Genomic DNA, 57,671 nt, shown 5'->3' with positions numbered 1-57,671 from the left:
GTTGGCAAAACAACACAAAACCGTAGAACTTTCTGCAGAAGTGGCTTTATGGGTGCAGGATACTGCCTTTGTGCTTTGTGAGTTAGTACCTAAGTTAAGTCATACACAAGTGACAGATGAGCTGCGCTTTGAAGTGCTGGAAGGCTTAGGCCAAGCAGCGTGTAAGTATCGTACTAGTGTTTACCAAAAAGAGTCATTTAGCCATAAAGTGATGACAAAACTACAGTCTATTCAGAGTCTGTTAGCGGATGCATTAACAGTGATAGATCACAGCATCAATAAAAACCTCAAAGAAGATGGCTTGTTTCATTCATACAATTTGTTGGCATTGAGTGATAACAAAGCGGCTATAAAAAATCTTTACCCAATGTTAGAAGGGCAAGTGGCTGCATTGTGTTCAACTGCCGTTAGTCCTGCAAAAGCGGCGGATGTATTAGATGCGCTATATGCCAGTGATATCTTTAGGCCAGATCAAAATACCTTCATGTTATATCCAGATAAAAACCAAGTTGGATTTTTAGCTAAAAATATTGTACCAACAGAGCAAATAAAACAAATCCCTGTGCTTATGGGTATGCTCAAGCACAACGACCATAGTATTGTGACCCAAGATGTAAAAGGTAATTATCGTTTTAATGCCAATCTTAAAAACAGTAGTGATTTATTGGCGCAACTTAAAAGGCAGATGCCTCAATATGCTGAGCTTAGTCAACATACAAATATACAAATTGAAAATTTGTATGAGCAGGTATTTAACCATCAAGCATTTACCGGACGCTCTGGTGCCATGTTTGGTTTTGAAGGGCTTGGATCTGTGTATTGGCATATGGTGTCTAAGTTACTACTGGCAGTACAAGAACACTTTTTCCAAGCGTTAGATGAAGACGCTGCTCCTGAATTAATTAAACGTCTAGGTGATTTATATTACCGCGTAAGGCAGGGGATAGGTTTTAATAAAAAGCCTGAAGAATACGGCGCTTTTCCTTGTGATCCTTATTCACACACACCAAAACACGCAGGGGCTCAACAACCAGGTATGACAGGCCAAGTAAAAGAGGAAATTCTGACTCGTTTTGGTGAGTTAGGGATCAAGGTTGAGCAAGGAGAAGTGCGATTTGTACCCAGATTATTGCGTAAACAAGAGTTTACTCAATCTACTCAAATCTTTAGATATCTGGACCTATCTGATCAATGGCAAGAAATTGCCTTGCCCGTCAACAGTATAGCCTTCACTTGGTGCCAAGTGCCTGTTGTATATGAGCTAACTGAAGGTGATTCGATGTTAACTATGACACTTGCGGAAGGAGAACAACTAAGGAGGAAGTTTAACAGTCTGGATCAAACCCTAAGTAATGAATTGTTTACCCGCAGTGGTAAAATTAAATCCATACGAGTATTGATAAACTCTAGCTATTTATTTGATTAAAATATAGCTATATTAGCGTCCAAATTGATAACGCTCAGACGTAGATTATTTTTTGGTATACGTTAGGGATGCTTTTTATAGCAGGCTTAGCCAATGTATTAAATATACGAATTATTGGATGAGCAGGATAATCTAGATATGGGTGAAATGGCTAAATATAAACTTTATACAAAAAAACTGGTTACACATCTGAGCGTTGTTTTTGTAACTAGTAGTCTTTTAACAGCTTGTGGCGGTTCTAGCAAAAAAACAACAGTGATTACTCCTCCAGTCCCTCCAGTGGTGATAACCCCTGAACGGGACGGTCAGTCTGTTGCTCGCATGTGGAATGAAGTGCTTTTATTAGCCATACGTAATGACTATGCGCGACCCACTGTACATGCCAGAAACTTATTCCATATTTCTTCGGCGATGTTTGACGCTTGGTCAGTTTACAAACCGCAAAAACATGGGTTTTTATTTGGCAATGAGGTCGCTGGATTTTCTTGTTCAGCCGAAAATATCAAAGTGCCAGACGATGTTTTACCGCAACAAGAACTCGCTATTAGTTATGCTGCTTATCGGATTATTCAACATCGATTTAATTTCTCACCAGGCTCATTTAAGATAATGGAAGCTGCCGATTCACTGATGCAAAGTTTAGGCTTCAACCTTGATGACGAGTCATTGGATTATTCCCAAGGTTCGGCCGCTGCATTGGGTAATTATATTGCTGATTGTTATATTCAATTTGGTTTGCAAGATGGTGCAAATGAAGTGAATTCTTACGCTAATATATCCTACCAACCGGTGAACCCTCCATTAGTTTTAAGTGCTGGCGCCACTGGTAATCCATCCATTGCAGATTTGGATCGTTGGCAACCTTTGTCAATAAATGGCTATATTGATCAAGCAGGTAATCCGGTAGATGACGCACCCAGTTTTTTAGGTCCTGAATGGGGGCAAGTAGTTCCATTTTCTCTTTCTGAGAATGATAAAAATGTATTTGCTCGTGATGGTTTTGATTATCAGGTTTATCATGATCCAGGCACTCCACCTATGATTAATGGAGCACTAAGTGAGCAGTATAAATGGGGATTCTCATTGGTGTCTATTTGGTCGTCTCATTTGGATCAAAATGATGGTGTAATGTGGGATATCTCACCAAAGAGTCTTGGAAACATATCTGCCTATCCGAACTCCTTTACAGAATATGATGAATTTTATAAACAAACTGAAGGTGGCGACCCAAGTATGGGTTATGCACTTAATCCAATCACTAATCAGCCCTACGAAGAACAAATGGTACCCCGCGGTGATTACACTCGTGTATTAGCTGAATTTTGGGCGGATGGTCCTGAATCTGAAACTCCCCCTGGACACTGGTTTGTTATCTTAAATACTGTGAGTGATCATGAATTGTTTGAAAAACGTTGGGCAGGTGAAGGCGATATATTAGGGCCGCTTGAATGGGATATTAAGTCCTATTTCGCTATGGGAGGTACTATGCATGATGCTGCTGTGGCTGCATGGGGGATCAAAGGACGTTATGATTATATTCGTCCTGTATCAGCCATTCGAGCGATGGCGAAAGGACAGAGCAGTGATCCTTCATTAAGCTCATTTCGGATTGACGGTATACCTTTAGTAGAAAATTATGTTGAAGTGGTTACAGCAACTGATCCCTTAGCTACCGATAAACCAGAAAATATTGGCAAAATTAAACTTTATACTTGGAAAGGGCCAGACTATATAAACAACCCTTTGGTTGATCAAGCTGGAGTGGGCTGGATATTGGCAGAGCAGTGGTGGCCGTATCAAAGACCTACTTTTGTCACGCCTCCTTTCGCAGGTTATGTATCAGGTCATTCCACTTATTCTAGAGCCGCTGCAGATTTGATGACATCCATAACAGGATCTGCTTATTTTCCCGGTGGGATGAGTGAGTTTGAGGTAACTGCCAATGACTTTTTGGTTTTTGAGGAAGGACCCAGTGTGAGCATGACTTTGCAATGGGCGACCTATAAAGACGCATCCGATCAGTGTAGTTTGTCGCGTATTTGGGGAGGCATTCATCCGCCAGCTGATGATCTACCAGGTAGAGAAATTGGTGCTAAAATCGCCGTTGATAGTTTTGAATTTGTACAGTCGTTTTTTACTCAATAATTTATTGACGAGTCATCACTAGCTCAATTTTAACAAAGGGTAGGGAGTTTAATACGACTATTCTGCCCTAATTAATTGAGATTGGTCTATGTCTGATTCAAGTCTTAGATTTAGGCGATTATTTTTCTAGCGCTTGCACATCAACCGCAAAATATTACTAAAAGTAGCTAATAAAACAGAGTGTTAAGAAAAAGCTATTACCATAGGTGCAAAGGGTGAGGCCGATAGTACCTATGGTATATGTAGGGCTTAAGTTGGGTGGTTATTTGACCAGAATCGCTTCCAACTCTTCCAAAGATTTACCTTTAGTTTCAGGTAAAAACTTAAGAATGATCATCAGTCCAAAAAAACCAAAGACACCATATATCGCAAAGGTATAGGTGGCACCTAAGTTTGCAAGTTCCCATGGAAATACTAGCTGAACCAAGAAACTAATGCCTGAGTTAATTAAGCCAACAAATGAGATGGCAATTCCGCGAATTCGGTTGGGGAACAATTCTGAAAACAACACCCACATAACAGGACCTAAAGAGACGGCAAAACAGGCGACAAAGCCTAATATGCTCACTAGTATCATAGTGCCATTCATTTGGATCGCTGCGGACACTAATGTCGATTCAAATTGAACTGCCTGTGCCGTGCCTAACAGGTCGGTGATTGCTGATTTGAATGCTAAATCACTGGTAAATGTAGCGCCAATAATAGGTTGTAATGCTTGTAAGTCTATATCTGTCGATAGGGTGCTGATAGCTTGGGCAGTTAAGGTGTAAGTGGCTGCATTAAATTGATATGCCAAACTGAACATACACACAATAATCCCTGATACACCCATAACTAATAATGATTTTCGTCCGATTTTGTCAATAAGTGCGATAGCAATTAAGGTAAATACCACGTTTGTGATACCTACTAATATGGCTTGCATAAATGAGGCGTCGGTACCTAAACCCGTTTGCTCAAAAATCATCGGAGCATAAAAGAACACCGCGTTAATACCAGTGATTTGCTGTAATATCGCAATGGAGATCCCCACTATCATTACTAGGCGCATCGAGGGCTTAAGTAAGTCTATAAAAGCCCCTTTGGTTTTGTTTTGTTCAAGGTTAATGTTGTCACTAATATTTTGTATTTCTTGCTCAGCATTTTGCTCACCTAAAGCGCGTTTTAGAATAACACTCGCCTCCTGAGTACGGCCTTTCATCATTAACCATCGTGGGCTTTCTGGGACTATGGCAAGACACACAAAATATAACAGTGCAGGGATGGCTTCAATGCCTAACATCCAGCGCCAATTCCATTGGTCAAAACCTAGAGATTGTACCCATTGGGTATCAGAATCAGCAGCCTGTAAAATCAAATAGTTGGTGAAAAATGCCACTGAAATACCCAGTACAATATTTAACTGATTAAGGGAGACCATACGTCCACGATATTTAGCAGGGCCAATTTCTGCAATGTACATAGGTGCAATAATCAATGCCGCTCCTACACCTAAGCCGCCGAGCATTCTAGCTATAACTAGCATTAAAAAACTAGGCGCAAATGCTGATGCAATAGCCGACACAAAAAACAAAGTCGCGGCAATTTTTAATATAACTTTTCTACCAAATCGGTCACTAAGTGGACCCGCTGTAATCATGGCAAAGGTAGCGGTAAGGGATAATGAAGCTACGGCCCAGCCTAATTGAATTTTTGTTAGGTTAAATTCGGGTTCGATAAATTTGACCACACCTGAAATAACAGATGCATCAAAACCCATTAGGAACCCTCCTAATGCAACTATGATGGATACGTAAAATACGTAGAAAATAGATTGAGGCTGGTCTGTTTTCATTCTTATGCCTTATATGAAACGCTAGGAGAATCTTGGGTAGCAAAGCTAGACTATTCGTTCTAAAAAGACCGACTAATTCGGCAAGAGGGTCTTATACAGCGGTAAAGCGGATTGAACCGCTAGCCCACAGTATTTACCAAGTGTAAACTGAACTACGCAGTCTTTGCCAACTAAGTTGGCTGTTAAGGAATTTAATGCCACACTCATTTTTTCAAGAAACATCTTCTGTCGATGGTCGCAACCAAATTTATCAGTTTGGCCTTTTACATATCGGTTTTTGGACATTTGTAAGTATCATTAGTTTTTTTTCATTAACGCTCTGGTATGGGCCATACGACTGGTTTCATATTCTACATATTTTCTTGCAAGCCTTTATTGGGTTAGGTTTTACCATTTTTTTATATTGGATTTTTATGCATATTTGGGACAAACCCTTTGTGCAAAGAGCCAGCATAGGATTGTTGATGGTTTTGCTGGTGGCTTTTGTTTGGACCTTGGCCAGAATTGAATTGTTTATGTGGGTGACCGAGGCAGGTAACAAATGGAGTGAATTTGGTGGCTGGCATTTTGCCAGTTTGTTTATCTTTTTGTGCTGGACTGGGTTGTTTCATGGCATGCGCTACAATGATTTATTGCAAACTGAACATCGGATCATGCTAAAAGCAGAAGCTGAAACTCGTGAAGAACAAATCAAACGAATGCGCGCGCAGTCAATTGCGAGAGACGCTCAAATTAAGATGTTGCGTTACCAGCTTAATCCTCACTTTTTATGTAATACCCTGAATGCGATTAACTCCCTAATAGAAGTTAATGAATCAGAAAAAGCCCAAGGTATGACGGTGCAGTTAAGCCGCTTTCTAAGGCATTCGTTGGACAATAACCCCGACACCAAGATCACTCTCGAAAATGAAGTTAATGCGCTCAATTTATATTTGGAAATTGAAAAGACTCGATTTGGTGATCGACTCAGCTTAGACTTTCAGATTGAGCAGGACGCTAAGTTGGCTACGGTTCCAAGTTTACTGTTACAACCAATCATCGAAAATTCCATGAAACATGCTATTGCTCAAAATGAATCAGGTGGAACCATAAGCCTGTATGCCAAAGTAGAGAATAATAGACTGATTATGCAACTCAGTGACACCGGTAGTGGTAGTAAAGTGGCACACAGCAAAGTGGGCAGTACCAAAGGACGTGGCGTAGGCCTGCGCAACACTAACGATAGATTAAAAGCCTTATATGCACAGGACTTTTCTATTAACATCGACATACTACCATCGGGTGGTTTGAAAACGACCATTGAGTTGCCATGTGAATATCTAAGTAGTGAAAAAAATATCCCTAAACAAAGCCGTCGTTAGTCATCAACAAAAGAGAAAATACATGAATAAATTAAGGACACTAATTGTTGATGATGAACCACTCGCATTAAAGCTGCTGAGGGTGAAGTTAGAAAAAATTCAGAGCATAGAAATTGTCGGGGAATGCAAAAATGGTCGAGAAGCCATAGCCGCAACCTTAGACTTGGCGCCTGATATCATTTTTTTAGATATCCAAATGCCCGGCTTGAATGGCTTTGACGTGGTCAAAGGATTACAAAGTGATATTTTACCTCTAATCGTATTTACTACCGCCTATGAACAATATGCACTGGACGCTTTTGATGTTCATGCGGTCGATTATATTTTGAAACCTATTGATGACGAGCGAATTATTCGCGCAGTACAAAGAGCGCAAGAACGTTTGGATGGTGTTGATGGGCAAGATAATAAGCCTCGAATTTTAGGCGCGATTGATAGTATTAATCAAACAGAAAACCCAAAACAAGCGGTTAATAAGATGCTTCCAGGTATGTTGTCCAGCAATGTTCAAGTGGAAAAAAAGGTAGTTATTAAAGACCGTGATGAAATTACTATTTTAAAACAGTCTGAAATTGAATGGATTGATGCAGCGGGTGATTACGTATGTTTACATGCCCAAGGACAAACCCACATCAAGCGCAGCACATTGAAAGAACTATTGGCTGAGTTAGACGAGAATATTTTTAAGCGGGTACATCGCTCTACTATAGTCAATTTGAACTTCATTGATAAAGTGATCCCCCACACTAAAGGTGAATTTTTCTTGTTATTAGGGGAGTTTGAAAAGATAAAAGTTAGCCGAAATTATAAGGATGCAATTAAGCATTTTTTATTGGGGGAGTAAGTTTAAATACAGTTGCGAGCTTCTAGCCACGAGTATCGAGCTAGAAGCTATGGGGCTGATGTATCTTATTTTTTACCTTTGTTAGGTTTTGAAGCCCGAGCTTTTGATTTTTTAGCTTGATAGGGCGAAGACTTGTCGTTGCTTATTTTTATCTCACTGGCTTTGTTGCTGCGACTATTTCTAGTGTTCTTCGCGACACTTTTTAATAAGCTAATGCGATTACTGACTTCAAATCCTGCTTTAACAATACGTTTAATTTTACTTCCAATAAGCCCAATACGCGCAACTGTATTTTCTTCTTCGCGGCTAACGAATGATATGGCGTAACCTTCTTTTCCTGCACGGCCTGTGCGTCCAATGCGGTGCACATAATCTTCAGGTAAATAAGGTAGGTTGTAATTGACGACATAATCCAAGCCTTGAATGTCTAAACCGCGAGCTGCTACTTCTGTGGCTATCAATACTTGTAGTTTGGCTGATTTGAAGTCGGCGATAGCACGACGACGCGCACCTTGGCTTTTGTCTGCATGGCATACTGCTGCGTCAATTTTGCTGCGCTTTAACGCGGCCATAAGTTCATCGGCTTGTTGTTTGGTGCTGGTAAATACTAAAACCTGAAACCAGTTTTGTTCTTTTAATAAGGCTTTAAACAAATCAATTTTACGAGACTCTTCCACTGGATACATAACATGTGAAACTGTTTCGGCGGTGGCATTAATTTTGGTAACTCGTAACACCTGATGATTGTTCAATAACTTATGGGATAATTCATTTACTGCGGGTGATGAAGTGGCAGAAAACAATAAGGTTTGACGTTTTTTAGCGGTGAATTTTAAGATGTTTTGTACATCGGCGATAAAACCCATATCTAACATACGGTCGGCTTCATCGAGAACCACAAACTCAGCGTTTGCTAAATTAACGTTACTGAGTTCTAAATGTTCAATTAAGCGCCCAGGAGTTGAAATCAGAATATCCACGCCATCTTTAAGTTTATTAGCCTGACCGCCCATTTTTACGCCGCCATAAAGCGCAGTAATCTTTAAAGGCAAAAATTGTGCATAGGCACCTATAGTGTTGGCGAGTTGTTCAGCTAACTCTCGAGTTGGCGTTAAAATTAAAGCTCGCGGACTACCTGATAAGGTGTCTTTAGGTTTATCTAACATTTGTTGCAAGATAGGTAATGCAAAAGCAGCAGTTTTACCTGTGCCTGTTTGAGCATTAACTAACAAGTCTTTGCCTCTGCGAGCAGGGACTATGGCTTGCTCTTGCACTGGTGTCATTTCAGTATAACCACAGACTTCGAGAGCCTGTTGGATTTCTTTGGCTAAACCTAAATTTGAAAATTTCATACTGATACTGATCCTAAGAAAGGGCAAGGGCAAAAAACGAGGACGGAATATACAGTATTTTGAGATTGTTTGTGGTTTTTATGAGCGTAAAGTCTGTTCTTTTATGATCTATTCTTCATTTGTTGACTTTGACAGAAAGTAAAAAGCCGTTAGCATGATCCACACTAAACGGCCCAGGGAGAGTGGCAGTTCACTACGCTGCCAATAATAAGTCATCAAATTAGGATGAAAAGTTCATTTTTTTAAGAAATAAAATGATTTTTGGTATAAATATGCCATATGGCATCAAATAATTAGGAATACAAATGAATACTTTGGGTGTGTGTGTTGGATTACTTTTGCTGTTAACTGCATGTGATAAAAATGAAGTGGGTGATATTTCACTAGGCGTATTTACTACTCAGGATATTAAATTGAATACTTTAGTTGACCCAATTGTCACTGGAGTGACTTGTCATGTGGCTAGCATTGAAGCGGATCTCAGTTTGTCTGACCCATCTGATAGCTCAATTGCTTGCCGGCAAACAGGTGAAATTACAACTGCCATGATTGCTGCTATAGATAAGTCTAAATCAGGTGAAGTGGTGTTTAAAAAATCAAAAAGTATTTTTTTTAAAAGTATGAAGATCCGCCGTGTGTTTGATGAACAAAGTCAAACTTTGATGTATGTGTCATATTCAACCAAAGAAACATCAGGCAGTTTTAAACATAGTCTTTCAACTGTACCTTTGTGGGGCACCAAAGCTTATCAAGCACCTATGAAACCGGGTGTTTAAATCCAAAAGTAATGGATAAACTCAAATTAGTAGCTTTGTCGGGCAGTTTGCGTAACTTGTCTTACAATAGTAGCGCACTACAAGCATTAAAAATGTTGTCTGCTAATGACGCTGATATCAATATTGTATCTCTGGGAAATTTACCGTTATTTAATCCAGAGAGAGAGAGTGACAATATCCCCTCAGTTATGGCATTAAAATCCAGTATTGAAAAAGCTGATGGATTGATTATTTCTAGTCCTGAATATGCTCATGGGATCAGTGGTGTGATGAAAAATGCCCTTGATTGGTTAGTCAGTGGAGAAGAGTTTGTGAATATACCCATAATGCTCATCAATACTTCACCTAGAGCCACCCACGCTCAGCAGATGTTAAGAGAGATAATTGTTACTATGTCTGGGAAGATTATTGAAAAATCCTCTGTGGTTATTCCACTGCTTGGTACTAGTTTGGACGAACAAGGGATTGTTATTGATAGCCAATTATCAGCTTTACTTAAAACAGGCATAGGTGAATTTTGTTCAGTAATTAATAATAATTTGCACTTTGTTAGTTCGCAAACACTAATCTCTGATTAAGATATTAGATACGATTTTAGGTTGTTATGTTTATTGATTTTATAGATTACAGAGTACACAACAATGCGTTTACTATTTTTGATTTTATTGGCCGGATATTTGATGGGATTTACAGTGGAGGCAAATAATTTAAACAACGCAGTTGATGGGGTGCTCAAAGGTTCCATACCTGTAATTCACACTGCTGAATTAGACTCGCTATTAACCAAAAATAACAAACTGGTATTATTGGATGCCCGAGAGAAAGTTGAATATGAACTCAGTCATTTACCTAGTGCTCAATGGATTGGGTATGATGAGTTTTCTCTAAAATCTGTCGCCGATATTAACAAAGACAATACAATAGTGGTGTATTGCTCCATCGGAGTGCGTAGCGAACGTATAGCTGAAAAACTCAAATCAAATGGGTTTAAAAATGTTTTGAATTTATATGGTGGGATCTTTGCTTGGGCAAATCAAAGCCGAATTCTTTTGGATAAAAACCAACTGCCTACACAAAGTGTACATGGCTATAACAAAAAGTGGGCTCAGTTACTGGAACCTCATGTGCATAGCCCTCAAGCACAATAACCAACTCTCTAAGTAAAGTGTTTTTTTAAGTTAAGCATTTTTCCGTTTACTTCATGCTCAAACCAATAAATGTAATTTTATTGAACCCAAATCGAAAATGCTACGACCTTATACCCATGCCACCTCAAAATGCGCGTTTCAGAACAACTGGGGTGCTTCAATTCAAGGCGCGTCAATGACTGAATGTCGGCCACCTTCTGAATTGGCGCAACGAAGAAGTGGAGTGCCCCAGTTGTTCCCTTTAGGGCGGGTTTTAAAGCGATTTATCCGTTGTTGGCCATTTTTGACTTAGATTACTAAGCCTACAAATAGCCGCCTAGTCTAAATCGCTTTAAACTCCCGCTGAATTCGTCATTTTGAGGTGGCATGGGTATTGATTATGAAAAGAAATAGTGAACACATTTTAACTGAATGGTTAGTGGTGAATTGCCAATTAGGTGATGCCGAAGCCTTACAGCAGCTAATGAAAATTTGGTATCCCAAGTTGTTACGCTATGCCTATCGGCAGTTGGGCGACCAGCAAAAGGCGCAAGACGCGGTACAAAATACTTTTGAAGTTGTCGCAAAAACCATTCGTAAAATAAAAGACCCAGGATCATTTGCAAAATGGGTTTACCAAATTTTGCAACATAAAGGGGTTGACATCATTCGGCAAAAGCAAAGGCAAGATAGGCTTAGTAATGAATATGTTCAATTTCAGGATTTACATACTGCCGAGCAAGCTTGTGTAAATGATGGGTCTGAAGATTTTGAGTTCGAACAATTGTTGAGTGATTTGCAACCCCAGCTTTATCAGTTGGTGCATTTACATTATCTAGAAGGATTTACCATGCTTGAAATAAGCGAAATGTTAGCTATTCCAGCAGGAACTATAAAGTCGCGCCTGCACCAAGCGAGAAAACTAATACAAAGTAATCTACAAAATAGTAAATCTAGTCAAAGTGGAGACATAAAATGAAAAATATCAATCAAAAAATACTTGAAGCTTTAAAAGATGACAAAGCCGCCCATGAATTTTCTGAAGAACAGGCCAATGGATTGCAACTAATTGGACAAAGTTTTAAAGGTACGTTTCGATTAACCTTTATTGTGGTTGTTTCTCTGCAATTGATATTTGCAGGGCTGGCCATTTATTGTGCTTATCATTTGGTGAACGAGGTAGATATAGGTGTAAAAATAAATTGGCTGGCAGGCACGTTATCAACGGTTGTGGCTTTCGCGATTGCTCGATTATGGCTTTTTATGGAACTAAACCGTTTGTCGGTAATACGTGAAATTAAACGGGTCGAGTTACAAGTTTCTTTATTGGCAGAGACTTACCAAAAGTAATATGCTTTGATTTTATAATATGTCAAAGATAAAAATAGAGAAAATATTATGGACTACAAAGAGATCCTCAAATTTTGGTTTGCCGAAATTGAACCATCAAACTGGTGGTCTAAAGATCTTCAGTTTGATGGGATGATTAACACTCGTTTTGCAAAAGTGCACCTAGCGGCAAATCGTTGTGAGTTGTGCCATTGGCGTAAAACGTCACAAGGACGTTTGGCTGAAATTATTGTTTTGGATCAGTTTTCTCGTAATATGTTTCGTGACACTGCTGCGTCTTTTGCTTCTGATCCATTAGCCTTAGCATTGGCGCAAGAAGCTATTTCTGTAGGTGCAGATGATGAGTTAAATCAAAGCCAACGAAGTTTTTTGTATATGCCATTTATGCACAGTGAGTCGCTTATTATTCATGATGTTGCTGTTGAGTTATATACAAAAAACGGCTCTCAATATTCTTTGGATTTTGAGTTAAAACACCGAGATATTATTCAAAAGTTTGGCCGTTATCCCCACAGAAACTCTATTTTAGGTCGAACATCAACAGATGCTGAGCTTGAATTTTTAACCCAAGCCAATTCTTCGTTTTAGAGGCATTGATAGCTGAATGAAAAATTACACCTTGGTTCAGGCTACTAAAGCAGACTTTGATATCCTCCTTAAATTACGCTTGATGACTATGGCTACTCATCTAGAAAATGCTGGGTTGTTTTTGTCAGAAGAGCAACATAAGGCCAGAGTATATGAGGGGTATGCACACTGTTTTCTGATCCATTGTAATCATCAAATTGTTGGAATGCTCAAATATAAAGAGCTGCCTAATAGTATTTACATTATGCAGCTACAAATTTTTCCAGCATTTCAAAATAAAGGGGTAGGGCGAAGCGTGGTGACTCAGTTAATTCAAAATAAACAGGGTAAGAATATTGAGTTAACTGTTCTCAAAGATAATCCGGCTAAAAATTTATATGAGCGCTTAGGTTTCATCATAACGGGTGAAGATGAGCATGAATATTTTATGCAACGGCTAATTAACTGAAAAACGCTCACAAAAAACAAGCTTGTGATAAAGTGATAAAAATCAATTGTCTATCATTTTATCAGTCCGCAAGTATGAAATTTATTAAGTGCATTGGGTTTATTCTGTTATGGGTTTTTACTTTATCTACTGAAGCAAAACCTGTACATGTTGCTGTGGCTGCTAATTTTGGCAATACCATGCAAAGACTAGTGACAGAGTTTGAGAAAACATCTGATTATCAAATTGCCCTATCTTTTGGTTCATCGGGAAAATTTTATGCGCAAATTAAACAAGGTGCACCTTATGAACTATTTTTTTCAGCTGATCAGGCTAAGCCCGACGCTTTGCAACATGATGGTTTAGTGATTGCTGCTAGCCGTTTTACTTATGCTATTGGCCGTCTGGCTGTGTGGAGCGCTCGCCCTGACTTTGTTAATAAAATAGAATCTACCCTAAAACAGGGGACGTTTAATAAACTGGCGATCGCCCATCCTAAATTGGCACCTTATGGAGTTGCTACTTTGGAAGTGCTCAGATATTTGGAATTAATTGATGCTACTCAGTCTAAATTAGTGAGAGGTGAAAACATTGCGCAAACCTACCAGTTTGTTAGTTCTGGTAACGCAGATTTAGGTTTTATCGCATTGTCGCAGTTGTTAGGCAAAAATAAAGTACCCCAAGGATCTTATTGGTTGGTGCCAGACGCTATGCATCATGCTATTAAGCAAGATGTTGTGTTATTACGCTCCGCTGCAAAAAGCCAAGGTGCTAAAGCATTTTTGGATTTTATGCATACCCATAAGGCTCGAAATATTATCACTGAATTTGGCTATTTAGCTCCCAATAGATTAACTATGGGGCAGGATATATGAATCTTTCTGATGGCGATATGGCGACTATTTGGTTGACGTTACGCCTTGCTACAACTGTCACCATATTATTACTGATTTTAGCCACTCCCATCGCATGGTGGTTAGCCAGAACAAACTCTTGGCTTAAAGGCCTAGTAAGCGCCTTAGTCGCTTTACCTCTAGTGCTTCCGCCAACAGTTTTAGGTTTTTACTTGTTGTTAGCCATGGGGCCAAATGGGGCGATAGGGCAGTTCACGCAAGCGCTTGGACTGGGTACTTTACCTTTTACCTTTTGGGGTCTTGTAGTGGCGTCTATGGTGTATTCCATGCCTTTTGTGGTGCAGCCTATTCAAAATGCAATTGAAGCTATTGGTAATCGACCTTTAGAAGCGGCCGCTACTCTTGGTGCCGGCCCCTTAGATAGATTTTTTACTGTAGTGTTGCCTTTAGCTAAACCGGGTTTTATGACAGCAACCATTCTTGGTTTTGCCCATACGGTAGGCGAATTTGGCATTGTATTGATGATCGGTGGCAGTATTGCTGGAGAAACCCGTGTGGTGTCTGTGCAAATATATGACCATGTAGAGGGTTTGCAATATGCTCAAGCTCATGCATTGTCGGGCGTTATGATTGTCTTTTCCTTTGTGGTGTTATTAATGCTTTATACCTTTCAGCGTAAGCGCAAAGCCGTAGGTATGACTTATGGTCGATAAGATAGAGTGTGCTAAAGGTATCCAAGCGCAATTCCAATTAAATTACCGACAATCTGCAAAAACTCACTTTGAACTAGATATTGATATTGATATCCCTGGCCAAGGTATTACCGCTATATTTGGCGGATCTGGCTCGGGTAAAACCTCCTTGTTACGCTGTATTGCAGGTCTTGAACAAAATGCTACTGGCAGTTTGATGGTGAATGATGAACTTTGGCAAGATACCTCAGTGTTTGTTGCTACCCATAAACGTAGTCTTGGTTATGTGTTTCAAGAAGCCAGTTTATTTGAACACTTAACCGCTATGGGAAATCTGCGCTACGCCATAAAACGCAGTGCTCAAACTACTAATCCAGAATTATTAACACAAGTTGTCAGCGTGATGGGGATAGAAAGTATTTTGTCACAATTTCCCCAGCAACTATCCGGTGGAGAAAAACAGCGAGTTGCAATAGCCAGAGCATTATTAAGCCAACCTAAGCTGTTGCTGATGGACGAACCCCTTGCGTCGCTCGATACTCCTCGTAAGTTAGAAATTTTGCCTTATCTAGAACGCCTACGCAGCAGTTTTAATATCCCTATTTTGTATGTCAGTCATGCTGTCGATGAAATAGTGCGGTTGGCCGATCACCTTGTGATCATGGAACAAGGGAAAGTGCTTGCCCAAGGAGGCATAACAGAACTGTTTTCAAGGGCTGATTTGCCTTTAGGTGTGAGTAATGAAGTTGGGGCTATTGTTGAGTGTAAAGTCGTAGAAAGAGATACACAATGGCACTTAATGCGAGTCGCTTTTGATGGTGGTGAACTTTGGTTACCTAATGTTGCAAACAAAGATAGTAACTCTCAAAGGATACGAGTGTTAGCGAGTGATGTAAGTCTGACCTTAACGTCTCATACTGATAGCAGTATTCTCAATGTGTTATCAGGACAAATAGCAGAAATAATCAACGACCAAGACCCAGCTATGTCATTAGTGCGGTTAAAAGTAGGAAAGAGTTATCTATTGGCTCGTCTGACTCAAAAGTCGTTGCAAAATTTAGCATTGACCTTAGGTAAGAGTGTATGGATACAAATTAAGTCAGCCGCAATAGTAAGGTAAAGGGAACTGAACGTTGAGATTTTGGAAGGCTACTTATTACCAATCCGTAGAAAAAATTGCTTTCTGAGCGAGCACTTCTTTCTATGGATTGGTATAGCTACTTACTAATCTGGATGAAAGGCTTGCGCAACCCGAGCAATCTGCTCTCTCATCCATATGTGCGCATCGTCTAAATCGGCGCTCATATGCCAATATAAGAAGTATTCAAGCTGTGGTAATTCAAACGGCAATTCGTACATCGACAAGTCATAATGTTTGGCAAGATGATAGGGTAAACAAGCAATCAAGTCGGTTTTGACTAGTGTGGAAGGTACCGTTAAAAAGTGCTGACTACGCATGACTACTTTGCGTTTTTCACCTGCTTTGTCTAACGCTACATCAATTGGTCCTGCACCGGTTTTTCTATGAGAAACGTTAATATGACCGAGTTGCAAAAATTCGTCCATGTTCATACCTTGTGATAATAAGGGATGATTTTTACGTGCCAGTACTACAAATCTGTCTTGAGCGATTTTTTGTTTACATAAATGTTGGTCGCTAAATGATGACGCATCGGCGTAAAAGTCCAAATTCCCGCTTGCCATGGCAGAAACAATATTTTTGCGTTCAATTTCGTAGTTGGTCAAAGATATTTTAGGTGCGCTTTTTTGTAGCGCCCCTAGAAGACGAGGAATAACGCTAACTTCAAGTAAATCTCTACAAGCGAAGTTAAAGGTTTTTTCTGCTTTAAGAGGATCGAAAATATGACTTTCTTGCACACTTCTTCGCAATAATCCTAAGGCTTCTCGGGCAGGTCCAATGATATTTTGTGCCACGGGGGTGGGGGTCATGCTGTGCCCCGTTCGGACAAACAAAGGATCGTTGAGCATTTCTCGCAAACGGGCTAAGGAGTTGCTGACTGCTGGTTGAGTGATACACAACACGTCTGCGGCTTTAGTTAAGCTACCTGCAGTGTAAATAGCATCAAATACAGCAAATAAATTTAAGTCAATACGGTGTAAATTCATAATTATTCCTATACAACTAATCTGTGAATAGGATACGTTATTTATTAGTTAAATCAATGTTTAGCTATAGTTAATATTCATTACATTGATATATCAAAACTTGATAAACTTATGTTATCTGAAATAAAAGGGTCAATCTTATGAATAAAAAACTATTAGAACTATCAACAGGTGAGCAGCTTCCAGTGGGTGATTGGATTACCATTTCACAAGCAGATATTGATATGTTTGCTAAAGCGACTAATGATCATCAATGGATACATGTGGACCCCGAGCGTTGTGAAAAAGAGAGTCCATTTGCAACAACTATTGCACATGGTTATTTAACCGTAACCTTAATGCCAAATTCGCTGTATCAATCGATTCAAGCGGATCCTGTTTACAAGTCGTTGTTGAATTACGGTGTAGACAAAATTAGATTTATTGAGCCAGTTAGAGTGAATGACAAGATTAGATTTGTTTCAACATTGCTTAAAACCGAGCAAAAATCTTCTGGCAAATTGTTTTATTTTGAAACGACTGCTGAGATAGAGGGCAGAAACAAACCAGCCATGAAAGGTGTATTTTTAACGCTATTGGTAGGAGCAGCATAAGAAATTTAAACTCTGAATATGAATACCAGTAATTATAATCGAACCGTCGCTTACAATTACTGGTCAGACCATATAACTTATCAATGCCTACATATAAATAACATTATATTTACATAATGTGCCCATCATCCTACTATCACCATTAGGTGTCTAAAATTTTGTTTATCAGACACTTAGCGAAAAATAATATTATTGGAATTAAATAGCTTGATTATAAAGTTTGTTATTAAGCGTAATCCGTCCTATCGATGGTTATTTAATATCTGATAGCTCACCTAAATGGGGACACATGATGAAGATGAAAACAAAATTAACTACTTTGGCTGTGGCAATTTCTGCACAGTTATTGGCATCGAGCGGTATGGCTATTGCTCAGGAGCAAGAAGTTAAAGAAGATAAAAATATCGAATTAATTATGGTGACAGGGAGTTTTGTGAGGCGCAGTGAAAACTACGAGTCGCCGTCTCCCATGGCCGTGCTTGATAGCGTAAATATTGATTCTATTGGGGCTAAGAGTATTGCTGATATCACTCAATCGCTTACGATTAATACCGGCTCTGAAAATACTCCTGATGCATTTACACAAAATGCGACAGCAGGTACATCAAATATTAATTTACGTGGCCTAGGTGTTGCTTCAACACTGGTACTGCTTAATAACAAACGACAGGTAACTAACGCACAACCAACTAATGAAGGCTTGAACTTTGTTGATACAAGTTCATTGGTGCCTATGATTGCGATTGATCGCATGGAAGTTATTAAGGATGGAGCCTCTGCATTATACGGTTCAGACGCTGTTGCAGGTGTTGTTAACTTTATTACTCGCCGTGATTATGATGGTGCCAAATTCACGCTTGATTATCAAGACGGAGCTTACGGCGACAATAGTGAATATAATATACAGGGCCTTTGGGGCGCTAATGGTGATAATGGCAACGTGATGGCAGCGCTGAGTTATACCAATCGTTCACCATTATTTATAAGTGATAGACGCTTGTCTCGACCTCAAGATGACAGCAGTAATTTGGGGAATCCAGGTTCATTCTTTGGTGCTCCAGGGGTGCCTGCAGGAGTTCCAGTTCTTGACCCAACAGGTTGTGCGGAATTCGGCGGCGTAGTTAATGATCTTGGTCTTGGTATCCCTGGCATTGGTCTATGTCAATTTGACTTTGGCCCAGGTTATTCTTATGTACCTAAAGAAACACGTCTAAATGTCTATTTCAGTGGCAGCTATGATTTTGACAATGATGTGTCTTGGACCACAGAAATAAGCCTTGCACGTAATCGTGCTGAGCGTGGCGGAGCACCTAGTTTTCCAATCCTAACTGGTCCTGTTGTGCCAGCAACTCATCCAAATAACGTGTTTGGTGCACCAGTTGTGTTTTTCGGCCGTGCTGAAGGAAATGGTTATGATGCTGATCCGGCAAACACCGAGTCGGATACGTTCAGATTTAATACTATGCTAACCGGTGAACTTGACGATGGTTTCTGGGAGTTAAGTTATACCAATGCAAGTAATGATTTCTTGTTTAAGGTTGAAGATGTTATTAAAGACAAATTTACCCTTGCATTGAATGGTTTAGGTGGCCGTGGTTGTGATCCTATTTCAGGTGTGCCAGGCGAAGGATTGTGTGAATATTTCAATCCATTTGCTACATCGTTCACAACATCGCCTAATTCTCAAAATGTTATTGATTCATTCTCTGGCGAAGAAGTCATTGATTCAAATGCAGATCTTGAGGTGCTAGAAGGCTTTGCTTCAATTAATGTGTTCGAAATGGATGGCGGAACTGCCGGTATTGCGTTTGGTGCTCAGTATAGAAAAGAGCAGCTTAGCCAAGATTACGACGCATTAGCTAATGAAGATGCCTTTACATTCGTTATTGGTAACCCTGATCTCGAAGGTAGTTTGGACGTAATTGCAGCGTTTGCTGAACTTGCATTGCCTGTTAGCGATACACTTGATGTACAACTAGCGTTGCGTTACGAAGACTACGGCGGCGCGATTGGCGACACTCTTGATCATAAAGTTGCATTTAACTACCGTGCAACTGATGATTTTTCAGTAAGGGCATCGCTGTCATCTTCATTTAGAGCGCCTTCAATATTTATGCGTAACGGTGGTGCAACAAGTTTACAACAGTTATCAGATCCTTTAATCAGCGGCGGTAATGCTTTTGCTGCAGTAAGAACATCAGGTAATGAAGATCTAACTCCTGAAGAATCTGATGCTTACAACATTGGTTTCTCACTTGAGCCAGTAGAAGACTGGTCAATTGAAGTCGATTATTGGAACTTTGATTTTAAGAACTTGATTATTCAAGAGAATGCACAAGCTATCTTAAATGCTAATCCTAATGATACAACTCGTTTAATCCGTGCAGGGGATCCTGAGACAGGCCCTCTAGTTGGTGTTAACAATACCTACGTTAATGCAAGTTCGTTAACCACGTCTGGGATTGATTTTGTAACTAGTTACAAAATTGAGACCGATAATTTGGGCTCATTTACACCAAACATTACGGGGACATACATCACAGCGTATGACTTAGATGACCCGCAAGCAGGTAAAGTTGATGGTGCAGGACGACGTAACTTTTCAAACATCGGTGTATCTACACCTGAGTTACGGGCAAACTTTAGTTTGGGTTGGCAGATGGAAGCTTACAGCGCAAATTTATTTGCACGCTACGTGAGCTCATATGATGATGATCAAAACTGTACTGATGGAACATGTCTAGAAATTGATAGTCATGTTACCTATGATGCACAGTTTAACGTTAATTTATCTGCATTGTTTGATACAAAAACAGAGTACGTATTAACAGTTGGTGGGGTAAATATCACTGATGAAGATCCACCTCAGGTATTTACTAACAGTGGTTTTGATTCTAAGGTTCATGACCCTAGAGGCCGTCAAATTTATGCTCGCATAGCTGTTGAGTTTTAATTAGGGCCTAGCATTTGACTAATGCTTCAAGTTAGACATTATCCTCGGCTAGTCCGGGGATTTTTTTTTGTAAACAACTTATTCCGTATTGCCTATTTGTAATTATCTACTACCCCTTTTATTTATCCTTTGAATGGAGGAGGATTATTGCCTTATCAGTATTACAGGAAACCTGACAATGGTAGACAAATATAGTACCGAACAAATTAATGATGCCTTAGTAAAGATTAATGAAGGTCTGGAAGAGCAAAACCAATGGCAACTAAGTGAAGGAAAGTTGCTGAAAACCTTTAAATTTAAAAGTTTTATCCGTGCCTTTGGATGGATGTCACAAATAGCTATTTGGGCTGAAAAGCTTAACCACCATCCTGAATGGTTTAATGTTTACAATAAGGTTGAAGTACAACTTACCACTCATGATGTAGGTGGATTAAGTGAGTTAGATTTTAAACTTGCAGAAAAAATGGAATTATTATTTAAATAAGCCGCTGCAATTTGGTTATTTTATTTGAAATTACATGCAGTTTTACTGAAACACTCAATTATTGAGTGTTTTCGTTGGTAAATTCAACGAATTGTACGGCAATTAAGCGGTTAAACATCTTTTTAGTATTTATATGTATTAACCCCTTGCGCGCCTTAGTTTGCTATGTATAATACGCCCCACTTGAGGAGAGGAAGGAAACATTAGCTTCCCACTCAAAGAAGATTTCAAGCGCGGGATGGAGCAGTCTGGTAGCTCGTCGGGCTCATAACCCGAAGGTCGTAGGTTCAAATCCTGCTCCCGCAACCACTTTTAAAACTTGGCACTTGCCAGTTTTTTGTAAGATGAGTGGACTAGGGTCCAGAAACAAATAACCCCGCTTGTACGGGGTTTTTTGTATTTTAAATTTCGATTTTATTTCTGGGCATTTGGCCCTTTTTTTGTTTTTGGAGCAAGATATTGTCGCAACTCGAACAAAAGCTGACGGATATGTTAACCGCACCCGTTGAAGCATTAGGCTTTGAGATGGTGGGCGTAGAGTTTTTACGCGCAGGTAAACATTCTACGCTACGTATTTTTATTGATCATCCTGACGGTATTGGTGTTGAACATTGTGCCGAAGTTAGTCGTCAGGCTAGCGCTGTACTAGATGTTGAAGATCCTATTAGTACCGAATATAACTTAGAGGTATCATCTCCAGGTATGGATAGACCTTTATTTAAAGAAGCCCACTATCTTGAATGTTTAGGTGAAGTGGTGTCGCTTAAGTTAAGAATACCTATGGGTGATAGACGTAATTTTAAAGGAAAAGTGTTGGCGTGCGAAACTGGCAATCTAACATTAGAAATTGATAACCAAACACATGTTTTGGCTATTGCGAATATAGAGAAAGGTAATCTAGTCCCATCTTTTGATTAAAAAATGGTGACCTGACAAGAACTGTCGGAAAGAGTAATCAGTGAGGCAACAATGAATAAAGAAATTCTGTTAGTGGCTGAAGCCGTTTCAAACGAAAAACAGGTTCCAAGAGAAAAAATCTTCGAGGCGTTAGAATTTGCTATCGCCAGCGCTACCAAAAAGAAAAATGAAGGCGAAATCGAAGTACGAGTTAGTATCGACCGTGAAACGGGAAGTTTTGACACCTTTCGCCGTTGGTTAGTGGTAGCAGATGATCACGAACAAGAAAACCCTAGGGCAGAAATGTCTTTATCTGCTGCTCAGATAGATGAGCCTGATAAACAGTTGGGTGAGTTTGTTGAAGAGCAAATTGATTCTATCGCGTTTGACCGGATCACTACACAAACAGCTAAACAAGTTATCGTTCAAAAAGTACGTGAAGCTGAACGCGATCAGGTATTAGCAGAATATGAAGAACGCGTTGGCGAACTGGTCACAGGTACAGTTAAGAAAGTTAATCGTGATAATGTCATTGTTGATTTAGGTAATAACGCTGAAGGTGTTATTTACCGCGACGATATGTTACCTCGTGAAACATTCCGCCCCGGCGACAGAGTACGTGGTTTACTTTACGTTATTCGTCCAGAAGCTCGCGGTGCTCAGTTATTTATAAGCCGAACGCATCCAGATATGCTGGTTGAGTTGTTCCGCATTGAAGTGCCGGAAATTGCAGAAGAAACATTAGAAATTAAAGCTGCGGCTCGCGACCCAGGTTCAAGAGCTAAAATTGCCGTTAAAACTAACGACAAACGTTTAGACCCAGTTGGTGCCTGTGTTGGTATGCGTGGTTCTCGTGTGCAAGCCGTATCTGGCGAACTTAGCGGTGAGCGTGTTGATATTGTGCTTTGGGATGATAATCCTGCGCAATTTGTTATTAATGCCATGGCACCAGCAGAAGTTGCATCTATTGTTGTTGATGAAGACAAACATTCAATGGATGTAGCTGTCGAAGCAGACAATTTGGCGCAAGCCATTGGTCGTAGTGGTCAAAACGTTCGATTAGCTAGCCAACTAACAGGCTGGGAATTGAATGTCATGACAGTAGAAGACTTAGCATCCAAACATGAAGAAGAAAACGCTAAAGTCTTAACTGTATTTACTTCAGGTTTAGATATTGACGAAGATTTTGCTTCTATTTTAGTGGATGAAGGTTTCACTACACTTGAAGAAATAGCTTATGTGCCTATCAACGAATTGCTCGACATCGAAGGATTAGAGGAAGAGATGGTCGAAGAGCTACGAAATCGTGCTCGTGCGACTTTAACGACTCGTGCATTAGCGACTGAAGAAACACTTGAAGCTGCAGAGCCTAAAGATGAGCTGTTAAATCTTGAAGGTATGGACAGACATGTTGCCTATACATTAGCAAGTCGCGGCATTACCGATCTTGAAGGCCTTGCAGAACAGGGTACCGATGAGATTTCAGATATAGAAGAATTAAGCGATGAGAAAGCCGGTGAATTAATCATGGCTGCTCGTAATATCGTTTGGTTTAACGAAGAATAGGTCAACAGGAGGAATTCCCATATGGCAGAAGTATCCATAGAAAAACTTGCCACCGATATAGGTACGACCGTTGACCGTTTGGTTCAGCAATTTAAAAGTGCCGGTATTGATAAAGTTGCCGACGCTGATGTAACAGAAGACGAAAAGCGCATATTATTAGATTTTTTAAGTAAACAACACGGCGGTTCAGGCTCAGAAGGGCCTAAACGTATGACGTTACAACGTAAGACTACTAGTACCTTGAGTGTTGGTAAGTCTAAAGGTGTGACAGTTGAAGTACGTAAAAAGCGTACTTACGTGAAGCGTTCTGATGTTGAAGAAGCCACAATGGCTGAAGAAGAAGCCAAACGTTTAGCTGAAGAACAGCAAGCTATGCTGGAAGCTGAAAAGCAAGCCGCTGAAAAAGCCAAATTGGCTGCTGAAGAAAAAGCACAAAAAGTCGCTGAAGCTAAAGCTAAAGCCGATGCTGAACGTGCTGCTCGTGCTGAAAAAGCTAAAGAAGTTCGTGCTGCTGAAGAGTCGGCTCTAAGTCCAGAAGAAAAAGCTGAGCAAGAGCGTAATCGTGCTGAAGCTGAAAAACTTCGCAAGACCCAAGATGAAGAAATTCAACGCAAACTTGAGTTAGATGCAAAAAATGCGGCAGAAGAAGCTAAAAAGCTTGCTGCAGAAAATTCACGTCGCTGGAAGGAAGAAGAAGAGCGTCGTAAGAAGCAAGAAAAAGAAGAAGTGCACGTTCACTCAAACCGTTACGCGCAAGAAGCTGAAGATGCAGATGATATTAAAACTGAACTTGGTGGCCGTAGACGTAAAAAATCTAAGAAACATGCTGGTTCAGATCTGAAACATGCATTTAATAAACCTGCACAGCCAGTTGAGCGTGTTGTTCGTTTGGGCGAAACCATTACAGTAAGTGAACTAGGTAGCAAACTCGCTATTAAAGCCACTGAAGTAATTAAAGCTCTAATGAAAATGGGCGAAATGGTTACAATCAACCACGTACTTGACCAAGAAACTGCTGTATTAGTAGTGGAAGAAATGGGTCACAAATATGAATTGGTTAACGATAACGCACTTGAAGATGAATTAATTGCTGACGCTTCTGGTGGCGAAAAGTCTTCTAGAGCTCCTGTTGTTACAATAATGGGCCATGTTGACCACGGTAAAACGTCACTGCTTGATTACATTCGTCGCGCTAAAGTTGCAGACGGTGAAGCCGGTGGTATTACCCAACATATTGGTGCTTATAGTGTAGAAACAGCTAACGGCCGTATCGCATTTTTGGATACACCTGGTCACGCCGCGTTTACCGCTATGCGTGCCCGTGGTGCCGTTGCCACTGATATCGTTATTTTGGTTGTTGCTGCTGATGATGGTGTTATGCCACAAACAAAAGAAGCAGTACAACATGCAAAAGCTGCAGGTGTACCCTTAATTGTTGCGGTTAACAAAGTTGATAAAGAATCTGCTGACTTAGACCGAGTGAAAACTGAATTATCGCAAATTGAAGTGATTTCAGAAGAGTGGGGCGGTGAACACCAGTTTGTTTACGTCTCAGCTAAAACTGGTCAAGGGGTGGATGAGTTATTAGAAGCCATTAGCCTACAAGCCGAGTTACTTGATTTACAAGCAGTACCTAATGGCCCTGCTAAAGGTATAGTTATTGAATCACGCCTAGATAAAGGTCGTGGTCCGGTTGCATCTGTGCTTATCCAAGAAGGTGAACTTCGTGCTGGTGACATCATGTTATGTGGTGAAGAATACGGTCGTATTCGAGCTATGCGAGATGAAAATGGTAAGGATGTAAAAGTCGCAGGCCCATCTACACCTGTAGAAATCCTTGGTTTATCAGGGGTGCCTATTGCTGGTGAAAATGCGATTGTGGTACAAGACGAGCGTAAAGCACGTGAAGTAGCCACTAAACGTCATACCAAACAACGTGAACTAAAATTAGCCAAACAGCAAAAAGCTAAGCTAGAAAATATGTTTGCCAATATGGAAGCTGGCGATGTTAGCGAGTTAAATGTTGTACTTAAAGCCGATGTTCAAGGTTCTGTTCAAGCAATATCTGAATCTTTGACCAAATTGTCGACTGATGAAGTGAAAGTGAACATTGTTGGTAGCGGTGTTGGTGGTATTACTGAAACTGACGCAAGTTTAGCTGCCGCTTCAGGCGCAATAGTGGTTGGTTTTAACGTTCGTGCTGATGCCTCTGCTCGTAAAGTAATAGATACTGAAGAGATTGATTTACGTTACTACAGCATTATTTATCAATTGATTGATGAAGTTAAGGCGGCCATGAGCGGTATGTTGGCTCCTGAATTCAGACAAGAGATTATTGGTTTAGCCGAAGTACGTGATGTATTCAAATCGCCTAAAATTGGTGCGATCGCTGGTTGTATGGTCACAGAAGGTATTGTTAAACGTAGCAGTCCTATCCGTGTATTACGTGACAATATTGTCATTTATGAAGGTGAGCTTGAGTCATTGAGACGCTTTAAAGACGATGCACAAGAAGTCCGTAATGGGGTGGAATGTGGTATCGGCGTGAAAAATTACAATGACGTTAAAGTCGGTGACCAAATCGAAGTATTTGAAACCGTTGAAGTTAAGCGCGAACTGTAAATTTGGTATAGGTTCAGCAGCTATTAGCTTATAAGAATAAACGGAGGCTACGGCCTCCGTTTTGTTTGTGAAAAGATACCTTAGGTATCAGGAGAAATTAACATGGCTAGAGAATTTTCACGTACCGACAGAGTCGGTCAACAAATTCACAAAGAAATCGCCAGTATTCTACAAAATGAGTTTAAGAATCGAGATCCTCGCCTTGGTATGGTGACGGTTTCTGGTGTGGAAGTATCACGGGATTTAGCCCATGCTAAAATTTACGTGACATTTTTCGAAAATGATGAAGAACAACTCAAAAATTATTTGACTATTCTTGATGATAACAAAGGCTTTATCCGTACTTTATTGGCAAGCCGTATGCGTATGCGCGCGGTTCCCGCAGTGAAATTTGTTCGAGATGGCTCTTTGGCTGAAGGTATACGTATCTCAAACTTAGTGAGTGATACATTAAACAAAGATGAAGAACGAGCTAAACTTGCAGGTCGTACTCTTGACGATCAAGAGTCAGACACAGACGATCAAAAGTAGGTTAAAGACAAAAATATGGCCAGAAAAAGAAAAGGTCGTGCCGTTAACGGCATTATATTGCTGAATAAAGGCTTAGGCCTGTCATCTAACCACGCATTACAACAAGTTAAACGTATGTTTAATGCGGCGAAAGCTGGTCATACTGGCGCTTTAGATCCTCTTGCGACAGGTATGTTGCCCATTTGTTTAGGTGAAGCAACTAAGTTCTCGCAGTTTTTATTGGACACAGATAAAACTTACCAAGTTACGGCTAAGCTTGGAGTACGTACTACTACTTCAGATGCCGATGGTGAGGTGGTTGAAACTCATCCCGTCAATGTGACTGAAGCGCAATTAGTTGAGGCATGTGAGCAATTTAAAGGGCCTATTAAACAAGTGCCTTCGATGTTTTCAGCGTTAAAACATCAAGGTAAACCTTTGTATTTTTATGCCCGTCAAGGCATTGATATACCAAGAGAAGCCCGCGACATTACAATATTTAGCTTATCCATTGATAGATTTGAAGTGGATGAAGTGGATATGACAGTGCACAGTAGTAAAGGGACTTATATTCGTTCTTTGGTAGATGATCTTGGCCAGCTTTTAGGTTGTGGGGCTTATGTGAGTAAGTTACATCGTACCCAAGTGACTGATTACCCAGCAGATAGAATGATGACAATGGAAGCATTACAAGCGCTCAGAGATGAGATAGATAATGAGACGGCAGATTTATTAGATGACGAAACATTCACAGCCATGGATCAGTTATTAATGCCTATGGATTCTGCGGTAAAAACTCTAGATTCAGTTGAGTTAGACCTAATCGCTGAAGGTTTCTTTAGAAATGGTAACCCAGTTAATTTTTGGGGAGGAACTGAATACCCAGAAGAGTCCTTAATCCGAGCGTATAGCAAGGAAAGTGGATTATTTTTAGGTGTAGGCTTTATAGATGCTGACGCTAAGATCGCGCCTAAACGTTCTGTTGTTTATAGCTAAAAATATTCGACTTCGTATAAGTGTGATAATTGGCGATATAAAACTTGTTATTAAGTTTGGCATCGCTATAATACGCGCTCTTTTTGACTCGCTGAATTAGTGATTGGCGAGTTGTATCTTTAAACTCTTATTTATTGGAGACAATTATGTCACTAAGTACACAAGAAACAGCAACAATCCTTGCTGAGTATGCAGTTAAAGAAGGCGATACAGGTTCACCTGAAGTTCAAGTTGCTTTGTTAACTCATAACATCAACAAATTACAAGGTCACTTTGCGGATCATAAGAAAGATCACCACTCACGTCGTGGACTTCTTCGCATGGTTAGCCAACGTCGTAAGTTGCTTGATTACCTTAAAGGTAAAAACGTTGAACGTTATCAAGATCTTATTAAACGTTTAGGCCTACGTCGTTAATTCGATTTAAGCTTTAAAAAAGACGCGAAAGCGTCTTTTTTTATGTCTGGAATTTATTGTTTTTAATGAGTTATTTGACGCGTTTTTTATTTGGTGGCGGCAAAATTACTTTCTAATATCAAATCTCACTGACATATCCGAATCTAGATATTCATCTGAAATTGTTAGGGAGAGTTCACGAAGTAAGTATTCAGCTACCTCCTTTTTGGCACCATGAGTATCGGGTTCATTTAAGGTTCGGCCAATTGCTGAGGCAATTAAATCTGCTATTTGAACGAAATTGCTCAAATGAGATGAAGTGGTAATGATGTTTGCTAATCGAACATTTTTTGAATTCGATTCCTCAAGATTATTTTTGATACAGACACTTAGTTCTTCAAGCGCGATTGCATCAAGTGAACTTTCATCGTCTAAAGCAACCTTAATAATAGAGTTCTCTGAAATACGGTTACTTTGGACTTCATGTTGAACACCCTTACTAATAAGTATTTCATGTAGCTTTCTTAATTTTTCAGATTGGCTTCTTCTTAATTCAGAATTCTTTACAGTAATATATTTAAAACCAAGGTAACTAGAATTAGCCTTTATTAAATCTATAAATTTTTTAATCCGTTCAACATCACCATTACTAATTTTCTTGAAGTGAATTTCTCGCCCTGTTAGACCATTTCTTGATTTCCATTCATCTATCTTCTGACTAAATATAAAGAGGTCAACAGCCTTTAAAACCCAAACAGAACCAATAACAAAATAATCTTGATTTTTACCACTTTCATCAGAGAAAACATGGACCTGCTTAATAGCTGGCGCAACATCAGAACGAACAGAGTCAACCATTTTAAGCTCAGCTTTTATCCTAAAACGACGTATTTCATCGTTGGCCATAAAAAGCCTATATTCATTTTGTATTTTCGCCCTAGCTCTAACAATATTGGTTTGTCGTTCGAGTTTGAAAAGATCTTTCTTATCAATAAATTCACCATTAAAAATAGTCGACTGGTAAGTTTCCCAATACTTCCATGCTAGAGTGATATCACTATTTCTGGATTCTGGATATATATTGAGAATATAAGCTACTTTAGTTTGTAATTGCTTAAAGTTACCAGCTTCCAATCTTTCTATTAGAGACTTTTTTTCTTTTTCAATTTTTGTTTGCTTCTTAAGCTCTTTGGCTTCTGAATCGTTTAACTCAGTTGACATAACGGTACTGTCTTCCATGTGTGTCCCTATAAATTGTCATTCAAGAATGACTAAAAAATTATTTTTGTAAACTCTTAGGTCTAAAACGGCTTGTATCCAAAGCTTTAATAAGACTCTCAATGCAGCTTTCCCAGCTTCAACTATATAGTGCCACTGTTATTTGGATTATTTAGTTTTAAAGTTGATAATTTTCAATTTTTAGAGCTGGATGCGTTAAAAATGATTATTTACCAAGCCACCCATAACAATTTGACTAAACACCAAGAGCTTATACTCATAATATTAATTTGAGAGTTTGATAAATAGCTCTTCTGATCTTTCAAATTAACATTTAATAAAATCTAAAGCATTGCTGTTACGTTGTTTTATATTATCCTAAAAACTTTATCCCTTAAGATGTAGGTGTATGAAGGAATTATTTACAAAGGCGAAACAGGTTGTGAGTTCCAAACTCGATATTATTGTTAGTGAGTTGGATTCGGGAATGAAAATGGTAAAGGAAGTGGTAAATGGCCTTCCTATTTTTGTTTCGCTAGAGCATGTAGATAACGACAAGGTAGAATATGATGAAAATGTCCTGACCCAATCGCCCATTACAAAGAAAGTCTTAGGTTATGGCTTATTTCTTTTATAAGTGTGTTCGGCACATCTTGTTCTGAGGCCAGTTTATCCCAGTGTGATACCGCTTCAATGGTTTGATTTAATACATCATCAATATTTCGTTTGTTGAAGATAGGGCTGAGTTTTTCAAAACTATAAAAATCATTTCTTGTGAAATTGTCTTGTTTACCGTTTAGGGTCATCCAATGTTTACTTACCCAATGGCTATCGGGTTTGTAGCTATAGGCTAGATCGTAAGCCGGGGCTAGTTGCCATTTATTATCTGTATCTAATAGAAACCCAAAATTTTTGCTGTGATCATCATGATTGCGAGCAATAACATTAAATACCATGCGTTTGAATAACTGCATAGCATCGTCTGGGCTTAAGCGTAGTTTTCTGGCGGTGCTAAATAGCTCTGCATAAGAGTATGAAGCAATTTGTTTGTAGCTTACGTGCTCGAGAGCATTCAGTGTTTGTACGTGTATTTTTTCATTACCATTACGATCAAATCTTTCGGTAATAAAATGTCTACGTTTACCTTCATTGAGTAGATGGCATGGCATCATATTAATACCGCACTTTTTAGCTAATAAGTGGTAGGTAAACTCCATCGCTCCATAGCCCATAGGATCGCCAAAGGTTTCTTGATTTTTATTATGTTCGCTAACACCGTCAAATTTCATAAGGTAGTGGCTAAAGCCATTTGGCGCATCAGTTTGGCCTGACCGTACTTGGCTGAAATCTTTATTGAAAGCAAGCACTGCTTTTGGCCTTGCACCACCTGCACTCATACCAACTGACAGCAGGGCCATCATTTCTTCTTTCTTTTCTAGCCCGTCATTGTTCAGATCGACGCTAAATTGTTCGCGTTTATCTAACACTTCTTGGGCCATAGAAATTAGGGATTCGATATGTATTGGCTGAGAAGCATTAAGATTTTTTCTTTTTGTAGCTGGCGAATAAGTTAAGGCCCCCATACCACGCATGCCTGTGTACTGTAGTCTTTGTAGAGGTGTGATATCCCTTGTCGATTTACCTTGACTGGCTATCCATGCATTCATTACTGCATTACCAAAATCATCGGGTAATGAATCTGCTATAAGCCCAGGTAATCCTTTGAAAGTAGCCTGATCTATCTGCGGAAATGAATAAATTTTTTCTGCCAAAGGCATTTTTATTGGCGATAATTCAATGCCCGTTTTGATAAAATCAGGGAAATATTCAAAGGCTCCTACTTGAGTATCAGTGTTGTAGCTAACTGCACCAGCATCGTATTCTTTATATTTAACCTTTATTACTTCGGTTACCATTTTGAGGTGTCCTTAGTTTGGTTGTTATTTTTGGCGCTACTAGTGGCTCTTTTTCGTTTTTTACCTTGTAGTTTAATTAATTGAATGGGGGATATTTGTTGTTTGGGTATAAATGAATTTAACTGCTCTGTCATTTCAAGGGCGATTAGAATGGCGATCATTGATTCAAGTGTTGATTTGCCTTTTTCCCCATTTGTCACGGCCTTGAGAGATATCCCTGCTTTTTTTGCTAATGCTTTTTGGGTTAGATTAGCATTGAGCCGAGCAGTTTTAATTCTATTCCCTAGTTCACCTGCAATAGCATTAGCTGTCAAATGGTCAAGATCCATAATAATCCTTAAAAGATGGCTTGTGGTGAGTATGTATATTTACCATCCTTAAAGGGATTATTACATGGGCTTATAAATAGATCAATTTAAGTTATTAACCTCCTTAAAAGCATGCTTAACTCCATAATGGCCATTTAAATTCCTTAAAGGGGTGGTTAACCGCGTGTGATGTTTGGATTAGTGGTATTACTTGTGTTTGTGGATTTTAAAGTCAAGGTAATCTAACCGCATTGACCATTTTGTCTGGTAACTCTGTTTTAGCTGTTGCAAAAAGAGTAACTGGTTCCAAGGGAATCGAGTCAAAAACTGGCATGGAGGCCAGTAAGCGCTGCATATGCTTTAACTTGGTTTAAAATCTCATATATAAATGTGAGATTTTAAACCAATCAAACTTCCAGAGACAGCCACTATTTGTTTTACAAATAGATTAGGGGGTTAGTTAATACCTATCATCAAAACCAAAAATTGGCTTTCGAGTCATCCATTTACCACGTGTGAAATCTGGGAAGTGCACGGGCTCGCTGCCATTGGCAATAGACTGTTCTGTAAGGCAGGTGACCGCCGCCCAAGAGACACAGTCATAAACGTCCATCGGCATCGGTTCATTTGCTTTGAGTGCTTCGACAAATGCATGTATAACGAAGAAATCCATGCCGCCATGGCCCGCGCCTTCGGTATCTGATTCATACTTTTTCCATAAAGGGTGATCATATTTTTTCATGTACTCAGCATCCTTCTCCCATTCGTGGGGAGGGCTTTTACCTTCGATATAGATGCCGTCATTAAGGTCCATCCAAATGCCATCGGTACCTTGAACTCTAAAACCTAAAGAGTAAGGTCTAGGTAGATTAGTATCGTGGGTGAGTACAATTGTTTCTCCTTTGGCACATTTAATAACAGTAGTGACAACGTCTCCAAGCAAAAAATCTACTTCAGCATTAGGATGATCTTTACCGCCTTTAGGGTGCTCAACTATATATTCGTTGAGGCCTTTCGCCTTGGATGCGGTAGAGGTCAGGTATACAAACCTATTGCCACGATTATTATCTATATAGTTGGCGACAGGACCTAAACCATGGGTTGGGTAGAGGTCTCCGTTTCGATTCAATGAATGGTTTGTTCTCCAGCTAGCCTCGCTATAGGCCTTTTCTCCAAATTCAACACCACCACCATATAACTGCTTGCCGTTGTTAAATTTCACTGCTCTGAGATCATGCTGATAGCCGCCTTGCATGTGAATAATTTCACCAAAAAGGTTTTGTCTGACCATATTCAAGACAGCCATAATATCCCGTCGATAAGCGACATTTTCAAGGATCATAAAGGGAGTGCCGGTTTTTTCATAAGCATCTACAAGGGCCCAACACTCTTGAATGTCGAATGCTCCGGCGACTTCTAAGCCTACCGCTTTTTTGGCTTCCATAGCATCAATTGCCATAGGGGTATGCCAAACCCAGGGGGTAGAAATAATCACTGCATCTACTTCGTTTGATGCGAGTAGCTTTTGATAATCATATGGGCCGTTGTCATAACTTGTGGGTTTTGGCATGCCGGCGTCTTGCACCATTTGGGATGCATTAGCTACGCGTTCTTTATCTATGTCGCAAACCGCGGTCACTACTATATCTTTTCGTTTTAAAGTCAGGGCAAGCTGCCCTGTACCACGGGCACCTATTCCTATAAATCCTAGTCTGATTTTATCTGGGCTCTTTCCCATAGCGAAAGTTATCGCCGGCGACGCAGCGGCGAGCGCTGCACCTGCAAGTGTTTTAACCATAAAATCTCTTCTTTGCATTTTTTTTCCTATCGAAATATTAAAAACGAACTAGAGGTAGGTAATTTTTATAAATAGAATAATATTTTGAAAGTCAGTTTAAAATAAAAAACAATAAAATGAAATGATGAGTGTTGACCTTTAAGTCTAGATAGCTATTTTGTTACCCATCACCTTGCGCATATCAATTATAAAAAGTTTACTCGAACAAATTTATGGTTATAAATTAGAAATTCTACACTCCACTTTACATTTAATTACGAATTATTCACTGCTTTTATTGGTAAATTTTTGGGTATGAATAGTTATTTTGGGAGGGATTTATATAGTGTAATAGGCAAAAGGTTCTGAAAATTATAATCACGTTTTTTAAAATCTATGTTTGTTATATTTTTTGCATTTAAATACCAAACCGTTAAATTACAATAACTTAGGTACGGTGACTAAAGAGGACTTTTAATGTCGATGTATCTGTCTTTTTGTTTCATTATGTTTTTTAGGTTTCATTTTGATTGATTATGTCAAGGTTGATGGATACACTAATTAGGATGATTAATTTAAACTGGCGATTTCATGGTATTTAAAATTAACAACGGAATTAAGAATCGAGCGCCTGTATTTTCATTGATTCCTTTGGTTTCTACTAGTTGCGGCGCTAGTAATAAAGTCAATAATGACTGGCAAGATGAAAGTTGTATGGCTGATATTAAGCTGCGTCTGGGTTACCGCCTGAGTACAGTATTCAGTTTGCCAATAGAAACACATGGAATGAGGTAGATGCTTATAATTCGCTACTTCATAGCATTAACTTGACTGAATAATTCTTTCTTATAGCAATATTTGAATTCACACTTTTTTCTAGCAACTTTGTATCAGTTATTAGAGAATATATAGATTAATAATTCATTTTAATTTCAATAAAAACAATAAATTAGGTGCAGTTATGACCACTATTAATAAGTCCCCCTCTACTTTAATGCCTATGTTGATTATAGGTTCTCTGTTCTTTATGTTTGGTTTTGTTACATGGCTCAACGGGTCGTTGATACCGTTCTTGCAAATTGCTTGTGAGCTTGACCATATCGAAGCGTATTTCGTGACTATGGCTTTTTATATTTCATATACTGTGATGGCGTTACCTATGTCTTATATCCTGCGTAAAACAGGGTTCAAGGAAGGCATGGTGCTTGGTTTATTTGTTATGGTTGCTGGCGCGTTAACATTTATTCCTGCTGCTTATACTAGGGAATATAGTGTGTTTTTGGTGGCATTGTTTATGTTGGGGGCAGGGTTAACTATTCTGCAAACCGCTTCGAATCCTTATATCGTACTTCTCGGACCTCGTGAATCAGCCGCTGTGCGTATCAGTATTATGGGTATTCTAAATAAAGGTGCAGGTGTTATTGCTCCGCTTGTATTTACTGCGTTTATATTAACCGACATGTCACAATTTACCGAAGTTCGTTTAGCTTCATTAGATGCAGAGCAAAAAGTTCTTGAACTAGCTGAGTTGTCTTCAAGACTGGTTACCCCTTATTTGATGATGGCCTTTATGTTGTTGTTACTTGGGATATTTATAAAAATGGTGCCTCTTCCTAGTGTCAATTCTGATGATGAGACTAGCGCCAATGACACTAGCAATAGCAGTATCTTACAGAAACCTCAGGTTATCCTAGGGGCTATTGCGTTATTTTTCTATGTCGGTGCTGAAGTGGTTGCCGGCGATACCATTGGTTTATTCAGTAAAGAGTTAGGTGTGAGTAATTTTGGTCAGATGACCTCTTACACTATGGGATTTATGGTGCTGGGTTATATTCTAGGTTTGTTGGTTATTCCTCGCTGGATCAGTCAGGGAAAGGCACTGGCGATTTCTGCTGTTTTGGGCGTGGTACTGACTGTGCTACTGCTTAACGCAAGCGTTGATTCAAACGGGATCTGGGATGTGGTATTTGGTTGGACGGGTTTGCCAGCTATTCCAAATGCCGTGCTTTATGTTGCACTTTTTGGTTTAGCTAATGCTTTAGTGTGGCCTGCAATTTGGCCTTTAGCCCTTAGTGATTTGAATCAAAAAGATACCAGTACTGCGTCTGCTTTACTTATTATGGGAATTTCTGGTGGTGCATTGTTACCCTTGCTTTATGGTATTTTGGTTGAGGCTTCGGGTAACGCAAAAAGTGCCTACTGGATAATGATCCCTTGTTATGTATTTATTATTTTTTATGCAGTTAAAGGTCATAAGTTGAGGCAGTGGAGTCGTGATTAATCAAAAATTGAATACTGATCTAATGCATTATGGTCTTGATATTGGTGGCACAAAAATTGAACTCGCCATTTTTGACTCTAAACTAGAATTAGTCACGTCATGGCGTATGCCCACCCCTAAAGATGATTATCAAGAGTTGCTGTCTGCAATTACTCAGATGGTTGCTGATGCAGACAAAAAAACTAATCAAAAAGGGACTGTTGGGATCGGCTTTCCTGGTTTTCTGGATAATCAAGGCCGTTCAGTTTCAGCTAATATTTCCTGTGTTAACGGTCAGACTATTGTTGGTGATACATGTGAGCAGTTAGGTCGTGCTGTGGCCTTTGAGAACGACGTAAAGGCATTTGTTTTATCTGAGGTTCGTGGTGGTGCTGCACAAGGTAAAAATAATGCCTTGGGCGTGGTGGTAGGAACAGGATTTGCGGGGGGATTGTGTATAGATGGTCAACTTTATAAAAGTAGACAAAATGTTTCTTGTGAATTTGGCCATGTTTCACTACCTGCAGTTTTACAACAACGTTATCAGTTTCCATTGCGCCAATGTGGTTGCGGATTATTAGGTTGTGTTGAGGAATATCTAGCTGGTCCCGGATTGTTGTGGATGTGTTCACATTTTGAAACTGATTATACGTCTGTGCCAATTTTAGTAGAGGCTATGAGGGCCAATGAACCAAAAGCGTTAGAGGTGATGGATGTTTATATTGATTGTTTAGGGTGTTATTTCGCACAGCTAACACTCATGTATGATCCTGATATCATTGTTTTGGGGGGAGGACTATCTAATATAACTGAAATATACACTCGTCTTGGGCAAGCAATGCAAAAGTATTTTTTTGGTGGCGTGATCGCACCACCCATAGTGGCTGCTATGTATGGTGATTCAAGTGGCGTACGCGGTGCCGCGATCCGTGGACGAGACAATGCCTACAACACTGCAGTGTTAAATTAAGTAACAATCTGGATTATTAGCAAAAATGATTAAATCTATTATCAATGGCCATGTTTTTAATGGTGAAACACTACTCAAAGATCACGCTGTGATTATTGATGGCGATAAAGTTGTGCAGGTTTTGCCGCAAGAGCAGTTACCAGCAAATATAGAGGTCGATTTTGACCTAAAAGGCAATTATTTAGTACCAGGTTTTATTGACCTACAAGTCAATGGCGGTGGCGGGGTAATGTTTAATAATGAGCTTACCGTTGAAGGGGTGCGGACCATAGCGAATGCACATCGCCAGTACGGCACGACTGGCCTTTTGCCTACCCTGATTACCGACAGTTATGACGTAATGCGACAAGCAATTACTGCCGTTACTCAGGCAATACAAGAGGGCGTTCCGGGGATCTTGGGTGTTCATCTAGAAGGGCCGTTTCTAAATCCTGAGCGTAAAGGTGCTCATGCCGCAGAGAAATTTTGTGTTATTGACGAGCAAGGGTTTGAAATTATTACCTCGTTAAAGGTAGGTAAAACATTAATTACCATTGCACCAGAATTGACTACCACCCCAATGATCAAACGCATTTGTGACACAGGAGTAGTGGTTTCTGCTGGGCATACCGGTGCTGATTATGACCAAACTTGTGAAGCCTTAGAAGCTGGTCTAACGGGTTTTACCCACTTATATAATGCTATGACACCGTTACAAAGTCGTGCGCCAGGAATGGTTGGTGCGGCTCTCAATGATGAACATAGCTGGTTTGGTATTATTGCTGATGGATTTCATATGCATCCAGCTGCATTTCGCGTAGCTGTAGCTGCGAAACAACAAGGCGGCGCGATTTTAGTTACCGATGCGATGTCTACAGTGGGTGCTTCTGATAAGTCCTTTATGCTTGATGGTGAGACTATTTATGCCATTGATGGACGTTGTACAAATGCTGCAGGATCCTTGGCTGGTTCAGATTTGGATATGAATACGGCAATTAAAAATGCAATGAAGTTTGCCCGCGTTGATTGGACGGAGGCCGTGCGTATGGCAACTGTGTATCCTGCACAAGCAATAGGTATTGCGGATCAATTTGGTTACATTAAGCCAGGTTATCAGGCGAGCTTTGTGTCGTTAGATGCAAACCAGAATGTAACGGGCACTTGGATTAACGGTGAAAAATAATTTTTGTCGCAAATAGAAAATCCCAAGCTTAGTGATCTAATAGCGATTAAATTAACTCGTCAACAATGAGTTTAAGTAAAAAGGTTTCTCGTTCGATAGACAGGCCTTTTTTGTCGCTATTTTTTATGGTGTCTTCATTGTGTTTAATGGCGTCATGAATATTCAACCACACTGGGCGCATGCCGTTGTGCAATTCATAATCTTCGAGTTGAGTTTCGCCTAACTCATCGTGCACGCTGCAAGTAAAGCAATATGAATTCATGTGTATTGTATTAAAGTTATCTTTATACCAAGGACGAAACTCTTCATAGCGGCCAAAAGGTATAATATCAGTAATGCCTTTAGCACCTGTTTCTTCTTTGAGCTCTCGAATAAGCCCTTTAATAATATCCTCACCTTCATCAATACCACCACCGGGTAGGGTGTAATCATGGTAGCGCTGCGTATAAAGCATCAGGATGTTCTCACCATTTAACACTATCGCGCGAGTTGCTTGGCGGCTAAATATAAAGGAGCTGTTAGGATCAGCATCAGGATGGATCGCAGTTTTTAATAGGCGCATGTTGTTACTGGTTTAGTTTAAAGCGCAGCATTCTAACCAAAGAAAAGAACTGTTGTACTGTTATTTGTAAATGGCAGTAATTTAAAACTCAATTATTCATTTTGGTAAAATGAATAATACACACAGTCCGCCTTGCGCACGATTGTTAAACACTAACTTACCCTGATGAGCTTCAATTACTTCACGGCATAGTGCTAAGCCAAGTCCAGTGCCAGAGTGTTTGGTCGAATAAAAAGGTAACAGTGCATTTTGGATCACTTCTGCCGACATGCCACTACCATTATCATTTATCGTAATCTCAAGGGCGTTACTTGTATCTTTAAATGCCATAGAAACATTTTTTGTTTGGTCTGCTTCATGGGCATTTTTTAAAATATTAATAAACACTTGTTCAAGCTGAGCTAGATCGGCATGTAGTGTTGAGTCTGGCAATGGGGTTGTCAGTGTGAATGGATACAGTGTTTGTAGTTGTTCCGTTAATGTCTGCCAGTCAATAGGGTGTTTGTTGGGAAGTTTTATTTTAGTGAGTGTGGCATAGCCTTTAATAAAGTCGTTGAGGTGGTTTACTCTGCGGCTAATGGTATTAAATACGCGGTTTAGTTTGGGCTCGTCTAAGTTTTTAGCAATTAACTCACCGCTGTGGCACATAGAACTAATGGGAGCTATGGAGTTATTCAGTTCGTGGCTGATGACACTGATGACTTTTTTCCATGTGACGACTTCTTGTTTAGATAATTCTTGGGTAATGGTTTTAAGTAGAAACAATTGGTGCGGGGCTTGATGAATTGTCACGTTTGAATTAGTCACGTGCCATGCCTGCCTTGTGCCTTGACTGTCAGTTAAGGTGAAAATAGATTCACCATGATGATTCAACGCATGTTGAAACTCTGGGGCTAATGATTTAACTAGTGTGGTCCATTGGCATCCAACAATCGAACCGTTTAATTCAAAGGCTTGTTGTGCACTGTTATTAGTGAAAATAATAGTGTCGCGGTGGTCAACTAATATGGTCACCATAGGTGAAGCATTCAGTACTTTGTCTAACATCATTTCACGTTGATAAAGGCGTTGTCGTTCGTCCCGCAATTTATCACTGGTTTGATTAAATGCATCGATAAGTGAATTGTAACTCGCTTCTTTTTGATGATTGAGACTAACTGAAAAGTCATTGTCACGCAGGCTTTGCAGGCCGTGATCTAAACTCAATAAAATAGTTTGATGGCGTTTATATTGCTTACGCAATAATAAGAATGACACTAGCAATGCAACGGCTAACAACAGACTGATATAAATAGGATGTTGCGCTGCAAAAAAGTACACCAAGAACATTAATGTGGCATGTAATAACCCTAATGAAATAATGAGTCGCATTTAGTGCTCGTTTTGAGAAGGTAGAGGTGGCTGACTGAGTTGATATTTCTCAATACGCCGATATAGCGCTTGTCTGCTTAAACCTAGTTCACTGGCTGCTCTTGTTATGACCCATTGATGTTTATCTAACACGGCCTTTAAATTCGTTTTGTCGTCTTCAACTTTTAATGAAGTACTTGATAAAACATCAGGCAAAGCGCTCTGCTTACTATTGGTTGGTTCTACTAACATAAAATGTTCAGGTAGCAACAGCTGATCATTACATAACACCATGGCACGTTGGCAATGATTTTCTAGCTCGCGTACATTCCCCGGCCAAGGCTGTTGTTTGAGTAGTTGAGCGGTGATATCACTAAGTTGATGACTGCCTGATACAAAGTGGCGAGCCAGTGGAATGATGTCATCTTGACGTAGCGCCAGCGGCGGTAGATGTAGCTCTACTACGTTGAGGCGATAATACAAGTCCTCTCGGAATAAGTTGTCAGCAATAGCTTGTGTTAAGTCACTGTTGGTTGCGCTAATCACACGTACATCGACACTGATTGTATTGCTTGAACCAACTCGCTCGAATTGACCTGTTTGCAAAACCCGTAATAACTTCATTTGCCCGGCTAAAGACAAGTTACCTATTTCATCTAAAAATAATGTACCGCCATTAGCGGCTTCAAAACGACCTATTCGGGTTGTTGTTGCACCCGTGTAGGCGCCTTTTTCGGCACCAAACAACTCGGCTTCCATTAATTCACTCGCCAGAGCACCCATGTTCACTTTGATAAACGGATTAGCGCTGCGGGTCGAATGTTGATGAATATAATCGGCAACGCGTTCTTTACCGCTGCCGTTAGCTCCGGTAATGAATACGCTGATGTCACTGCTGGCGACTTTGCCTGCCATCGCAATGAGTTGTTTCATTGGCTGACTTTCAACAATAAAAGTAGAAGATTGCCCTTGCTTAGCAATGATTGTTTTAGTTGATCCGACTACGTTAGTATTAATGTTAGCCGCGATAAGTTCGAGCAGCTTTGTATCATTCCATGGTTTAGGTAAGTAGTCAGTCGCGCCTGCTTTAACCAATTCAATGGCTGTCTCAAGTTGGCTCCAGGCGGTGATTACAATTACGGGAGTGCTAGGTGCGATGTCTTTAAGTTTATAAAAAAGAGATTTCCCCTCATCACCAGAGGTTGTACCTTGACTAAAATTCATGTCTTGGATGATTAGATCAATACGTAGATTATTCGCAGTCAATACGGCATCTTTAATGGTATTAGCTGTGCTGACTTGATAGTCATGCAAGCTAAGTAATAAATCTAATGCGTCTAAAATATCAGGATTGTCATCTACCACTAATATGCGTTTCACTTTCTCAATCCTATATTTATTTTTAGAGCTTTTTTAGTATTTGTTGCCACATTTGGTGGCAACTCACTATTTTTCACAAGGTTTTTGTGGCGATCACAGGAGATATTTTTGTTGTTTTGTAGGCTGGAAACCATGTCGCTAAAGAGCCTGCCATAAATATAACTAACACCGCTAAAAGATACAGCAATACGCTTGGTTTTTCGATAGTGATGACTTGGGATAACGCGATGTTTAATCCAATCATGGTCGCTATACCTAGTAAACTCGCACCAATATTTAATATCCAATTCTCACTAAAAACATAAAGCATGATGTCTTTTTTACGGGCTCCTAACGCACGGCGTATACCAATAAATTTACGTTGTTGAGTAACATGAAAATGTGCATGGGCAAAACTACTGACTATCGTCACTAAAATCATTAATAAAGACAACATGGCAAACAAGCTGGCTAATCCAGAATCTTGGCTATAAAACTGTTGAAAACGCTGGGTCATGCTCTGTATCAGAATAATGTCGCGTTCTGCTTGTACCGATAAAATCGCATCACGTAATTTAGTTTGTACTTGTGCAACTTTTCCCGGTTCAACACGAACAATATAATGTTGGGTAAAATCTGACTGGGAATACATAAAATTACCAAAAAAAGCAAAGTACTTTGCATTGCCTTTGGAAGTTGGGCTGATGACAAAATCTCTCGCTACACCGACCACTCGACCATTGTTTGTTAGTTCTCCTACAGCCGATTTATTTGGAAAAACAGCTTTTGCTAAAGATTCAGTGACCACTATATTTTGTTCAATTTCGCTACGCTTTCCTGGGGTGTAAAAATCAGTCGTTATATCGTCTGCATCGTTTAATGCTCTACCTTCAATAATTTCAACTCCAAGATTCGCTAGACCAATTTTGCTACTGTAAAACTGAGGTACAAACTGTAACTCTCTGGGTAAAACCGCGTCTTCGGGGAAATCAGCTGCTTGCATGTTGCCGTTCCAACCGCCTCGTTGAATGGGTAATTGGTTGTAATGTGCGGCACTGATAACCCCATCTATTGCCGTTATTTTAGCAATATCTTGATTAGTGATTGAGCGATAATAATCTGTATCTCTAAACGCCCCTGAAGTGGGAATTAAATCTACGCTAATAAGTTGCTCCACATCGAACATGAGCGGTTTTTTTAACTTTTCAATGGCAGTGTTGGTTAAAATAACCGTATTGACCATTAAACCAATGGTTAAGCTTAGTTGTAATAGTAAAAGGCCGGTGGCGAATTTACGAAGACGTAATGCTTTTAATAGAGCTTTAATATTCATAATAATGCCTTACTTTAATGTGGTGGATAAAGGTGTTCTACACGAACGAATTAACGGGTAAAGCATGCTGATAAAGGACGTAACCAGTGCAATGCCAATACCGATAATAATGAGAGGGGCGTCTATATCACTGGTATGTTCAAGGGCTGGGAATAACGTTATTGAAATTTGTAAGAAGATCCAGCCAAATAATAAGGCAAGAATGGCACAACACACTCCCACTAATACACTTTCTACTAGCCCTTGGTAAAATACATCTTTCATTCGCGCGCCTACTGCACGTCTTAATCCTGTTTCAAAGCGGGCACTATGATAACGGGCGAGTAGCAGACTACTTGCGTTAAAAATACATACGGCTAAAAATAATGATGTCGCTAAAGCAAATGCTAACATACGTTCATCAACCACTTCTTTATGTTTAAGCCATTGATTTACATCTAATAAACGATTGTCGTTGGCTCGTAAATATTCACCTTGTTGCTGCCTATGTTGTGAATAATTATCAATATACTGTTGCATTGCATTTTTTTGCTGTTGGTTATCAAGCTGTACAAAAGTTTGGATAAAAAATACGTTTTTTCCACGATTGTCAGATACTGAGTCACTACGTTCTGTTGCTGAACTTCTTACATTAACAACCCATTCATTATCCATTGCGGTTTCAATTGGTGCGTAAATATCATCCGTGGTTGTAAATTTTTGACCATCTTCTGCATGATAAAATAAAGGTTTTAACTCCCATGGTTTGAGTACACCAACAATTTCAAATGGTTTTCCGTCTATTTCAAGTGTTTTACCTACGCTGTTACCACCACCAAAAATTTGTTGATTTAACGTATCGCCAATAACTATTTGTTTGGCTCGGTCTTGCTGCCAGCTGCCACCAAATGCAAAAGGAGCATCTGTTAGAGGGAAGAATCCAGGAGTTGTGGCACGCACAACCGCTTGATGGCGAGTGAGGTTAGTTGAGTCAATATCTCGTGTGTATACTTGAGATTGATAGTGCACCATAGTGTGAGTCGCTATATTGTTTTTTAAAAGGTGCATAGCGTCGTCATAACGCATAATTTCAATAAGTTCTGCATCTGGTGTATCGTTAGGCCAAATATTTAATGACACATTAAATATATTCTTGCTTTTATAGGGAATAGGATCAGATGACATCGATTTAATGATCGCAATGTTAGCCAAAAATACGCCCACACCTACAGCTAGTGTCGATATCATTAAGATGAAAAACAAGCGGTTACGTATTAAGTTGCGGATACTCAGTTTAAAATAATAGTTAAACATTTCCATTACGGATCCTTAAGCCTTAACTTCGATAGGCGCGTTGTTATTAACTGGGGCGTAGACACTATGATCGGTAATTTGGCCGTCTATAACTTGCACATTACGGCCAATTGCGCGGGCTTGATCTGGATCGTGGGTTACCATAATGATGGTGCTACCTGCTTCATTTAAAGTATGTAGTAATTCCATTACCTGGCGGGCCATGAGCGAATCGAGATTACCTGTTGGTTCATCGGCTAATAGTATTTTGGGTTCCCCTGCAAGTGCTCGTGCGATGGCAACACGTTGTTGTTGTCCACCTGATAATTGACTCGGTAAATAATTGCTACGGCTGGCTAAACCCACTTGCTCTAAGGCATTAGAAATGCGGCGCTTACGTTCAGCTGCATTAAAACTGCGATAGCGTAATGGCATATCAATATTATCAAACAATGTGAAATCTGGAATGAGATTATAATTTTGAAAAATAAAGCCAATTTTTTCATTACGTAGTCGTGATAGCTCGTCATCACCTAGTCCTTGAATATTGACTCCATCAAGCTCGTATGAACCTTCATCAAAGCTATCCAATAAGCCTGCGACATTTAAGAATGTTGACTTTCCAGAGCCTGAAGGCCCAGTTACGGCTACAAATTCGCCGGCGTTTACTTGTAAATTAAAGTCGCGCAACGCATGTGTTTGAATAGTGTCGCTGCGGTAAATTCGGCTAATGTTATTCATGTTAAGCATAGTTTTTCCTAAATAATGTTTTTATCGAGCTAATTAGTTTTGTTCGTATATTTATTAATATGATGATTAATTTAATAAGATGGTCGAGTGAGTATCAAACTTTTCAGTTGAAGAAATAATGATGCTGTCACCTGCGTTTAATCCGGATGTTATTTCAATAAATTCAACACTTTGTGAACCTATAGTGATTGGTTTTTGGTAAGCCTGTTCGCCATTGATCACATAAGCAGCTTGCCCGCCATGACTCGCTAAAAAACTGCCACGTTTTACCATTAGTACATTTTCTTTCTTTTCAAATTCTATACGTGCATTGAGTCGTTGGTTTTGACGTAACTGAATGTCAGAAAGGTTATCAACCGAGACTTTTACCATCACTTGACTATTTTTCACTTCTGGCGAGATTGAGATCACTTTGCCAATAAGTGATTTTCCAGCAATTTTCATTTGTACATCAAGACCGAGTCCTAAATCATCAGCGTAAAACTCTGGCACATTGAGTTCAGCTTCATAATGGCTTAAATCAACAATTGTCATAATGGCCTGAGTATCATTTACTCTCTCTTTTTTTTGTACTAACCAGTTACCCACAACGCCATTAACGGGAGCGCGAACTTTTAGTAGTTCAACGCGACGTTGTAGTTCATCAACGATCAGCTGTTGGCTTTTAACTGAAAAATCACGAGTTTTATTTTCAAATTCAAGGCGTTTTTTCGCCAATTCAACCCGTTTTTCTGCATGTTTGAACAATAATTCACTTTCGAGTTTTGCATCACGCTTGCTGACCAAATCGATCTCACTGATGACTTGTTTTTTAAAAGAAAGCTCAGCGCGAGCCAGTTCTCGGTTACTGGCATTAATGCGAATACTCGCAGTATCAAGAATACGTTCTAAATCAAGTTTCGACTCAAGATCATTTAACTCACCTCGACTAGCATCAATTTTTAGACTTTCTAATTTTGCGGTCGCTTGTTTAATGGTTGATTGTAATTCTGGACTCAATACTATTGCGACGATCGCTCCTTCTTTAACGATGTCACCAGGCTTAGCTAACAAGGTAACTTGTCCTGATTCGGAGCTGTATAGGGTAGGGGCGTTTGCTGCAACTAGTTTTCCATTAACCGCGACATCTCGAATTAGTGTGCCGTTAAATACTTCAGAACGAGTAATTGTCTGTGGTTCAACGCTTGGAACGCCACCTGTCCATTGACTTAAAGTGGGTAATATAAACCACACCGAGGCTGTAAAAATAATAGTGCCCGCAACTATTTTACCCCAAGGTTTATTACTTGCCATTTTGGGTATTACTTGGTCTTGTCCGTCTGTAGAGTTAATCATATTCATTTCACGGTGTTGTTTTGTATACGGAGTATTGCGAAGAGTGTGCCAATAATTATAATGTTCATAACCCACTGTTTTTATTGAATTATATTTGCACTTTGAATAATTTCAGTGTCCAATTATTGTTTTGAAGTGTCCGTTCGGACAATAAAAGTGTCCGCTATATTCAATCGGACATTCAAGTTTGATAGAAAGTAGACAGTATTAGTTGGTTTTAAATTTGCAAGTGCTTTAAATCTGAAAGGAGAGCTGAAACTTTAATTGCTTGTGTCTGCAAGCGCAGTTCCAGTGAACAATGCAGTGAATATGTTATGGAAGCAAGGAAAAGTATTTTTAGCCGTAAAGTCGAAAAATAGTAAAAAAAAAGCCTGATATAAATCAGGCTTAAAATGAGAACACACATAAAAACTATATACTCAGAGGGGGTGTATCAGCATAAGTTCAATTTGTAGCTAATTATTTTTCAATCAGTGTTGTGTTATCACAAACAAAACGTTTTATGTGCTGCAGCGGAGTTATCATGGTGTGTTGTTAAACTCCCCTTTAGAACTTATCAAGTCAATCATGATAATTTCTCATTCAGAAGCAAGTTGTGCTGTATATTACAAATAACAGGTGTCGTTTTTTATAGTGTATTTTTTACATGAAATAGTGATTCAGTCTGAAGTTAATAAATCATGAGGTTAACCTTGTCATCAATACAAATTGCACGTTTTATCATTTCATTTAGTTGGTTATATCATGGGATTTTTCCAAAACTTATTCATATTGCACCATTGGAAAAAGCGATGACGGCGAGTATAGGTTTATCAAGTGAGCTTTCTTATTGGGTGACAAAATCAGCTGGGGTAGGGGAAGTTATTTTTGGCGTGTTATTTTTTATTTTGTATCGTTCCAAAGCCATTATTTTGTTAAATATTATCGGACTAACTGGATTATTAGGCTTTGTTGCTGTTTTGCAGCCTCTTATTTTGATTGAAGCATTTAACCCCGTTACCACGAATATTGCCTTAATAGGTTTTAGCCTTATTTTATTGAATGAAACTAACAAAAATAAATCACTTTAACCTTAAGGTATGGTCAATAATGAGGAGTGTTTATGACTATTAAAAAACTCCCACCTAACATTGCTGAAAATGATTGCGTCATTTTATTTGATGGTGTTTGCAAGCTCTGTAATGTTTGGAGTCGATTTATCATTAGGTTCGATAAACAACAGCGTTTTAAATTATGTAGCGTTCAATCACCCGAAGGTCAAAGTATATTAGGTCACTTTAAAATGCCAACCGAGCATTTTGATACGATGTTGTACGTCGAAGGTAATCAAGTTTTTGACAAAAGTGACGCATTTTTAAATGTTATAAATAAACTCCCAATACCATGGCGATTATTGTATATATTCAAAATTATCGCTAAAGGCATAAGAAACTGGTTTTATGATCGCATCGCCCTTAATCGATACTCTTTATTTGGTAAATACGACAGCTGTATGTTGCCTAGTACAGAGAATAAAAACAGATTTCTGAAGAATAAAACTTAATCTCTCTAGTCTTTAATATTATCAACAGCAAACACTAAACGCCTTAAAGGGATGTTATAAGGTACAAATGCCATAAAAATGTGGGGCGTTTTATGTTATTGAGTGATTAATTAATAAAGGAATGGTAACTCTCTTTCCGCCAAATCAGCTTGTCGTTCATTGATTAGAGTTGAAGTAACGTCTATTCTACTGTGCACTCAAAAACAGATGTAATTATGCAATTTACAATAAACTCATTGGTATTCTTTTTATGTATTAGCGCTTCTATATGCGCTTTAGCGAAGGAAAGTATTGAGACTAATTTATTAGCAGTAGCCAATGACAATCGCCTACTTCAATATTATGAAAACGGTGAGAGTAAAGGTCCTTCCATTGAGATCCTTCAAGCCATTTTAAAAGAAGCACAACTCGATGCCAAAGTTGAGTTTATGCCTTGGGTACGTGCTTTTGCAACCGCGAGCAATAATCCTAATACCTTAATTTTAAGTATGATAAAAACACCTGAACGGGAAGATGATTTTTATTGGCTTATAAAGGTCAGTAATTTAACAAGAGTATTTATCTCATTAACAAGCAAGCCAGAAAATTATGTCGATAATATGCAGCAAGCTAAGCAAAAATTGATCGCCCTAGTGAAAGGCTCTGCAGGGTACAAGGAGCTCACCTCACATGGCTTCTCAGAGCAGGAAAACCTGTATGTTGTCACTGATGAGGAACTAGTGGTTACTTTACTAGAAAATGGCCGAGTTGACTTAGTGTATGGCGATCCTGATAACGTTAAAAACATCCTAAATAAAAGAGGAAGATCAGAGGTCGCTATTAGCTACAAAGAAATAGCCCCAGAAAACCAACGCAGTAGCTATATTGCAATTAATAAAACAACAGATATTAAAATAGTGAATCGCTTACAACAAGCCGCTCGCAAATTTGAAAAAACCGCTGAATACGCACAACTCCTTATCAAATGAGACGATTTGAAGTATTTTCAATAATCATACACAGCTGCATGGACATCCAAGAATGACGTTGGGAGTGACCCAATAAAAACCCAGATACCAATGTGAACTGATAACCCATCCACGAATGACATCGAATTATTTTGACTCCAATCCTAATTAAGAAGGTTCTGATAATGCGTATAACAGGCAAAAAAAAGCCTGATAAAATCAGGCTTAAAATGAGAACACACATAAAAACTATATATTCAGAGGGGTAGTAACAACATAAGTTCAATTTGTTGTTAATTATTTTTCAATAAGTGTTTATAACATCACTCAGGAAGAACATTTATTTTAAACAGTAAAATCAAACGCTCTTAAAATCCTCAAGTCAGCCCCCGAGCTTGTGTTCAGCTAGGCTACTGGTTTGTTACAATGAAAGTCCCAGTAGGCTCTTGTAATAATCCTTAAAAGAATGTTTAAGGTCTAAAATAATAAATTTAACTCCCTAAAGGGATGGTTAGCTACGTTTGTTCCATTCTGATGCGAGTAGGCCATAGTCGTATTGATCAGTCCATTCATCCCCTAGCAAATAGTGTTCTTTAAAAAAGGCCTCTCTTTTAAATCCCTGTTTCTCCATTACTCGATATGAACCAGTATTTCTAGGATCACATTTGGCTACCAACTTAAAGAAGCCTAGGTCTTTAAATAATAAATCCACAAGCAACTTTAAAGCTTCTGTGCACACCCCTCTACCAGCTGCGGTTTGGTTAATTCGATAGCCAATCTCAGCTCTTTGGTTATGCCAATCTTCTACTCTAAAAACTATTTCACCAATAACAGTGTCATCACCGGTCAGACAAATCACAAAACCATTCCATTGTCCTTCTTTGAATCGCCATGGTTTGCATAGTCCATCGACGATCCTTAGTGTCTCATCGTCATTTTCAGGTGGTCTAATATATCTGGAGTTTTCAGGATCTTGTCTATAGATTTTAATCGCCTCAAAATCCGACATCTTTGCTGTTCTCAGATAAATGTTTTGTCCTGTTAATTTTGTGGGAAGCAGCTCAGAGTTTTCTTCTACATTCATAACAATTCTCGTGTGCTTTATTCAATGGCAAGGAAGATAAATATTTATACTAGTTGACGAGCCTTGAGTCGAGGGTAGGGGGAAAAGCATCGGCTTCACAGAGAACGAATTTGGTGGCTTCGCCACTGTTTTCGTACTTGTAAAAAATTCAGAATAAGTCATTTTAAAATCAAAGTGATCTGACCCTATCGATCGTTAAGGCTATTATGTCTTAACTAGGGTGGTCGTATCTATTTAACCATGTGGGGCACTATAGTCTTCAAAAAGACTGGGTTGGGGTACAACTCCTGTAGAAGGGGACCAGACTGGGAAGATATAAACGCCAAGCTTTAAGCCTTGTTCTTGTATTAATTTAGTAAAGCCATGTCCAGACACATAAAGAGAAGCAAAGCGTTGTTCGGGGATCTTAAATATTTGTAGATCATCTGGTATCGCATCGGCAATGAATGCGGGTCTACGTAATTGGCCTCGACGACCTTTTATACTTTTTTCAAAATCTACAGCGTTTTCAATCACGTTGGTAACGTTGTAATAAAAATAAGTCACACCTTCTACATCTAGGGGTAACAGTTCACCAAATCGTAGCCAAAAGTTTTCCAATCGCTCAGCTGCCATTTTGCTTAGTATTATATCGCCCGGATTAAAGTTTCCAATGTCGGGTACTATCCGCATTTTGCCATCAACGTTCTTTTGATTTTGTTCGTAACTTTGCAAGAGCATTTGGGGTGGGTTGTGCATATCCCATTTTTTCGATTTTGATTGCCCGTCAAACTGCAACCATTCAGCCCATATGTCTAGTTTATCTTGTAGGATAAAAACCATTGAATGTGTTGTAGTAGAAAAAATCTCGATGACTTTTTTTCCAGACTGTACCACTTAAATTAACCCCTCAACTATGTCTTCCCCAAACCCTATTGGGACAGTCACGTTAGTTCAGGCTTCCTGACGAAGATAAAGAAATAGACCGTCTCCACCTAACTTAATGCCATGCTCAACTAATTTCAGCTTGATGAGTTGATTGGTTTGTTAATGTGAGTGTTCAATTAGTGTTCGCCACTGCGCTTTCGACTTTAAAATTTTAATAAATGAGTTTCTTGCAATATGTTTTTTATAATGCATTGATTTAATTGTAATTTTATTGATTTGTTACAATGGCTGTCTCAATAGGCTTCGAGTGAAACGCCCTCGGCTACCCGATTATGCAGCGTTCTCATTTTCAACATCCCATCCAGGAAACACGAGAACTGCGGGATGACATCTTAAAGCCCTTGCTAGAGATTTAGCTCGTTCAATTCCAAGATTAACACGACCATTTTCGATTGCAGAAATGGTGGATTGAGGGATATTGGCAAGTCTAGCTAGCTCATTTTGACTGAGTTCTTGAAGTTCTCGTATAATCCGAACAGACTCTCCGCTCGATACAGAAATACGTTTTTTTGCCTTTTGAAAATTTTTCACTACGACCTCCTTCGATAGTCATGGGGAGATACTTCAAGGACATGAACAACCATTTCCCCATTTTTTACAGAGTAGATAATACGATATTGTTGATTGAGACGTGAAGAACGAAATCCCTTCCAATTTCCTGAAAGAGCCTCATCGTTAAAACCACGAATCAACTTCAAACCAGAAGGGCCAGATAACTCAACAATATCCTTCCATTTTTCATATCGCTTCTGGATTTCAATTGGAGCTTTCGATAACTGTTTATCTAATTTTTTATGTTCAAATATCGTCCACATACTTAAAAGTATATATACCTTTTATAGTATGTCAAATCTTCAAGCTGCATAACAATTTAATAAAATGCGTGACGCCCGTTTAGTTTTTTCATTGCGCCTGCTTAGTCATTTGCAAAACTACTAACCACATATCACGGTTTTATCTTAGGTGGCTTTGCCTCTGCTTTTTCCGCCTTTAAAGTTTCAGCACAAAAAGGCTTATTTTAGGGGCAAATGACAGGACGTCATTTGAGCGAAAGTTGGAGGGACACATTTGTAGCGACCCTAAAATAAGTCTTTTTGTGTGGTTAAAAACTTTACTAGCGAGCGGTGTTTTCTGGTTACTCTTTTTTGCTGTTGACCATATTTACGGGATAAATATGGAACAGCTTTAGCTGGCCTGAAAGGTAAAGTGCAAGGAGGCACTTTATAAAAAAAGTAACTGGCTCGAAAGGACTCGAGTCAAAAACTGGCAAGGAAGCCAGTAAGCGCAGCGCATGCTTTATACTTTTGAATCTCACATAAAATGTGAGATTCAAAAAAACTAAACCTCCACATACTCCCCATTCCCAATCCCCTCAATACTCCAATCCCCCACGCTATACCGAACCAACCGCAAAGTAGGAAACCCAATATGCGCCGTCATACGCCTAACCTGACGGTTTCTGCCTTCAGAAATGGTAATAGATAACCAACTAGTCGGCTTGTTTTGCCTAAAACGCACAGGCGGGTTGCGATCCCATAAATCGGGTTCGTCAATTAATTCGACTTTGGCTGGTTGGGTCATACCGTCTTTTAAGCTAACGCCTGTACGCAATTGTTCTAAGTCTTGAGGTAGAGGAATGCCTTCTACTTGCACCCAATAGGTTTTATTTGTTTTAAACTTAGGTGAGGCGAGTTTATTTTGTAACTTGCCATCATTGGTTAAAACCAATAACCCTTCGCTGTCTTTGTCTAAGCGACCAGCGGCGTAAACCTCTTGTATAGGAATAAAATCCTTGAGGGTTTGTCTGCCTTCTTGGTCGGTAAATTGGGTCAGAACATCAAATGGTTTATTAAACAAGACAATACGTGTTTTAACTGGGGAGGTGATTGCAGGTTTAGCTATGATTTTTTTACGTGAGTAAGGCTTATTGGACATATTTAACTACTATTTACCTACTAAGTAAGGCCGTAAATTGATTGATTGATGTACATTATTGGGTGAAAGTGTGATTTACAGCATTTATTATGCATACAAAACTTGAACTTCTCAGATCAACCCATATATTATTTACTCTTGTTCTAGACTCAATCTAGGCAAGACATTTTCTAATTTCGGTATAAAACACCGACCCATAGTGTCACAAAATTGTGACTTTGCGTGTTTATTATATCGCGAAAATGTGGGTTGTCAGTGTTTTGTCATAAACATGAGGCTTATAATGACAATTTCCAAGTCAAAGATTATCTACACTAAAACGGACGAAGCGCCGGCGCTTGCTACTTATTCACTGCTTCCCATTATTCGCAGCTTTACTTCAAGTGCAGGGATTGAAGTTGAATTAAGTGATATTTCATTAGCCGCTCGTATTTTGTCAGTATTCGGCGATCTTCTCCCAGCTGACAAACAAGTACCAGATGCTTTAGCTGAATTAGGGGCTTTGACTCAAGTAGCGTCAACTAACATTATAAAATTGCCTAACGTCAGTGCTTCTATTCCACAGTTAAGAACGGCAATTAAAGAATTAAATAGCCACGGTTTTGATTTACCTGAGTTTCCTGAAGATGCTCAGACAGATGCAGAAAAAGATACTTTAGCTCGTTACGGTAAAGTTCTTGGTAGTTCGGTAAATCCAGTGTTACGTGAAGGTAACTCTGACCGTCGTGCACCTGTTGCAGTTAAAAATTATGCTAAACGGCATCCGCATTCAATGGGAGCGTGGAGTCAAGCCTCACAAACTCACGTTGCTCATATGCGTAAAGGTGATTTTTACTCTGGCGAAAAGTCAGTCACTGTGTCTAAAGCTGGTTATGTAAATATAGAATTCACTGATAAGTCAGGCAATGTCACTGTACTTAAACCGAAAATTGATTTATTGGCCGGTGAAGTTATTGACGGTATGCGCATGAGCAAAAAGGCTTTATGTGAATTTTTTGAAGAACAAATTGAAGATGCCAGAAAAACTGGGGTGTTATTCTCGTTGCACGTAAAAGCGACCATGATGAAAGTGTCCCATCCAATTGTTTTTGGCCATTGTGTTAAAGTTTTCTACAAAAAATTATTTGATAAATACCAAACTTTGTTTGACGAGTTAGGTGTTAATCCAAATAACGGTTTAGGTAGTGTATACGATAAGATATCGACTTTACCACAGTCTCAGAGGGCTGAAATTGAGCACGACATTAATGCTTGTTACGCTGATCGTCCTCCTATTGCTATGGTTAATTCAGATAAAGGTATTTCTAATCTACATGTACCTAGTGATGTAATAGTTGACGCATCTATGCCAGCAATGATTAGAAGCTCTGGTCAAATGTGGGGTCCAGATGGCAAGTTACATGATACTAAGGCCGTTATTCCAGAAAGTACTTATGCGACTATTTATCAAGAAACCATCAATTTCTGTAAAACTCACGGAGCGTTTGACCCAACAACTATGGGTACAGTGCCTAACGTTGGTTTGATGGCGCAAAAAGCCGAAGAGTATGGCTCACACGACAAAACCTTTGAAATGACCGGTGACGGTAAAGTACAGGTTGTTGATCAAGACGGTACTGTTCTAATCGAACATGCTGTTGAAGAAGGTGATATCTGGAGAATGTGCCAAGCCAAAGACGCACCTATTCGTGATTGGGTTAAGTTGGCTGTTAATCGAGCTCGTCAATCTGGTATGCCAACAGTTTTCTGGTTGGATGATGAAAGAGCCCACGATGCTCAAATGATTTTAAAAGTGACTGAATATCTTAAAGATCATGACACCGAAGGCCTAGATATTTCTATAATGGCTCCTGTTCGCGCTATGCGTTATACAATGGAAAGAGTGATACGTGGACTAGATACTATCTCAGTAACGGGTAACGTTTTACGTGATTATCTTACTGATTTGTTCCCAATTTTAGAGTTGGGAACCAGCGCTAAAATGTTATCTATTGTGCCACTAATGGCTGGTGGTGGATTGTTTGAAACTGGAGCTGGTGGTTCTGCGCCGAAACATGTTCAGCAATTTGTTGAAGAAGGGCACTTACGCTGGGATTCACTAGGTGAGTTTTTAGCGTTAGCGGTATCTCTTGAAGATTTAGCTATCAAGACTGACAACAGTAAAGCAAAATTGTTGGGTGAAGCTTTAGATAAAGCGACCGAGAAATTGTTGACTGAAGGTAAATCACCTTTACGTAAAGCTGGTCAGCTTGATAATAGAGGGAGTCATTTCTACTTAGCTATGTATTGGTCAGAAATCTTGGCTAAACAAACTGATGATCAAGAGTTGGCTGCGAAATTCAAACCTATGTTTGAAGCGTTATCTGCTAATGAAGACAAAATCATGGCAGAAATCGATGCGACTCAAGGTAAGGCCGCAGACATTGGTGGTTACTACTACCCAGACGAAGCCTTATTAACGAAAGCAATGCGTCCAAGTGCTACATTGAACGATATTATTGCTGCTAGTTAATTAATGCGCGCCCTGTATTGACGGGGCGTTACCTAAGCGCAAACTATGCACTCACAAAAAAGCAGACTTAATGTCTGCTTTTTATATTTCAGATAATAATTTATCTTTCAGGCTCACCTTTGAAGTCAATATTTTCTGCATGCAACCCTTTAGGGCCCTGCTGAACTTCATATTTTACTTCTTGGCCTGCTTTGAGAGAGCGATAGCCCTCCATCTGTATTGTTGAGTAATGGGCGAAAATATCTTCACCACCATCATCGGGTACAATAAAACCAAAACCTTTGGCATTATTGAACCATTTTACTTTGCCGACTGCCATACATCTGCTTCCTTTTTAATCCCTTGAACTAATACAACTTTGCCCCCACACTAATGTTTAGGGAAAGACGTGTTAACTACTCAATACAACCGTCAATCTAAAATGTAGGTTTTTTAACCTGTTTTTGTCAAGGTGAATTTAACATTTCCTTGAAAATGTAAGATTGCTGTAACATTAGTGATAGTTGCAATCACAGGAATTATCTTAAAATATTTGGGCTAAATAAGTGAATTATGAGTAAAGATAACACCATAGATATTGAGCGTCTTAAAGACATTGATGCAGTAAAGAAGAAAGCTGCACCACCACCCATGTATAAAGTGTTATTAAATAACGATGATTACACCCCAATGGATTTTGTAATTGACGTACTTATGCGATTTTTTAATTTGAATGGTGAAAAAGCACAACAAATAATGCTTACTGTTCACTACCATGGTAGGGCAGTATGTGGCGTATATACTGCAGAGATTGCAGAAACGAAGGTGATGCAAGTTAGTCGATACGCAAAAGAACACCAACATCCACTCATGTGTACCATGGAACAAGCGTGATGATTGGATTGAGAAAAGTACAATCTTCGAATAGGCTAGTAGTCAGAGGGCATTCTTATGTTAAATAAAGATCTAGAGCAGACGCTAAATGAAGCGTTCATTTTTGCCAGAGAGCATCGTCATGAGTTTATGACGGTTGAGCATCTCTTACTTGCCTTGCTTGATAATAACGCAGCTAAAGATGCGTTGAAGGCCTGTGGCGCCAATATTGAGTCAATAAAACAAGAACTTACTGATTTTGTAAAAGATACCACCCCTTTATTGTTGGATGAACAGGGTAACGAGCGAGAAACTCAGCCAACCCTTGGTTTTCAACGTGTACTGCAACGTGCGGTATTTCACGTGCAGTCATCAGGTAAAGAGGAAGTCACTGGCGCCAATGTATTGGTAGCCATTTTTAGTGAGCAAGAGTCTCAAGCCGTTTATATATTGAAAAAATCTGATGTGACACGTTTAGATGTAGTGAATTATATCTCTCATGGTGTATCCAAAGTTGACGATGAATCACCAGCACACAGTGAAAGTGGCGATGAAACCAGCGAGCATGAAGAAGCAGAGTCTATGTTGGATAAGTATTCGACTAACCTGAACCAAAGTGCCAAAGACGGCAAAATTGATCCGCTCATAGGTCGCGACAGCGAATTAGAGCGTAGTATTCAAATATTATGTCGTCGTCGTAAAAACAACCCTTTACTGGTTGGTGAGGCAGGGGTGGGTAAAACCGCTATTGCCGAAGGTTTAGCTTATCGTATCGTGAATAAAGAAGTGCCAGAGGTGATTGCAGAAGCCACCGTTTATTCTTTAGACATGGGGGCGTTATTGGCAGGCACTAAATATCGTGGTGATTTCGAAAAACGCCTTAAAGGTATTTTGAAAGAGTTAGCAGAGTGCCCTGATGCTATTTTGTTTATTGATGAAATACATACCATTATTGGTGCGGGGGCCGCTTCTGGTGGGGTAATGGATGCATCGAACTTGCTTAAACCGAAACTAAGTAGTGGCGAGTTACGCTGTATGGGCTCAACGACCTATCAAGAATACCAAGGTATTTTCGAAAAAGATCGTGCCTTAGCCCGTCGTTTCCAAAAAGTGGATGTAATAGAGCCTACCGTAAGTGATACCACCAAAATTTTGATGGGATTAAAATCTCGTTACGAAGCCCACCATAGTGTGCGATTTACCCATAAAGCTATTCGCGCTGCAGCTGAATTATCAGCGAAATATATTAATGAACGTCATTTGCCCGATAAAGCTATTGATGTCATCGATGAAGCGGGCGCTAGCCAACGTTTGTTGCCTGCCTCCAAACGTAAAAAAACCATAGGTGTGAGTGATATTGAACATATCATTTCTAAAATTGCGCGCATTCCAGAAAAGTCAGTGTCGGTTTCTGACAAAGAAGTACTTAAACATTTAGATCGTGATTTGAAATTGGTGGTATTTGGCCAAGATGAAGCCATAGATACCCTAACGGATGCCATTCGCTTATCTCGTTCTGGTTTGGGTAATGAAACTAAACCTATTGGTAACTTTTTGTTTGCTGGCCCAACTGGTGTGGGTAAAACTGAAGTCACCGCGCAGCTGGCCAAGGTTATGGGCGTAGAATTATTACGATTTGATATGTCTGAATATATGGAACGTCATGCGGTGAGTCGTTTGATTGGTGCACCTCCAGGGTATGTGGGCTTCGATCAAGGCGGGTTATTAACCGATGCAGTCATTAAAAACCCGTATTCAGTGATTTTGTTAGATGAAGTAGAAAAAGCCCACAGCGATATCTACAACATATTATTACAAGTTATGGATCACGGAACCTTAACGGATAATAACGGCCGTAAAGTAGACTTTAGAAATGTTGTGTTAGTCATGACCACTAACGCTGGCGTGCAGGAAACCATTCGTAACTCTATTGGTTTTAAACAGCAGGATCATAGCCATGATGCCATGTCTGAGATCAAGAAAATTTTCACACCTGAATTTAGAAACAGGCTAGATGCAACCGTTTGGTTTAATCATCTTAATAGAGATGTGATCCTGCAAGTAGTGGATAAATTTATTGTTGAACTACAAGTGCAACTTGATAACAAAGGTGTGTCACTTGAAGTCACTAACCAAGCCCGTGATTGGCTAGGTGATAAAGGCTATGACAAAAACATGGGCGCACGTCCTATGGCTAGGGTTATTCAACAACATGTTAAGAAAGAATTAGCCCATGAGTTATTGTTTGGACGTTTGACTCAAGGTGGAAGTGTGAAAATTGCGTTGAAAAATGATGCATTAAGTTTTGAATTTTTCTCTGATAGTAAAGAAAAACCAGAAGCACTTAATTCTTAACTTTATAAAAGTTAAATAAAGAAAC

53 protein-coding genes and 1 tRNA gene (1 of these 54 running past the window's edge) are annotated in these 57,671 nt (G+C 39.4%); 34 read left to right on the top strand and 20 right to left on the bottom strand.

Annotation, left to right across the window (positions count from 1 at the left end; genetic code table 11):
- Together GARC_RS11210 and GARC_RS11205 are read left to right on the top strand one after the other, a co-directional pair.
- Window positions 1-1,426, top strand: partial view of a hypothetical protein gene (locus GARC_RS11210; protein WP_007619979.1) — the final stretch only. The gene continues 2,018 nt to the left of window position 1, outside the view; the window shows 1,426 of its 3,444 coding nt (coding positions 2,019-3,444); its start codon lies off the left edge, out of view; the stop codon is at window positions 1,424-1,426.
- Between the two features lie 147 nt (window positions 1,427-1,573).
- Complete coding sequence (locus GARC_RS11205; RefSeq protein ID WP_226989128.1) at window positions 1,574-3,571, top strand: vanadium-dependent haloperoxidase; 1,998 nt, start codon at window positions 1,574-1,576, stop codon at window positions 3,569-3,571.
- 262 nt (window positions 3,572-3,833) lie between these two features.
- Here GARC_RS11205 and GARC_RS11200 read toward each other — a convergent pair whose 3' ends face one another.
- On the bottom strand, window positions 3,834-5,405 hold the full coding sequence (locus GARC_RS11200) for a sugar porter family MFS transporter (RefSeq protein WP_039989384.1): 1,572 nt from the start codon (window positions 5,403-5,405) through the stop codon (window positions 3,834-3,836).
- A 413-nt stretch (window positions 5,406-5,818) separates the two neighbouring features.
- Here GARC_RS11200 and GARC_RS11195 point away from each other — a divergent pair, with 413 nt between their 5' ends.
- Both GARC_RS11195 and GARC_RS11190 read left to right on the top strand, forming a co-directional pair.
- Window positions 5,819-6,766: a sensor histidine kinase gene (locus tag GARC_RS11195; protein ID WP_007619973.1), complete on the top strand. Its 948-nt coding sequence runs from the start codon at window positions 5,819-5,821 to the stop codon at window positions 6,764-6,766.
- 22 nt (window positions 6,767-6,788) lie between these two features.
- The gene (locus GARC_RS11190) at window positions 6,789-7,610 is read left to right on the top strand and encodes a LytR/AlgR family response regulator transcription factor (protein ID WP_007619972.1); all 822 of its coding nucleotides are present in this window, start codon (window positions 6,789-6,791) and stop codon (window positions 7,608-7,610) included.
- Between the two features lie 65 nt (window positions 7,611-7,675).
- On the opposite strand, the gene GARC_RS11185 is transcribed toward GARC_RS11190, so the two are convergent.
- The gene (locus tag GARC_RS11185; protein WP_007619970.1) at window positions 7,676-8,962 is read right to left on the bottom strand and encodes a DEAD/DEAH box helicase; all 1,287 of its coding nucleotides are present in this window, start codon (window positions 8,960-8,962) and stop codon (window positions 7,676-7,678) included.
- A gap of 305 nt (window positions 8,963-9,267) precedes the next feature.
- On the opposite strand from GARC_RS11185, the gene GARC_RS11180 reads away from it, so the two are divergent.
- From GARC_RS11180 to modC, 10 genes are all read left to right on the top strand, one after another.
- Window positions 9,268-9,738: a CreA family protein gene (locus tag GARC_RS11180; protein ID WP_007619968.1), complete on the top strand. Its 471-nt coding sequence runs from the start codon at window positions 9,268-9,270 to the stop codon at window positions 9,736-9,738.
- Window positions 9,739-9,749: 11 nt separating this feature from the next.
- Window positions 9,750-10,316, top strand: coding sequence for an NADPH-dependent FMN reductase (locus tag GARC_RS11175; protein ID WP_007619967.1), 567 nt, complete (start codon window positions 9,750-9,752; stop codon window positions 10,314-10,316).
- A 63-nt stretch (window positions 10,317-10,379) separates the two neighbouring features.
- Complete coding sequence (locus GARC_RS11170) at window positions 10,380-10,886, top strand: rhodanese-like domain-containing protein (protein WP_007619966.1); 507 nt, start codon at window positions 10,380-10,382, stop codon at window positions 10,884-10,886.
- A gap of 379 nt (window positions 10,887-11,265) precedes the next feature.
- Window positions 11,266-11,844 (top strand): RNA polymerase sigma factor, encoded by a 579-nt coding sequence (locus GARC_RS26330; RefSeq protein ID WP_007619965.1) that lies wholly within the window; start codon window positions 11,266-11,268, stop codon window positions 11,842-11,844.
- Entirely contained in the window at window positions 11,841-12,215 is a 375-nt protein-coding gene (locus GARC_RS11155; protein ID WP_007619960.1) for a DUF6768 family protein, read from the top strand. The genes GARC_RS26330 and GARC_RS11155 overlap by 4 nt, the downstream gene beginning before the upstream one ends.
- 48 nt (window positions 12,216-12,263) lie before the next feature.
- Window positions 12,264-12,803, top strand: a complete 540-nt coding sequence (locus GARC_RS11150; protein ID WP_007619958.1) for a DUF924 family protein — start codon at window positions 12,264-12,266, stop codon at window positions 12,801-12,803.
- Window positions 12,804-12,819: 16 nt separating this feature from the next.
- The gene (locus GARC_RS11145; protein ID WP_007619956.1) at window positions 12,820-13,251 is read left to right on the top strand and encodes a GNAT family N-acetyltransferase; all 432 of its coding nucleotides are present in this window, start codon (window positions 12,820-12,822) and stop codon (window positions 13,249-13,251) included.
- Between the two features lie 74 nt (window positions 13,252-13,325).
- Window positions 13,326-14,105 carry a molybdate ABC transporter substrate-binding protein gene (gene modA / locus GARC_RS11140; protein ID WP_007619954.1) on the top strand — a complete coding sequence of 260 codons (780 nt, stop codon included), beginning with the start codon at window positions 13,326-13,328 and terminating at the stop codon, window positions 14,103-14,105.
- On the top strand, window positions 14,102-14,797 hold the full coding sequence (gene modB, locus GARC_RS11135) for a molybdate ABC transporter permease subunit (protein ID WP_007619951.1): 696 nt from the start codon (window positions 14,102-14,104) through the stop codon (window positions 14,795-14,797). The genes modA and modB overlap by 4 nt, the downstream gene beginning before the upstream one ends.
- On the top strand, window positions 14,787-15,896 hold the full coding sequence (gene modC / locus GARC_RS11130; protein WP_007619950.1) for a molybdenum ABC transporter ATP-binding protein: 1,110 nt from the start codon (window positions 14,787-14,789) through the stop codon (window positions 15,894-15,896). Before modB ends, modC begins: the two co-directional genes overlap by 11 nt.
- 104 nt (window positions 15,897-16,000) lie before the next feature.
- Here the strand turns inward: modC and GARC_RS11125 are convergent, their stop codons facing one another.
- A complete protein-coding gene (locus GARC_RS11125) occupies window positions 16,001-16,903 on the bottom strand; it encodes a LysR family transcriptional regulator (protein WP_007619948.1) in 903 nt (300 codons plus the stop codon).
- Window positions 16,904-17,043: 140 nt separating this feature from the next.
- Here GARC_RS11125 and GARC_RS11120 point away from each other — a divergent pair, with 140 nt between their 5' ends.
- The 10 genes from GARC_RS11120 (at window position 17,044) to rpsO (ending at window position 27,940) form a co-directional block, all read left to right on the top strand.
- Window positions 17,044-17,496, top strand: a complete 453-nt coding sequence (locus tag GARC_RS11120) for a MaoC family dehydratase (protein ID WP_007619943.1) — start codon at window positions 17,044-17,046, stop codon at window positions 17,494-17,496.
- A 292-nt stretch (window positions 17,497-17,788) separates the two neighbouring features.
- Window positions 17,789-20,449: a TonB-dependent receptor domain-containing protein gene (locus tag GARC_RS11115; RefSeq protein WP_039989383.1), complete on the top strand. Its 2,661-nt coding sequence runs from the start codon at window positions 17,789-17,791 to the stop codon at window positions 20,447-20,449.
- A 178-nt stretch (window positions 20,450-20,627) separates the two neighbouring features.
- Window positions 20,628-20,933, top strand: a complete 306-nt coding sequence (locus tag GARC_RS11110; protein ID WP_007619940.1) for a 4a-hydroxytetrahydrobiopterin dehydratase — start codon at window positions 20,628-20,630, stop codon at window positions 20,931-20,933.
- A 232-nt stretch (window positions 20,934-21,165) separates the two neighbouring features.
- Window positions 21,166-21,242 (top strand) — tRNA-Met (locus GARC_RS11105).
- A 150-nt stretch (window positions 21,243-21,392) separates the two neighbouring features.
- Complete coding sequence (rimP, locus tag GARC_RS11100) at window positions 21,393-21,851, top strand: ribosome maturation factor RimP (RefSeq protein ID WP_007619937.1); 459 nt, start codon at window positions 21,393-21,395, stop codon at window positions 21,849-21,851.
- Window positions 21,852-21,902: 51 nt separating this feature from the next.
- Window positions 21,903-23,396, top strand: coding sequence for a transcription termination factor NusA (gene nusA, locus GARC_RS11095; protein ID WP_007619936.1), 1,494 nt, complete (start codon window positions 21,903-21,905; stop codon window positions 23,394-23,396).
- A gap of 21 nt (window positions 23,397-23,417) precedes the next feature.
- Window positions 23,418-26,018, top strand: coding sequence for a translation initiation factor IF-2 (gene infB / locus GARC_RS11090; protein WP_007619935.1), 2,601 nt, complete (start codon window positions 23,418-23,420; stop codon window positions 26,016-26,018).
- A gap of 102 nt (window positions 26,019-26,120) precedes the next feature.
- On the top strand, window positions 26,121-26,549 hold the full coding sequence (gene rbfA / locus GARC_RS11085) for a 30S ribosome-binding factor RbfA (RefSeq protein ID WP_007619934.1): 429 nt from the start codon (window positions 26,121-26,123) through the stop codon (window positions 26,547-26,549).
- Window positions 26,550-26,564: 15 nt separating this feature from the next.
- Window positions 26,565-27,524: a tRNA pseudouridine(55) synthase TruB gene (gene truB / locus GARC_RS11080; RefSeq protein ID WP_007619933.1), complete on the top strand. Its 960-nt coding sequence runs from the start codon at window positions 26,565-26,567 to the stop codon at window positions 27,522-27,524.
- 146 nt (window positions 27,525-27,670) lie between these two features.
- Window positions 27,671-27,940: a 30S ribosomal protein S15 gene (gene rpsO / locus GARC_RS11075; protein ID WP_007619932.1), complete on the top strand. Its 270-nt coding sequence runs from the start codon at window positions 27,671-27,673 to the stop codon at window positions 27,938-27,940.
- Between the two features lie 105 nt (window positions 27,941-28,045).
- On the opposite strand, the gene GARC_RS11070 is transcribed toward rpsO, so the two are convergent.
- Window positions 28,046-29,158 carry a DUF3800 domain-containing protein gene (locus GARC_RS11070; RefSeq protein WP_007619931.1) on the bottom strand — a complete coding sequence of 371 codons (1,113 nt, stop codon included), beginning with the start codon at window positions 29,156-29,158 and terminating at the stop codon, window positions 28,046-28,048.
- Between the two features lie 388 nt (window positions 29,159-29,546).
- Here GARC_RS11070 and GARC_RS11065 point away from each other — a divergent pair, with 388 nt between their 5' ends.
- Window positions 29,547-29,774: a hypothetical protein gene (locus GARC_RS11065; protein ID WP_039989382.1), complete on the top strand. Its 228-nt coding sequence runs from the start codon at window positions 29,547-29,549 to the stop codon at window positions 29,772-29,774.
- On the opposite strand, the gene GARC_RS11060 is transcribed toward GARC_RS11065, so the two are convergent.
- The 3 genes from GARC_RS11060 to GARC_RS11050 form a co-directional block, all read right to left on the bottom strand.
- A complete protein-coding gene (locus GARC_RS11060) occupies window positions 29,734-31,053 on the bottom strand; it encodes a type II toxin-antitoxin system HipA family toxin (protein WP_007619928.1) in 1,320 nt (439 codons plus the stop codon). The genes GARC_RS11065 and GARC_RS11060 overlap by 41 nt on opposite strands.
- On the bottom strand, window positions 31,047-31,382 hold the full coding sequence (locus GARC_RS11055) for a helix-turn-helix domain-containing protein (protein ID WP_007619926.1): 336 nt from the start codon (window positions 31,380-31,382) through the stop codon (window positions 31,047-31,049). The genes GARC_RS11060 and GARC_RS11055 overlap by 7 nt, the downstream gene beginning before the upstream one ends.
- A 439-nt stretch (window positions 31,383-31,821) precedes the next feature.
- On the bottom strand, window positions 31,822-33,177 hold the full coding sequence (locus GARC_RS11050) for a Gfo/Idh/MocA family protein (protein WP_007619924.1): 1,356 nt from the start codon (window positions 33,175-33,177) through the stop codon (window positions 31,822-31,824).
- Between the two features lie 922 nt (window positions 33,178-34,099).
- On the opposite strand from GARC_RS11050, the gene GARC_RS11040 reads away from it, so the two are divergent.
- From GARC_RS11040 to nagA, 3 genes are read left to right on the top strand one after another with little or no spacing between them, the layout of a single operon-like run.
- Window positions 34,100-35,419, top strand: a complete 1,320-nt coding sequence (locus GARC_RS11040) for a sugar MFS transporter (protein ID WP_007619923.1) — start codon at window positions 34,100-34,102, stop codon at window positions 35,417-35,419.
- Window positions 35,412-36,368, top strand: a complete 957-nt coding sequence (locus GARC_RS11035; RefSeq protein ID WP_052151492.1) for an ROK family protein — start codon at window positions 35,412-35,414, stop codon at window positions 36,366-36,368. Before GARC_RS11040 ends, GARC_RS11035 begins: the two co-directional genes overlap by 8 nt.
- Window positions 36,369-36,393: 25 nt before the next feature.
- Complete coding sequence (gene nagA / locus GARC_RS11030; protein ID WP_007619921.1) at window positions 36,394-37,530, top strand: N-acetylglucosamine-6-phosphate deacetylase; 1,137 nt, start codon at window positions 36,394-36,396, stop codon at window positions 37,528-37,530.
- A 46-nt stretch (window positions 37,531-37,576) separates the two neighbouring features.
- Here the strand turns inward: nagA and GARC_RS11025 are convergent, their stop codons facing one another.
- The 7 genes from GARC_RS11025 to GARC_RS10995 all read right to left on the bottom strand — a co-directional run bounded on the left by GARC_RS11025 (window position 37,577) and on the right by GARC_RS10995 (window position 45,491).
- Window positions 37,577-38,092: an NUDIX hydrolase gene (locus GARC_RS11025; protein ID WP_007619920.1), complete on the bottom strand. Its 516-nt coding sequence runs from the start codon at window positions 38,090-38,092 to the stop codon at window positions 37,577-37,579.
- Window positions 38,093-38,188: 96 nt separating this feature from the next.
- A complete protein-coding gene (locus GARC_RS11020) occupies window positions 38,189-39,463 on the bottom strand; it encodes a sensor histidine kinase (RefSeq protein WP_007619918.1) in 1,275 nt (424 codons plus the stop codon).
- Entirely contained in the window at window positions 39,464-40,822 is a 1,359-nt protein-coding gene (locus GARC_RS11015) for a sigma-54-dependent transcriptional regulator (RefSeq protein ID WP_007619916.1), read from the bottom strand.
- Window positions 40,823-40,895: 73 nt separating this feature from the next.
- Window positions 40,896-42,134 (bottom strand): FtsX-like permease family protein, encoded by a 1,239-nt coding sequence (locus tag GARC_RS11010; protein WP_007619914.1) that lies wholly within the window; start codon window positions 42,132-42,134, stop codon window positions 40,896-40,898.
- A 9-nt stretch (window positions 42,135-42,143) separates the two neighbouring features.
- Entirely contained in the window at window positions 42,144-43,433 is a 1,290-nt protein-coding gene (locus GARC_RS11005; protein WP_007619912.1) for an ABC transporter permease, read from the bottom strand.
- 9 nt (window positions 43,434-43,442) lie between these two features.
- Window positions 43,443-44,156 carry an ABC transporter ATP-binding protein gene (locus GARC_RS11000; RefSeq protein ID WP_007619910.1) on the bottom strand — a complete coding sequence of 238 codons (714 nt, stop codon included), beginning with the start codon at window positions 44,154-44,156 and terminating at the stop codon, window positions 43,443-43,445.
- 66 nt (window positions 44,157-44,222) lie between these two features.
- The gene (locus GARC_RS10995; protein ID WP_039989411.1) at window positions 44,223-45,491 is read right to left on the bottom strand and encodes an efflux RND transporter periplasmic adaptor subunit; all 1,269 of its coding nucleotides are present in this window, start codon (window positions 45,489-45,491) and stop codon (window positions 44,223-44,225) included.
- Between the two features lie 680 nt (window positions 45,492-46,171).
- Between GARC_RS10995 and GARC_RS10990 the strand changes: the two genes are divergently transcribed.
- The 3 genes from GARC_RS10990 to GARC_RS26325 all read left to right on the top strand — a co-directional run bounded on the left by GARC_RS10990 (window position 46,172) and on the right by GARC_RS26325 (window position 48,002).
- Window positions 46,172-46,561: a DoxX-like family protein gene (locus GARC_RS10990; RefSeq protein ID WP_007619907.1), complete on the top strand. Its 390-nt coding sequence runs from the start codon at window positions 46,172-46,174 to the stop codon at window positions 46,559-46,561.
- A gap of 32 nt (window positions 46,562-46,593) precedes the next feature.
- Window positions 46,594-47,034 (top strand): thiol-disulfide oxidoreductase DCC family protein, encoded by a 441-nt coding sequence (locus GARC_RS10985; protein ID WP_007619906.1) that lies wholly within the window; start codon window positions 46,594-46,596, stop codon window positions 47,032-47,034.
- A gap of 215 nt (window positions 47,035-47,249) precedes the next feature.
- On the top strand, window positions 47,250-48,002 hold the full coding sequence (locus GARC_RS26325) for a substrate-binding periplasmic protein (RefSeq protein WP_007619905.1): 753 nt from the start codon (window positions 47,250-47,252) through the stop codon (window positions 48,000-48,002).
- 490 nt (window positions 48,003-48,492) lie between these two features.
- Here the strand turns inward: GARC_RS26325 and GARC_RS25930 are convergent, their stop codons facing one another.
- The 5 genes from GARC_RS25930 to GARC_RS10955 form a co-directional block, all read right to left on the bottom strand.
- Window positions 48,493-49,065, bottom strand: a complete 573-nt coding sequence (locus tag GARC_RS25930) for a GNAT family N-acetyltransferase (protein WP_007619904.1) — start codon at window positions 49,063-49,065, stop codon at window positions 48,493-48,495.
- 234 nt (window positions 49,066-49,299) lie between these two features.
- Window positions 49,300-49,941: a hypothetical protein gene (locus tag GARC_RS10970; protein WP_007619903.1), complete on the bottom strand. Its 642-nt coding sequence runs from the start codon at window positions 49,939-49,941 to the stop codon at window positions 49,300-49,302.
- A gap of 321 nt (window positions 49,942-50,262) precedes the next feature.
- Complete coding sequence (locus tag GARC_RS10965) at window positions 50,263-50,523, bottom strand: helix-turn-helix transcriptional regulator (RefSeq protein WP_007619897.1); 261 nt, start codon at window positions 50,521-50,523, stop codon at window positions 50,263-50,265.
- Window positions 50,523-50,807 (bottom strand): type II toxin-antitoxin system RelE/ParE family toxin, encoded by a 285-nt coding sequence (locus GARC_RS10960; RefSeq protein WP_039989378.1) that lies wholly within the window; start codon window positions 50,805-50,807, stop codon window positions 50,523-50,525. Before GARC_RS10960 ends, GARC_RS10965 begins: the two co-directional genes overlap by 1 nt.
- A gap of 523 nt (window positions 50,808-51,330) precedes the next feature.
- Window positions 51,331-51,927: a pseudouridine synthase gene (locus tag GARC_RS10955; protein WP_007619895.1), complete on the bottom strand. Its 597-nt coding sequence runs from the start codon at window positions 51,925-51,927 to the stop codon at window positions 51,331-51,333.
- Between the two features lie 283 nt (window positions 51,928-52,210).
- Between GARC_RS10955 and GARC_RS10950 the strand changes: the two genes are divergently transcribed.
- Window positions 52,211-54,439: an NADP-dependent isocitrate dehydrogenase gene (locus tag GARC_RS10950; protein WP_007619893.1), complete on the top strand. Its 2,229-nt coding sequence runs from the start codon at window positions 52,211-52,213 to the stop codon at window positions 54,437-54,439.
- Between the two features lie 100 nt (window positions 54,440-54,539).
- On the opposite strand, the gene cspD is transcribed toward GARC_RS10950, so the two are convergent.
- Window positions 54,540-54,758, bottom strand: a complete 219-nt coding sequence (gene cspD / locus GARC_RS10945; RefSeq protein ID WP_007619891.1) for a cold shock domain-containing protein CspD — start codon at window positions 54,756-54,758, stop codon at window positions 54,540-54,542.
- Between the two features lie 233 nt (window positions 54,759-54,991).
- On the opposite strand from cspD, the gene clpS reads away from it, so the two are divergent.
- Both clpS and clpA read left to right on the top strand, forming a co-directional pair.
- Window positions 54,992-55,312 carry an ATP-dependent Clp protease adapter ClpS gene (clpS, locus tag GARC_RS10940; RefSeq protein WP_007619889.1) on the top strand — a complete coding sequence of 107 codons (321 nt, stop codon included), beginning with the start codon at window positions 54,992-54,994 and terminating at the stop codon, window positions 55,310-55,312.
- 57 nt (window positions 55,313-55,369) lie between these two features.
- Window positions 55,370-57,646: an ATP-dependent Clp protease ATP-binding subunit ClpA gene (gene clpA / locus GARC_RS10935; protein WP_007619888.1), complete on the top strand. Its 2,277-nt coding sequence runs from the start codon at window positions 55,370-55,372 to the stop codon at window positions 57,644-57,646.
- Window positions 57,647-57,671 lie beyond the last annotated feature (25 nt).

The organism is Paraglaciecola arctica BSs20135 (assembly GCF_000314995.1).
Classification (GTDB): domain Bacteria; phylum Pseudomonadota; class Gammaproteobacteria; order Enterobacterales; family Alteromonadaceae; genus Paraglaciecola; species Paraglaciecola arctica.
The sequence above is the reverse complement of the archived record's forward strand: the minus strand, read 5'-3'. Positions and strand labels throughout refer to the sequence as shown.

Excerpts from the sequence above, each read along its gene's own strand:
- GARC_RS11205 (WP_226989128.1), top strand. The coding sequence starts at position 1,574 with ATGGCTAAATATAAACTTTATACAAAAAAACTGGTTACACATCTGAGC.
- modA (WP_007619954.1), top strand. The coding sequence starts at position 13,326 with ATGAAATTTATTAAGTGCATTGGGTTTATTCTGTTATGGGTTTTTACT.
- GARC_RS26330 (WP_007619965.1), top strand. The coding sequence starts at position 11,266 with ATGAAAAGAAATAGTGAACACATTTTAACTGAATGGTTAGTGGTGAAT.
- GARC_RS11055 (WP_007619926.1), bottom strand. The coding sequence starts at position 31,382 with ATGGATCTTGACCATTTGACAGCTAATGCTATTGCAGGTGAACTAGGG.
- GARC_RS11000 (WP_007619910.1), bottom strand. The coding sequence starts at position 44,156 with ATGCTTAACATGAATAACATTAGCCGAATTTACCGCAGCGACACTATT.
- GARC_RS26325 (WP_007619905.1), top strand. The coding sequence starts at position 47,250 with ATGCAATTTACAATAAACTCATTGGTATTCTTTTTATGTATTAGCGCT.
- GARC_RS11050 (WP_007619924.1), bottom strand. The coding sequence starts at position 33,177 with ATGCAAAGAAGAGATTTTATGGTTAAAACACTTGCAGGTGCAGCGCTC.
- cspD (WP_007619891.1), bottom strand. The coding sequence starts at position 54,758 with ATGGCAGTCGGCAAAGTAAAATGGTTCAATAATGCCAAAGGTTTTGGT.
- clpS (WP_007619889.1), top strand. The coding sequence starts at position 54,992 with ATGAGTAAAGATAACACCATAGATATTGAGCGTCTTAAAGACATTGAT.
- GARC_RS11180 (WP_007619968.1), top strand. The coding sequence starts at position 9,268 with ATGAATACTTTGGGTGTGTGTGTTGGATTACTTTTGCTGTTAACTGCA.
- modB (WP_007619951.1), top strand. The coding sequence starts at position 14,102 with ATGAATCTTTCTGATGGCGATATGGCGACTATTTGGTTGACGTTACGC.
- GARC_RS11065 (WP_039989382.1), top strand. The coding sequence starts at position 29,547 with ATGAAGGAATTATTTACAAAGGCGAAACAGGTTGTGAGTTCCAAACTC.
- GARC_RS11175 (WP_007619967.1), top strand. The coding sequence starts at position 9,750 with ATGGATAAACTCAAATTAGTAGCTTTGTCGGGCAGTTTGCGTAACTTG.
- GARC_RS11150 (WP_007619958.1), top strand. The coding sequence starts at position 12,264 with ATGGACTACAAAGAGATCCTCAAATTTTGGTTTGCCGAAATTGAACCA.
- GARC_RS25930 (WP_007619904.1), bottom strand. The coding sequence starts at position 49,065 with ATGAATGTAGAAGAAAACTCTGAGCTGCTTCCCACAAAATTAACAGGA.
- GARC_RS11010 (WP_007619914.1), bottom strand. The coding sequence starts at position 42,134 with ATGAATATTAAAGCTCTATTAAAAGCATTACGTCTTCGTAAATTCGCC.
- modC (WP_007619950.1), top strand. The coding sequence starts at position 14,787 with ATGGTCGATAAGATAGAGTGTGCTAAAGGTATCCAAGCGCAATTCCAA.
- GARC_RS11070 (WP_007619931.1), bottom strand. The coding sequence starts at position 29,158 with ATGGAAGACAGTACCGTTATGTCAACTGAGTTAAACGATTCAGAAGCC.
- GARC_RS10960 (WP_039989378.1), bottom strand. The coding sequence starts at position 50,807 with ATGTGGACGATATTTGAACATAAAAAATTAGATAAACAGTTATCGAAA.
- GARC_RS11115 (WP_039989383.1), top strand. The coding sequence starts at position 17,789 with ATGAAGATGAAAACAAAATTAACTACTTTGGCTGTGGCAATTTCTGCA.
- GARC_RS10955 (WP_007619895.1), bottom strand. The coding sequence starts at position 51,927 with ATGTCCAATAAGCCTTACTCACGTAAAAAAATCATAGCTAAACCTGCA.
- GARC_RS11125 (WP_007619948.1), bottom strand. The coding sequence starts at position 16,903 with ATGAATTTACACCGTATTGACTTAAATTTATTTGCTGTATTTGATGCT.
- GARC_RS11200 (WP_039989384.1), bottom strand. The coding sequence starts at position 5,405 with ATGAAAACAGACCAGCCTCAATCTATTTTCTACGTATTTTACGTATCC.
- GARC_RS11155 (WP_007619960.1), top strand. The coding sequence starts at position 11,841 with ATGAAAAATATCAATCAAAAAATACTTGAAGCTTTAAAAGATGACAAA.
- GARC_RS11005 (WP_007619912.1), bottom strand. The coding sequence starts at position 43,433 with ATGGAAATGTTTAACTATTATTTTAAACTGAGTATCCGCAACTTAATA.
- nusA (WP_007619936.1), top strand. The coding sequence starts at position 21,903 with ATGAATAAAGAAATTCTGTTAGTGGCTGAAGCCGTTTCAAACGAAAAA.
- truB (WP_007619933.1), top strand. The coding sequence starts at position 26,565 with ATGGCCAGAAAAAGAAAAGGTCGTGCCGTTAACGGCATTATATTGCTG.
- GARC_RS11040 (WP_007619923.1), top strand. The coding sequence starts at position 34,100 with ATGACCACTATTAATAAGTCCCCCTCTACTTTAATGCCTATGTTGATT.
- GARC_RS10950 (WP_007619893.1), top strand. The coding sequence starts at position 52,211 with ATGACAATTTCCAAGTCAAAGATTATCTACACTAAAACGGACGAAGCG.
- GARC_RS11185 (WP_007619970.1), bottom strand. The coding sequence starts at position 8,962 with ATGAAATTTTCAAATTTAGGTTTAGCCAAAGAAATCCAACAGGCTCTC.
- GARC_RS11170 (WP_007619966.1), top strand. The coding sequence starts at position 10,380 with ATGCGTTTACTATTTTTGATTTTATTGGCCGGATATTTGATGGGATTT.
- clpA (WP_007619888.1), top strand. The coding sequence starts at position 55,370 with ATGTTAAATAAAGATCTAGAGCAGACGCTAAATGAAGCGTTCATTTTT.
- rbfA (WP_007619934.1), top strand. The coding sequence starts at position 26,121 with ATGGCTAGAGAATTTTCACGTACCGACAGAGTCGGTCAACAAATTCAC.
- GARC_RS10985 (WP_007619906.1), top strand. The coding sequence starts at position 46,594 with ATGACTATTAAAAAACTCCCACCTAACATTGCTGAAAATGATTGCGTC.
- GARC_RS11025 (WP_007619920.1), bottom strand. The coding sequence starts at position 38,092 with ATGCGCCTATTAAAAACTGCGATCCATCCTGATGCTGATCCTAACAGC.
- GARC_RS11060 (WP_007619928.1), bottom strand. The coding sequence starts at position 31,053 with ATGGTAACCGAAGTAATAAAGGTTAAATATAAAGAATACGATGCTGGT.
- GARC_RS11145 (WP_007619956.1), top strand. The coding sequence starts at position 12,820 with ATGAAAAATTACACCTTGGTTCAGGCTACTAAAGCAGACTTTGATATC.
- GARC_RS10990 (WP_007619907.1), top strand. The coding sequence starts at position 46,172 with ATGAGGTTAACCTTGTCATCAATACAAATTGCACGTTTTATCATTTCA.
- GARC_RS11190 (WP_007619972.1), top strand. The coding sequence starts at position 6,789 with ATGAATAAATTAAGGACACTAATTGTTGATGATGAACCACTCGCATTA.
- rpsO (WP_007619932.1), top strand. The coding sequence starts at position 27,671 with ATGTCACTAAGTACACAAGAAACAGCAACAATCCTTGCTGAGTATGCA.
- GARC_RS11110 (WP_007619940.1), top strand. The coding sequence starts at position 20,628 with ATGGTAGACAAATATAGTACCGAACAAATTAATGATGCCTTAGTAAAG.
- GARC_RS11195 (WP_007619973.1), top strand. The coding sequence starts at position 5,819 with ATGCATATTTGGGACAAACCCTTTGTGCAAAGAGCCAGCATAGGATTG.
- GARC_RS11020 (WP_007619918.1), bottom strand. The coding sequence starts at position 39,463 with ATGCGACTCATTATTTCATTAGGGTTATTACATGCCACATTAATGTTC.
- GARC_RS10995 (WP_039989411.1), bottom strand. The coding sequence starts at position 45,491 with ATGATTAACTCTACAGACGGACAAGACCAAGTAATACCCAAAATGGCA.
- nagA (WP_007619921.1), top strand. The coding sequence starts at position 36,394 with ATGATTAAATCTATTATCAATGGCCATGTTTTTAATGGTGAAACACTA.
- infB (WP_007619935.1), top strand. The coding sequence starts at position 23,418 with ATGGCAGAAGTATCCATAGAAAAACTTGCCACCGATATAGGTACGACC.
- GARC_RS11120 (WP_007619943.1), top strand. The coding sequence starts at position 17,044 with ATGAATAAAAAACTATTAGAACTATCAACAGGTGAGCAGCTTCCAGTG.